Genomic DNA, 55,037 nt, shown 5'->3' on the forward strand with positions numbered 1-55,037 from the left:
AGTCCGGGTTCTGGCGTGCTTTCCACCGGTATTGGTCGGGGATGTCGGGGTGTTTGAGTGCGTGGTGCGTCAAGCAGAGATGCGCGAGGTTGCCGAGCGACGTCGTGCCGCCTTTGGCCCAGTCGTGAGTGTGGTCGATCTGCGTGCGGTGGACGGGCATCCGGCATCCAGGAAAGCGGCAGTGCTGGTCTCGGGCCTGCAGGAATCTGGTCATGGCGGTGGTGGGGCGGTAGGTGTCGGTGCGGGTGACGAAGCCGTCGGGGTCCATCCACAGGCGGTTCCAGATAGTCGCGGTGCCGGCGAAGGCGCGGGCGGTGTCGGGGTGGACGATGCCTTCCCCGTCGAGCTGCGCGGGGCGGTCGTTCATCCCTGCGAGGGTGGTCGCGTCGATGGTGACATTCACGTGCGCGGCGACGTGGTCCAACCCGTCGCCGAAGACCTCTGACGGATCGGTGCTCAGGAGCAGGTCGGTGAGCAGCTCAGCGCGGATCTGGTCGGTGCCGCGGGCGTCGTCGGGGATCTGGATGATCTCAGGCCCCGCCTCGAGGGCGCGGGCGACGAGATCGTCCCACGCATCCAGCGCCTGGGGTGTTTCGGCGGGGTCGGGCTGATCGTCGGCGACGGGTTCGGTGAAGGGGTCGACGGTGAAGACGTCGCCGTCGGCGGTGATGATCTGCACGGACCGGTCAGCCTCGGCCAGGAAGTCCTCGTCCACCGGGAGCGTGGGGTGCCGGTCCTCACCGTGCTGCTTCTGGTGCCGTGCCATCGTCGTGAGCCGGTCCATGATGGCCTCGGCCCGGTGCGTGGGCAGCAGCGCCTGCAGCAGGGACAGCTCGTCGGTGACTGGGCGGATCTTCACGTACTGCTCGGACAGGGCATCCTGGTGCCGTTCGGTCACGGTCCTGGGGGCGAGGGCTGCGGCCAGTTCCCGTGCGTGTGCGCGGGCGCGGGCGGGGGCTTCGGTCTCGGCGAACTCGAGGGCCGCGGCCTCGTAGAGGCCGAGCAGGTGGGGTTCGATCTGCCCGGTGCCGATGGCCTCCTGCACGGGAGAGGCCGCCTCGAGGATCTGCCGGACATGCGCCGGTGTGATGCTCCCCGCCTCGAACGCGTCCCGTACGCCCGGGAACGACACCCGCAGGGCGCGCGCGTCGGCGAACGCGTGCTCCACCGAGCCTTTCGCCATCCGCCCCGCCGCCGTGAACTCCGCGACCATGGACCGCTCGATCGCATTGCGGTGCATCGGGGACTCCGACACCGCCGCGTCCAGCAATTCGAGCCGGTCCGCCAGAAGCGACGACGCTCGCGCCTCCAACCGGGCGATCTCACGCCGCGTCTGCACCCACTCCGCAAGCACCTCGGCCTCGCGGTCGAGGCGGTGCTGAGCGGAGTTGAGCATGCCTCCAGTATAGAACAAAGGTTCGATATTGGGAAGGGTGCCATGACGAATATCGGATGCCTGTGCAACCGGCATCCGACCCTTCGACAAGCTCAGGGCCCCCGTGCGGCGCATGCGCGCGGAGGTGTGCCTCGGTGTCGCAAAGCATCACAGCATGGGCTCGCTATCGCCGTCTGACAGCGCCCTGTGCGAGAGAACATTACCGGAACGGAATACGCCGGCCGCGGCGCCTGTTGCCTTAAGCGTGAGCGAACCCATCTCCATCGACATCTGGTCCGACATCGCGTGCCCGTGGTGCTACATCGGCAAGCGCAACCTCGAGGCCGGGCTGGCAGCCACGGCGGACGACGAGGACGCCCCGCAGGTGAACATCACGTTCCACTCCTTCGAGCTCTCGCCCGACACGCCCGTCGACTTCGACGGCGACGAACTGGACTTCCTCGCCGGTCACAAGGGCATGGCCCGCGAGCAGGTCGAGCAGATGCTCTCGCACGTCACGAACGTCGCCGCCGGCGCCGGGCTGCAGTACCGCTTCGACCTGCTGCAGCACACCAACACTGTCAAGGCGCACGAGCTGCTGCACTTCGCCAAGGCGAAGGGCCGGCAGCACGAGATGGAGGAGCGGCTGATGGCCGCGTACTTCACCGAGGGCAGGCACGTCGGCCGCATCGATGACCTGGTCGCGCTGGCCGAAGAGGTGGGGCTGGATGCCGGCGAAGTCCGCTCCGCGCTGGAGTCCGCCGAGTACCTGCCCGCCGTCCGCGCCGACCAGGAGCAGGCCCGCGCCTACGGCATCAACGGCGTGCCGTTCTTCGTGATCGACGGTCAGTACGGCGTCAGCGGCGCGCAGCCGCCGGCGGCGTTCGAGAACGTCATCCGCGACGTCTGGTCGCAGAAGAACGCCGCCGCGGCGGAGTGATCCTGATCGTCTGAGTGCTGCCGCTCAGCGCGAGAGCGCGTCCTCGATCGCGGCGACGATCTCGGGGGAGTCCGGCTTCTGCTTCGGGCGGAATCTCTGCACGGAGCCGTCCGCGCGCACCAGGAACTTCTCGAAGTTCCACTCCACCCGACCGGCCTTGCCACCGGCATCCGTGGTCTCCTTGAGCGCCTTGAACAGCTCGTGCGCGTTGCGGCCGTTGACCTTGACCTTCTCGTTGATGGGGAACGTGACGCCGTAGGTGGTCGAGCAGAACTCCAGGATCTGCTCCATCGATCCGGGCTCCTGGCCCATGAACTGGTTGCACGGGAAGCCGATCACCGAGAACCCCCGATCGCCGTACTCCTTCTGCAACTGCTCGAGCTGCTCGTACTGTGGGGTGTTGCCGCACCGGGATGCCACGTTCACGACGAGCATCACGTCGGAGCCGTAGTCGTCGAGCGTCTTCTGCGCGCCCGTCGCGTCGGTGAAGGGGATCTGCCTGAGCGCCTGATCGGTCATATCCACAGCCTAGATCCGCTGAGCCCGGGAGGGGCCCCAGTCTGGGAGAATGGAGGGGTCATGACTCTCGCCACGCCCACCAGCCCGCCCGCCCAGGCCGCACCCGCCCTGCGCATCGGTCCCATCGACCTCGACATCCCGGTCGTCCTCGCACCCATGGCGGGCATCACCAACACGGCGTTCCGTCGGCTGTGCCGTGAGTACGGGGCCGGGCTCTACGTCAGCGAGATGATCACGTCGCGCGCGCTCGTGGAGCGCAACGCCATCACCATGCGGCTCATCCAGCACCACCCCAGCGAGGACATCCGCTCCGTCCAGCTCTACGGCGTCGACCCCGTGACCATCTCCGAAGCGGTGCGCATCATCGTCGCAGAGGACCGCGCCGACCACATCGACCTGAACTTCGGATGCCCGGTGCCCAAGGTCACCCGCAAGGGCGGCGGCGCCGCGCTGCCGTGGAAGACCTCACTCTTCGCCGACATCGTCTCCCGTGCCGTGAAGGCCGCGGGCGACGTGCCGCTGACGGTCAAGATGCGCAAGGGCATCAACAAGGACCACCTCACCTTCCTCGACGCAGGCCGCGCGGCAGAGGATGCCGGCGCCGCAGCCGTCGCGCTGCACGCGCGCACGGCATCCGAGTACTACTCCGGTCACTCCGACTGGAGCGCCATCGGCGAGCTCAAGCAGGCTGTCACCAGCATCCCGGTGCTGGGCAACGGCGACATCTGGTCGGCCGACGACGCCAAGCGGATGATGGCAGAGACCGGCTGCGACGGCGTCGTCGTGGGGCGCGGATGCCTGGGCCGGCCGTGGCTGTTCGGCGAGCTCTCCGACGCACTGGCCCCGGGCCTGGCGCCCCGGCCCGAGGTCGACGCCACTCTGCAGTTCGTCGCGAACGCGTTCCGGCGCCACGCCGAGCTGCTGGTGGAGTTCTTCGAGGACGAGGACCGCGGGTGCAAGGACGTGCGCAAGCACGTGGCCTGGTACTTCAAGGGCTACCCCGTCGGCGGCGAACTGCGCGGCGCCCTCGCGCGGGCATCGTCGCTGGCCGAGATCGACGACCTGCTGGGCACGCTCGGCGATGCGCCCTACCCCGGAGCGGGTGCGGAGGGACAGCGCGGGCGGGCGGGTACGCCGAAGCGCACGGTGCTGCCGGAGGGATGGCTCGACTCCCGCGAGATCGGCGCGGGTGACGGCGACATGATGCGCGAGGCGGAGGTGGAGAACAGTGGCGGCTGACCCGGGCTATTCGGAACGCGACTCCGAGCGCTTCGTCTCCGAGACCCACCGCTCCGAGCGCAACGACTTCTCCCGCGACCGCGCGCGCGTGCTGCACTCCGCGGCTCTGCGACGCCTGGCTGCCAAGACGCAGGTGCTCAGCCCGGCATCCACTGCCGACTTCGCCCGCAACCGCCTCACGCACTCGCTCGAGGTCGCGCAGGTCGGCCGCGAGCTGGCGACGGCGCTGGGTGTCTCGGAGGATGTCGTGGATACGGCGTGCCTGAGCCACGACCTCGGGCATCCGCCGTTCGGGCACAACGGCGAGCGCGCGCTCAACGACTGGGCGTCCGACATCGGCGGATTCGAGGGCAACGCGCAGTCGCTGCGCATCCTCACCCGTCTCGAGGCCAAGGTGCTGGACGAAGACGGCCGTTCCGTGGGCCTGAACCTCACCCGCGCCAGCCTCGATGCAACCTGCAAGTACCCGTGGACGGTCGACAACCCGCTGCCCGACCCGGGTGGCAGGCTGAAGTTCGGCGTCTACCCCGAGGACGAGCCGGTCTTCCGCTGGATGCGCGAGAGCGCCCCGGGGCGGCTGCGCTGCATCGAGGCGGAGATCATGGATCTCTCCGACGACATCGGCTACTCCGTGCACGACTTCGAGGACGCCATCGTCAACGGCTACCTCGACGTGGCCCAGCTCTCCGACCCGATCGAGCATCACCCGCTCGTGGGCCGCATCCAGCAGTGGGTGGGGTACGACTACACCCGCGAGGAGCTGGCCGACGCGCTGTACCGGCTGACCCGCCAGCCGATGTGGCTGAAGACGTTCGACCGCTCCCGCCGCGACCTGGCGCGCCTGAAGAACCTCACCAGCGACCTGATCGGGCGCTTCGCCCGGGCATCCGTCGCCGCCACGCGCGACGCTCACCCCGGTCCGCAGCTGGCCCGCTATGCCGGTCACGTGGTCGTGCCGCGGGTCGTGGAGACCGAGATCGCGGTGCTCAAGGGAATCATGGGCCAGGCCATCGTCACCATCGATGCGCGCAAGGGCGTGTACAAGGAGCAGCGCAAGGTGCTCACGCGACTGGCCGACGCACTGTGGTCCACGGATGCCCTGTGGTCGGCGGGCGCCGATGTGCTCGAGCCCGCCTTCACCGCCGACTTCCTCGACGCGGCCACAGACGCCGAGCGCGCCCGCGTGGTCGTCGACCAGGTGGCGAGCCTGACGGATCAGACCGCCGTCGACTGGCACAACCGCCTGGTCGGCGAGATCGACCCCGCCGAAGTGGGCATCTGGAGCCCCCGCAGTGCCCGTACCGGCGTGCGCCACCGTCCCGCACCACGGACGGCCGTCGAGAGCGTCGTCTGATGCCCCGCATCCTGCAGGCCGACGTCGAAGAGGTCAAGTCGCGCACCAACATCGCCGACATCGTCGGCGAGCGCGTCGCGCTGAAGTCCGCCGGCGTCGGATCGATGAAGGGGCTCTGCCCCTTCCACGACGAGAAGAGCCCCAGCTTCCACGTGCGCCCGCAGGTGGGCTTCTACCACTGCTTCGGATGCGGTGCCTCCGGCGACGTGTACTCATTCCTGCGCGAGATGGATCACGTCAGCTTCACCGAGGCCGTCGAGCGCCTCGCGGGCCGGATCGGCTTCGCGCTGCACTACGAGGACGGCGGCGCGGCGCCGGAGACCAGCGGCCGCAGTCGGCTCTACGCGGCCAACACGGCCGCCGCCGAGTACTTCCGCAGTCAGCTGCTGAGCCCGGAGGCCGAAAGCGCCCGCAGGTTCCTCGGTGAGCGCGGGTTCGACGCGGGCGCCGCCGCCCACTTCGGTGTCGGATACGCGCCCAAGGGCTGGGAGAACCTGACCAAGGCGCTCACCGCTCAGGGCTTCACCCGCGAGGAGCTGACCAACGCCGGGCTCGTCTCGGCAGGCCAGCGCGGGGTGTACGACCGCTTCCGCGGCAGGGTCATCTGGCCCATCCGCGACGTCACCGGACAGACCATCGGCTTCGGCGCCCGCCGGCTGTATGACGACGACAAGGGCCCCAAGTACCTCAACACCCCCGAGACGCCGCTGTACAAGAAGACGCAGGTGCTCTACGGGCTCGACCTCGCCAAGCGCGACATCGCCCGCGGAGACCCGCGGCGGGTGGTCGTGGTCGAGGGCTACACCGACGTGATGGCCTGCCACCTGGCCGGCGTGACGACCGCGATCGCCACCTGCGGCACGGCGTTCGGCGCCGAGCACATCAAGGTGCTGCGTCGCGTGATGGGCGACGACTCCGCGGCGGGCGAGGTGGTGTTCACGTTCGACGGCGACGAGCCGGGCCAGAAGGCCGCCCTGCGCGCGTTCTCGGAGGATTCCCGCTTCACCGCGCAGACGTTCGTCGCTGTCGCACCGGACAATCTCGACCCCTGCGATCTGCGCCTGCAGCGCGGGGATGCCGCCGTGCGCGGCCTCATGGATGCCAAGGTGCCGATGTTCGAGTTCGTCATCGACCGCAAGCTCGCCGGTTACGACCTGGCGACGGTCGAAGGGCAGGTCGGGGCGCTGCGCGCCGCCGCGCCTATCGTGGCGGTCATCCGCGACGAGCTGCTGCGTCCCGGCTACGAACGCGTTCTCGCACGTCGGCTGGGCATGGACCCCACCGCCGTGCACCACGAGGTCATGCGCGCGGCGCGGGGCGCGGCATCCGCTCCCGAGCATCGCCATGAGACGCGACCGACGGCGGATGCCGGGGGAGAGGCGCCCGTGATGCGGGTGCGGCTCGCCGACCTGCCCCGCACGGCGGATGTCGCGCTCGAGCGCGACGCGCTGATGGGCATGCTGCAGTACGGGCACCGCATCGACCAGCCGCTGCTGGAGCGCGCCGCGTCGCAGCAGTTCCGGCATCCCGGTCTGGACGCCGTGCGCGAGTCCGTCGCGGCAGTGGTCGACCGCACGAGGGTCGGCTGGGCGGCCGCGGCCGCGGATGCCGTGCGCGAGCCGTTCCGCAGCCTGGCCGGCGAATTGCTGATGATGCCGTTCCCCGCCAAGGACGAGGAGCGCGCGGTGGCCTCCGCGACCGACCTGTGCCGTGGCCTGATCCTGCGGTCCATCGACCATGAGAAGAATGAGCTGCTGGGCGCCGTGCAGCGTGTGCTGGCGGACTCCGACGGCGGGCGCGCGCTGAGAGTGCGCCTGCGGGATCTGGACCTGGAACGGCAGCGATTCCTCGAGTCGTGACGCGCCGACGCGCAGGTCAGGGCAGGATGGAACCATGTCTGCCGCCCACGATGCCGCCATCGAGTGCTCCGATCTCGTCATCGACAGGATCGGCCACGGCGGCGTGACCAGAGCCGTGGACGGTGTGACGTTCACGCTGCGACCGGGCGAGCTGATGTGCGTGGGCGGTGCCACGGGTTCGGGCAAGTCCAGTCTCGTCACGGCACTGGCCGGCTTCGCGGACTCGTCTCTGAAGGTCGCCGGCGGGCGCGCCCACGTGTGCGGAGTCGATGCGCGGCGCCCAGGCCGGCGCAGGAAGATCCTGACCGCGCTCACCGGCTACATCCCGCAGGCAGCGGGCGCGAACCTCCCTCCGCGCCTCACCGTGGGCGAAGTGATCGCCGAGCCCGTCGTCACGCGGTCGAAGAAGGTCAATGCCAAGAACCTGGCTGTGCGGGTCGCCTCACTGCTGGACGAACTCCACCTGCCGATCGGCGCGGCCGACAGATTCCCCTACGAACTGAGCGCGGGGATGCGCCAGCGGGTGGCCATCGCCCGGGCGTTCATGCTGGAGCCGCGGGTGCTCATCGCCGACGAGCCGCTCGCCAATCTGGACCTCGAGGTGCGTCCGGTGGTCTTCGCCGCGATCACCCGACGCCGGTCGGAGCAGTCCATGGCCGCGCTGCTGGTCACCAACGACGCGGCGTTCATCCGCGAGCTCGACGCGGACACGCTGATCCTGCGCGGCGGTCACGTGGTGGCGCGCGGCGTCGGCCGAGACCTGCTGTGGTCGCCCAATTCCGAGGCTGATGCCGCACGCTGAGTGCGCCACGCCCGGGCGGTCCGCTGTGTTCGGGAGCGCCCGTCGAGTTTGCTAAGCTTGAGGAGTTGCCCGCGCAGCGGGGGACATGATCCTCGGTAGCTCAATTGGCAGAGCAGCCGGCTGTTAACCGGCAGGTTCTTGGTTCGAGTCCAAGCCGGGGAGCCAACCCCATCGAAGCCCCGTCCCTGTGACGGGGCTTCGTCGTCGTGGGGCGGAGTACGTGTCGACGTCGGCTCAGTAGTCCGGATGCACCACGTCCAGCTCGGGCCAGGTCGCCGGCACGAGGCGCTCGACGGGCCGGTCCAGCTCGATGTCCAGCAGTATCACGTAGGGTGCGTTGAAGTTCATGATGCGGGTGACCAGGCCCAGCCGGGTGTCGACCACCAGGGCACTCAGCATCGAGGGATCCATGCCGTGTTCGAAGGTCGCCAGGACGGAATGCGTGCCGATGTGACGGAGAAGGACGGGCCAGAAGCCGTGCTCGTGCTGTCCCCACCAGGGCAGGTGGTCGAAGAAGACCGGCTCCAGTGCGGGTGGCGTCCCCTGGTGTGCGGCGAGCTGAAGGCCTGCCGGCACGCCGTCGCGGAATGTCCGGCCGTCGCGGTGCTCGGAGCTCCTGTGCTGTCCGTCCTCTCGCCGAGTGAGCATCCACCACTGTCCAGCGGGCAGATCGACCTCGATGCGGCACTGACGGATGACATCGCGCTCCTGCACGAGCACGCGGGCATGGAACCGCTGAATGGTGACCAGCCGTCGCACCTCCGCGAGCGCGGCGGGCGCATCGGCACGAGTCAGAACGCGGTCGTAGATGTCTGCCGAGGTCATGGATTCAGGCTATCGACGGAGGTCGGATGCGTCGGGGGGCTCCGCCCGCCGAACTCAGAGCAGTTCGGCGCGCAGCTGCTCGCCGGACTTGGGGGAGAGCAGCGCCGGGGCGATGTCGAACGGGGTCTTCGCGCCGTGGTCGCCGGATGCCGCCAGTCGAGCAGCGGCGCGAGCGTAGGCCACCAGCACGCTGGCGGTGAACTCGGGGTTGGAGTCCAGCGCCAGACGGAACTCCACGGTCTGGGCGGTGCCGTCCGAGGTCATCCCGCTGCGGATCACGAAGCCGCCGTGCGGGGCGCCGGCGTGGTCGCGGGCCAGCTGATCGGCAGTGATGAAGTGCACGGTCGTGTCGTAGGGCTCGAAGTAGTCCGGCATCGTCACGATGGCCTCGCGCACGGCATCCGGGTCCGCGCCGTCCTCGAGCACCACGAAGCACTCCCTGGTGTGCTTGTCGCGAGTGGTCAGCTCCGGCTGCTCGCCGGCGCGCACGCGCGAGATCGCATCCTCGGAGGGGATCGTGTACTGCACACCGCCCGCGACGCCGGGAACCCGTCTGATGGCATCCGAGTGCCCCTGGCTGAGCCCGCGGCCCCAGAATGTGTACGTGGTGCCCTGCGGCAGGATCGCCTCGCCGTACAGCCGCTGCAGCGAGAACAGGCCCGGGTCCCAGCCCGTGGAGATGATGGCTGTCGTCCCTGCGGCCCTGGCTGCGGCATCCACTGCGGCGAAATGCTCGGGGATCCGCGGGTGCGTGTCGAAGCTGTCCACGATGCTGAAGGATGCGGCCAACGCGGGGCTCTGCCCGGGCAGGTCGCTCTTGGATCCGCCGCACAGGATCAGGACGTCGATCTCGTCGCGCAGACCGGCGATGTCATCGACGCGTCGCACCGCCGTCGACGGGGAGAGGGGAGTCACGGATGCCGGGTCGCGGCGCGTGAACACGCCCACCAGCGTCAGATCGGGGTTCAGTGCGATCGCGCGCTCGACGCCGCGGCCGAGGTTGCCGTAGCCGACGATTCCGATGCGGATGCTCATCATGCCTCCAGGTCGTCGACGCCGGGCAACCAGCTCGCGCCGCCCCGGCTCCACCCGCGCTTGCGCGCGATCTTCTGCACGGTCTTCCAGTCGCCGTCGTCCAGTCTGTCGACGTACAGGATGCCGTCGAGGTGGTCGAACTCGTGCTGCATGATGCGCGCGCGCCAGCCGTCCACCTCGATGCGCACGCGCTCGCCCTCGAGGTTCATGCCGGTCACCATCACGCGATCCGACCGGCGGAGCGGGAACCGCTCGCCGGGGAAGGACAGGCATCCCTCGGACTCCTCGTCGGGATCGGGATGCCCGGGTTCCGGCGGGGTCATCCACAGCACGGGGTTGATGATCTCGCCCCGCCACGGCTGATCGTCGTCGTCGACGTAGGTGTACACGTAGATGCGCAGCGGCACACCCACCTGGGGGGCTGCGAGCCCCACGCCGGGTGCGGCATCCATGGTCTCGTACATGTCTGCGACGAGCGCGCGGATCTCATCGGTGATCTCATCGACCTCGGATGCGGGGGAGTGCAGCACGGGGTCGCCCATGATGCGGATCGGAAGAACAGCCACGTCACAACCCTACTGGGCGGCCTCCGCCGGATAGGGTGGGACGGTGCATCATGGGGTGGAGTTCGCAGCGGGGATGAGCGATCAGCTGATCGGCGTGTTCCAGAACCCGGCCCTACTGCTGGGCATCCCTCTGGCACTGGCCGGAGCCGTCTTCATGTCGCTGGGCGCGCAGTACCAGCACCGCGGCGTGGAGAAGGTCGAGCGCATCAGCGGCACCGAGGGCAACGAGGGCCTGAACGCCGCTCAGATCAAGGGCCTGCTGACGCGGCCGTCCTGGCTCATCGGCACGCTCATGCTGGGCATGGCCGTGATCTGCCAGCTCAGCGCCATGTCCATCGCGCCGCTCATCGTCGTGCAGCCGCTGGGGGCGGTGGCGCTCGTGGTGACCACGCTGCTGAACGCGCGGGTCTCCGGGCACACGCCCACCAGACGGTCGCTCATCGCCATCGGCAGCTGCCTGGGCGGCATCTTCCTGTTCGTCGGCCTGGCTGCGTTCTACGCCGTCGAGCGCCCGATCGGCGACACCGACCTGTTCACGATCCTCGCGATCCTGCTCGTCGTCATCATCGTGCTGGGCGCCTGCTGGCTGATCCTGCGCCACCGCATGCGCGCCCTGTTCTACGTCACCGGCGCCGGCATCCTGTACGGTTTCGTGGCCACGCTCGCGAAGGCCGTCATCAGCCGCATCCAGAACAGCGACTTCGACTGGCTCACCGTCGTGTGCGTGATCGCCCTGATCGCCGCAGCCGCCGTCGGCGCGTACTTCGTGCAGACCGCGTACAGCTCGGGACCGCCCGATCTTGTGATCGCCGGCCTCACCGTCATCGATCCGATCGTCGCCGTCATCATCGGCGCGCTGATCCTGGGCGAGGCGTCCGAGGCGCCGCTGGCCGTCGTCATCCTGTTCGTCGTGGCCGGTGCGGTCGCCGTGTTCGGCGTCTTCGGCCTCGCGAAGTATCACCCGCAGGTGCTCAGCGAGAGCCAGGAGCTCGGCATCGTGCGCGGGAGCCGGGGAGCGGATGCCGGTGAAGCCGGACGACCGGACGCCGGGGGACCGGAGGCCGGGAGACCGGACGACGCTTCGACGGGCTCAGCGCCCCAGGAGTGAGGGCGGAGAGCTCAGTAGTCGCGGTCGATGAGTTCGGGCGCCACCTCGGCGGCCGCGGCCTCGTCGACGAAGAACACCGTGCGACGGCGACCCTTCGCCCCGGCTGCGGGCACGCTGGCGTAGCTGGCGCCCGCCAGCGCCAGGCCGAGCGCGGAGGCCTTGTCTGCGCCGGTCAGCACGAGCCACACCCGCTTGGCGGAGTTCAGCACAGGCCGCGTCAGCGTGATCCGCTCGGGCGGCGGCTTGGGCGAGTTGCGCACCGGCAGCGCCGCGGCATCCGTCACCGTCACCTCGGGACGATCCGGGAACAGCGACGCGATGTGTCCGTCCGGACCGACACCCAGGAAGCAGACCGCGAACGACGGCCAGGCGCCGTGCGACGAGCTGAACCGGGCGAGCTCCGCCGCGTATGCCGCGGCGGCCTCCTCCAGCGACAGGCCGTCGGATGGCGCGGCGGTCTCGTGGATGTTCTCGGGCGGGATCGGCAGCGCGTCCAGAAGCGCCTTCCGCGACTGCAGCGAGTTGCGATCGGGGTCGTCGCGCTCGACGAAGCGCTCGTCACCCCACCAGAAGTGCACCAGTGACCAATCGATCGTGCTGATGCGCTCATCGGACGCGGCGGCAGCCAGCACCGCGCCGCCCATTGATCCGCCGGTCAGACAGATGTGGGCGAGGCGGCCGTTGCGGGTGCGCGCGATGACGCGGGTGAGGAATCGATCGGCGACATGCGCGGCCAGCGCCGCCGGTGTCGGTTCGACGACGACCGTCTTGATCGATCCCTGCACCGTCGCCATGTCATGCTCCCTTGTCTGCCGGTCCGAGCCGTTCCCAGCCCTCGGTGATGACCCGACCGTACAGCAGATCGGCGTCGAGCCGCCGCAGCTCCTCAGCGAGGCACTCGCGCAGGGTGCGCCGCGGCAGATGCAGCTCGTGGTCGGGCTGGCCCGGCTGGGTCAGCACCGCGACGCTGGGCGTCGGGCGCTCCAGCAGGATGTCGCCGCTGGGGCGGGTGAGTCGCACCGACTTGATGCCCTCCTGCCAGTGGTCGGGATCCTCGTACGACCAGCTGACCGGCACGTCCAGTGCCATGCGCAGCCACGCGGCCAGCAGCGCGGTGGAGGGAGACGCCGCGGCGCCGCGCACCTCTACGGCCGTGACGTTCTCGTACGGCGGCTGGTCCAGCACGGCGGCCAGCTGCTCGCGCCAGTGCGTGAGGCGGGTCCAGGCCAGGTCCGTGTCACCGGGAGCGTGCGTCTTGCCGAGCAGCGCCAGCCGGTCGCGCACATCGGGTGAGGTGGCGGCGTCGGTGATGCGACGCTGCGCGATGCGGCCGAGCGGCGAGTTCGCGGCATCCGTCGGCGCCTCTTCGGGCCACCACGCGACGACCGGGGCGTCGGGCAGCAGCAGGCCCGTGACCAGGCTCTCCGCGTTGCTGGCGGCGTCGCCGAAGGCGCGCAGCACGACCACCTCGCTGGCACCCGCATCACCGCCCACGCGGATCTGCGCGTCCAGGTGCGATTCGCCCTCGCCGGTGATCAGCACGATCACGCGCATCGGGTGCTCGCGGGAGGCGTCGTTGGCGGCGTCGATGGCCTGCTCGGCGACGCCGTTGTGCGCGACGATCAGCAGCGTGAGCACGCGGCCGAGGGCGACCGCGCCGCCCTCCTCGCGCACCTTCACGAGCTGCTTGGCGACCTGGCTGGTCGTGGTGTCGGGAAGGTCGATGATCATGGGCGTCTCCAGACTCGTCCGTCGCGGGCCAGCAGGGCATCAGCGGATGCCGGGCCCCAGGATCCGGGTGCGTACTGCTCCAGCGGGGCGTGCAGCGATGCCCAGTACTTCTCGACCGGGTCGAGGATCCTCCAGGACAGCTCCACCTCCTCGTGCCGCGGGAACAGCGGCGGGTCGCCCAGCAGCACGTCCAGGATCAATCGTTCGTATGCCTCAGGGCTGGCCTCCGTGAAAGCATGGCCGTAGCCGAAGTCCATCGTCACGTCGCGCACGTTCGCTCCGCTGCCCGGCACCTTGGAGCCGAAGCGGATCGTGACGCCCTCGTCGGGCTGCACGCGGATGACCAGGGCGTTCTGGCCGAGTTCGGCCTGCGCTCCTCCGAACAGGTGCTCGGGCGCGCGCTTGAACACGACCGCGATCTCGGTCACACGGCGTCCCAGTCGCTTGCCGGTGCGCAGGTAGAACGGCACGCCCGCCCAGCGGCGCGTGGCGATCTCGAGCTTGATCGCGGCGTAGGTCTCGGTGGTCGAGGCCGGCGCCATGCCGTCCTCTTCGAGGAACCCGTTGACGCGTTCCCCGCCCTGCCAGCCGCCGGCGTACTGCCCGCGCGCGGTCGACTGGGAGAGGTCGGCGGGCAGCCGCACCGCCTCCAGCACCTTCTCCTTCTCGGCGCGCAGGTGGTCGGCCGACATGCTGATCGGCTCCTCCATCGCGGTGAGTGCGAGCAGCTGCAGCAGGTGGTTCTGAATGACGTCGCGTGCTGCGCCGATGCCGTCGTAGTAGCCGGCGCGGCCGCCCACGCCGATGTCCTCGGCCATCGTGATCTGCACGTGGTCGACGTAGTTGCGGTTCCACAGCGGCTCGTACAGCTCGTTGGCGAAGCGCAGCGCCAGGATGTTCTGCACCGTCTCCTTGCCGAGGTAGTGGTCGATGCGGAAGATGGAGTCGGCGGGGAACGCGGCCTCCAGCGCCTTGTTGAGGGCTCGGGCGGTGTCGAGGTCGGAGCCGAACGGCTTCTCGATCACCACTCGGCGCCAGTGGGTGTGGTCCTCGTTCTGCTCGCCGACCAGGCCCGACTCGCGCAGCTGGCGCGCCACGACGGGGAACATCTTCGGTGGGATCGACAGGTAGTAGGCGTGGTTGCCCATCGTGCCGCGTTCCACGTCGAGCTTCTCGACGGTCTCGCGCAGGCGCGCAAAGGCCTCGGGGTCGTCGAAGGCGCCCTGCACGAACCGGATGCCCTGCAGCAGCTGCTGCCAGGTCTCCTCGCGGAACTCCGTGCGCGCGTGCTGCTTGACGGCGTCGTAGACGACCTGGGCGAAGTCCTGGTCCTCCCAATCGCGGCGGGCGAAGCCCACCAGCGCGAAGCCGGGTGGCAGCAGACCCCGGTTGGCCAGGTCGTAGACGGCGGGCATGAGCTTCTTGCGCGACAGGTCGCCGGTCACACCGAAGATCACCAGTGCGCTGGGACCTGCGATGCGATTGAGGCGGCGATCATCGGGATCGCGGAGCGGGTTGTGTCCGCGAGAGATGGATGCGGTCATCGGTGGTGGATATCTCCAGATCTGGGAATCACTGTTGTGTGAAGAATCACTGTGTTGCGGTGAAGAGGGTGAGCACGTCGTCCACGGCATCCGTGACGGTGAACGAGACGACGGGGCGGCCGTGAGCGGCCAGGACAGCGGCGTCTCCGGCGGCCTGCGCCTGGATCAGCTCGCCGAACGTGAAGGGGCGGCCGGGGATCTCCAGATCCACATCGGTGCGCTCGAGGATCTGCAGGAAGACTCCTTGCGCGGGACCGCCCTTGTGGTACTGGCCGGTGGAATGCAGGAAACGCGGACCCCAGCCGAACGTGGTGGGCCGGCCGGAGTCGGCGGCGGCCAGCTCGCGCAGGCCTTGCAGCTGCTCGAGGTCCAGCCGGTTCGCGTAGGCCTGGATGGACACGTACCCGTCGCCGGCCAGCGTCGCCCAGAGCGCGTCGAGGACGCCCGCGAGAGTCCCGGATTCCGCGAGCACGGGGTCACTGACACGCACCTCGACGCCGTCCTGAACGAAGGCCGGCGCGGGCGGCTGGGGCCGGGTGTCCAGCAGCGCGCGCGTGGCGGCCTTCGCGGACTCGACATCGGGCTGGTCGAAGGGATTGATCCCCAGCAGACGTCCGGCGATGGCGGTGGCGTGCTCCCACAGCAGGAACAGCGCCCCCAGATCGCCGCTGACCAGGATCTCTCCGGGATACCGGTCGCGCAGGTGGAATGCGTCGGCGTAGTCGTCCACGAGTCGCACGACCTGCAGATCGGTCGGGCGCGTCTCGAGTTCGGGGGAGACCGGCAGCATCACGACGGGCAGGATGCCGGTGCCGTTCTTGCCGGTGGACTCCGCCAGCAGCTGCTCGATCCAGTCGCCGAGGCCCTCGACACGGGTGCCGTCGGCGACGATGGCGAGCTTGTCACGACGGGGCTCGGCCCCGGCGATCGCGGCTGCGAGCCGCAGCGCCGGGTTGTCGGGATCGTCGATGGCGAACTCCAGCAGAGACGCCTCGGCCTCGCTGAGCAGCTGGGCGATGTCGACGCCTGCCAGTCCTGCCGGCACCAGACCGAAGGCGGTGAGTGCCGAATAGCGCCCGCCCACGTTCGGGTCCGCGCGGAACACGCGATAGCCGGCCGCGGTCGCGGAGGCGTCCAAGGGGGAGTTCGGATCGGTGACGACCACGATGTGCGCGGCGGGGTCGATGCCGAGATCGGCGAACGCGGTCTCGAAGGCACGGCGATACGAGTCGGTCTCGACGGTCGTGCCCGACTTCGAGGAGACGACGAGCACGGTGCGCGCGAGATCCGCATCCAGGGCCGCCAGCACCTGTGCAGGCGCCGTGGAGTCCAGCACCGTCAGCTCTACGCCGGCGGTGGCGGCGATCACCTCCGGCGCCAGTGACGACCCGCCCATGCCGGAGAGCACGACGCGGTCGATGCCGACTGCGCGCAGTTCCTCTCGCAGCGCGAGGATCTCGGCGACGAGCGGATCCGAGGGGGAGACCGGAGTCACCCAGCCGAGTCGCACGGCGGCATCCGCTTCGGCTTCCGGTCCCCACAGCGTGGTGTCGCCTGCGGTGACACGTGACGCGACGAGGTCGGTGACGAGAGCGGGCATGAGCCGCTCCACCGCGTCCCTCGCGGACTGCGTCACGTGCACCGAGACGGTCATCGCGCGGCTTCCAGCCCCTTGGTGACCATGTCCAGCAGGCCGTGCCAGGAGTCGATGAACTTGGTGACGCCCTCGTCCTCGAGCACCTGGGTCACGTCGTCGAAGTCGATGCCGACGGCCTTCAGGTCGTCGAACACCCGGTGCGACTCGGCGTAGGTCGTCGTCACGGTGTCGCCGGTGACGACGCCGTGGTCGAACGTCGCCTCCATGGTCTTCTCAGGCATGGTGTTGACCACACCGGGTGCGACCAGGCCCGTCACGTACAGCGTGTCGGGCAGCGCCGGGTCCTTGACGCCCGTGGACGCCCACAGCGGGCGCTGCAGGGTGGCGCCGGCGGCGAGAAGCGCCTTGGCGCGGTCGCCCGCGAAGGTCTTCTCGTACAGCTCGTACGCCAGGCGCGCGTTGGCCAGGCCTGCCTTGCTCTTCAGAGCCGCGGCCGCATCGGTGCCGATCGCGGCCAGGCGCTTGTCGGTCTCGGTGTCGACGCGCGAGACGAAGAACGACGCCACCGAGTGGATGGTGGACAGGTCGATGCCGGCGGCCTTGGCCTTCTCCAGGCCCGACAGGTAGGCGTCGATGACCTCGGCGTAGCGCTGCAGGCTGAAGATGAGCGTGACGTTGATGCTGATGCCCGCAGCGATACCGGCCTCGATGGCGCCCAGTCCCGCCTTGGTCGCGGGGATCTTGACCAGCAGGTTCTCGCGGCCGACGCGCTCCCACAGCTCCTTCGTCTGCGCGATGGTGCCCGCGGTGTCGTGGGCGAGGTCGGGGGAGACCTCGATGGAGACGCGGCCATCGACGTGGTTCGTCGCGTCGTAGACGGGGCGGAACACGTCCAGCGCGTCGCGGACGTCCTGCGTGGTGGCGGCGAAGACGGCATCCACGGCGGATGCGCCGGCCTGCGCCAGCTCGTGCACCTGGGCGTCGTACGAGGTGTCGTCGGGGTTGGTGATCGAGTTGGCGAAGATCGTCGGGTTGGTGGTGACGCCGACGACGTTACGGGTCTCGATCAGCTCCTTCAGGTTGCCCGAGTGGATGCGGGTGCGGGACAGGTCGTCCAGCCAGATGCTGACGCCTGCGGCGGAGAGGTCTTCGGTGGGGGTGCTCATGCGTTCTCCTCGGTGCTGGATGCTGCTGCCGCTCCCGCGGCTGCGATGGACTCGCGCGCCGCCTGGGCGACGGCCTCGGCGGTGATGCCGAACTTCTGGAACAGGGTCTTGTAGTCGGCCGATGCGCCGAAGTGATCGATGCCGATCGAACGGCCGCGGTCGCCCACGATGCCGCGCCAGCTGAGCACCGATCCCGCCTCGACGGAGACGCGTGCGGTGACGGACGCCGGCAGCACCGACTCGCGGTACGCCTCGTCCTGCTCGGCGAACCACTCCAGCGACGGAGCGGACACCACGCGGGCGTTCACTCCCTCGGCGGCCAGCGCCTCGCGGGCCGCGACAGCCAGCTGGACCTCGGAGCCGGTGCCGATGAGGATGACATCGGGCGTGCCGTTCGGGGCCTCGGCCAGCACGTACGCGCCCTTGGCGGTGTTGTCCGCTGCCGCGAACACGTCACCGGACGCCGCGCCCTCGCCACGGGCGAAGGTGGGTACGTTCTGGCGGGTGAGCGCCAGGCCGGTCGGGCCGCCGTGGCGCCGCAGGATCTCCAGCCAGGCGGCCGAGGTCTCGTTGCCGTCAGCCGGACGCACCACCGTGAAGTTCGGGATGGCGCGCAGCGTGGCGATCTGCTCGATCGGCTGGTGCGTGGGGCCGTCCTCGCCGAGCGCGATGGAGTCGTGCGTCCACACGAAGATGCTGGGGATGTCCATCAGAGCCGCCAGACGCACGGCGGGGCGCATGTAGTCGCTGAAGATCAGGAACGTGCCGCCGAAGGCACGGGTCCTGCCGTGCAGCGTGATGCCGTTGAGGATCGAGCCCATGGCGTGCTCGCGGATACCGAAGTGCAGCACCCGGCCGTAGGGGCTGCCCTTCCATTCATGCGTGGACCAGGTCTCCGGGATGAACGAGGGCGCGCCGGAGATGGTGGTGTTGTTGGAGCCCGCCAGGTCGGCGGATCCGCCCCACAGCTCGGGGAGCTCGGCGGCCAGCGCGTTGATGACCTTGCCGGATGCCGCGCGGGTCGACGACTCGGTGCCGCCCTCGAACACGGGGAGCGCCTTCTCGATGCCCTCAGGCAGGACACCGGCCTCCAGACGGTCCAGCAGTGCCTTGCGCTCGGGGTTCGCTGCGGCCCAGGCGTCGAACGACTCCTGCCAGGCGGCACGCGCCTCGGCGGCGCGAGCGCCCAGCTCGCGCGTGTGCGCGATGACGGCGTCCTCCACGACGAAGGACTTCTCAGGGTCGAAGCCGAGCACCTTCTTGGTGTCGGCCACCTCGTCGGCGCCCAGGGCGCTGCCGTGCACGGACTCGGTGCCCGACTTGTTGGGCGCCGGCCAGCCGATGATGGTCTTCAGGATGATCAGCGACGGCTTGGAGGTCTCTGCCTGCGCCTGCGTGATCGCGTCGTTGAGCTCGGACACGTCCTCGACGTAGTGACCGGTGCGACGCCAGTCGACCTCCTGAACCTGCCAGCCGTACGCCTCGTAGCGGGCGCGGACATCCTCCGTGAACGCCACATCGGTGTCGCCCTCGATGGAGATCTGGTTGGAGTCGTAGATCGCGATGAGGTTGCCCAGCTGCTGGTGACCGGCCAGCGAGGACGCCTCGCTGGTGACGCCCTCCTGCAGGTCTCCGTCGCCGGCGATCACGTAGACGAAGTGGTCGAAGGGGCTGGTGCCGGCCGCGGCATCCGGGTCGAACAGGCCGCGCTCGTAGCGAGCGGCGTAGGCGAAGCCGACGGCCGATGCGAGGCCCTGGCCCAGGGGACCGGTGGTGATCTCGATGCCCTTGGTGTGGCGGTACTCGGGGTGACCGGGCGTCAGGGAGCCCCACGTGCGCAGCGCCTCGAGGTCCTTCAGCTCCAGGCCGAAGCCGCCGAGGTAGAGCTCGATGTACTGGGTGAGAGAGGAGTGCCCCACCGACAGGATGAACCGGTCGCGGCCGAGCCAGTCGACATCCGCCGGATCGTGGCGCATCACGCGCTGGTACAGCAGGTAGGCGACAGGGGCGAGGCTCATCGCCGTCCCGGGGTGGCCGTTGCCGACCTTCTGCACAGCATCCGCCGCGAGGACACGTGCCGTGTCCACCGCCCGACGGTCGATCTCATCCCATACAAGCTCTGCCACGGTCATACTCCTTCTGACACATTCGGAGGCGCCCGTATTCCTGCGCGTCCGCGTCGTCACGGAAGAAGTATGCACAGCGCAATGGGCACGCGAGTGGTTTCAGCATACTCGTGAGGATTCCCGTGCCGACGGCGCATTTCGTCATGATCCGGCGCCTCGTCCGCGCGTCCTTCGGACACGCCGGACGCCATAGGATGGAGGGAGTGTCCCTGAACGCCCAGAAGGAGGGGATCGCGATCTCTTCGACATCGCAGACCGCCCGCGCAGACCACTCGCTCGGTCAGAAGATCCGCGGATACTTCGTCCTCACGAAGCCCCGCGTCATGGAGCTGCTGCTGGTCTCCACCGTGCCGGTCATGTTCCTCGCGGCCGAAGGCGTGCCCAACCTGTGGCTCGTGTTCGCCACCGTCGCCGGTGGCGCCATGAGCGCCGGCTCCGCGGCATCCTTCAACATGTATCTGGACCGCGACATCGACGTGCACATGAAGCGCACCTCGAACCGCCCGCTGGTCACCGGTGAGGTCTCGCCGCGCGGCGCGCTGGTCTTCTCGTGGACGCTGGCCGTGGTGTCCACTGTCTGGCTTCTGGTATTCACGAACTGGCTGGCGGCCACGCTGTCGGTCATCGCCATCTTCTTCTACGTCGTCATCTACACGATGATCCTCAAGCGCCGCACCGAGCAGAACATCATCTGGGGCGGCATCGCCGGCTGCTTCCCGGTGCTCATCGGCTGGACGGCTGTCACCGGCTCGCTGGACTGGCCGCCGTTCGTGCTGTTCGTGCTGATCTTCCTGTGGACGCCGCCGCACTACTGGCCGCTTTCCATGCGGTACAAGCACGACTACGACGACGTGCACGTGCCCATGCTGGGCGTCACCCGTCCGGCCCACCAGGTGGGCCTGCAGGTCATCCTGTACGCATGGGCCACAGTGGCCTGCTCGCTGCTGCTGGTGCCGGTCGGGCACATGGGCATCGTGTACACGGCATCCGCCCTGGTGTTCGGCGGGTGGTTCATCTACGAGTCGCACCGCCTGTACAACCGGGCGCTGCGCGGCACGGAGCCGGCGCCCATGCGCGTCTTCCACGCGTCCATCACGTACCTCACGCTGATCTTCGTGTCCGTCGCGATCGACCCGCTCCTGCCGTTCTGACGCTTCGACAGGCTCAGCGACCCAGTTGCTGGGCCCCTGAGCCTGTCGAAGGGTCGGCCCAGCCCTGGGCGGGCCGCTTGAGCCTCGTGACCAGCACCGTGTAGGCCGCCGCTGACAGCGAGGCGAGGATCATGTGGATGCCGACGGCGATGGCGGGCAACCCGGTGCGGGCCTGGAGCACTCCTACACCCACCTGCACGAGGATCGCGACGATCAGCACCAGCGTCCAGTTCCGCGGCGCGAGCTTGAGGATCCACGCCGACACCGCGAGCGTCAGCACGAGCACCGCGAGGATGTAGCCGGGCCAGGAGTGCACGTGCGCGAGGAACGTGGCGTCGAACCCGTGCCGCTGGATGTTCGCGTCGCCGGAGTGCGGGCCGGAGCCCGTGGTCAGCACGCCGAACAGGATCGTCAGGGCCAGGAAGAAGCCGGTGGCGTGCGTGAGACCGGCGAACCAGCCGGGCACGACGCTCGCGCGCGGCCCCGGCGCCGTGTCCAGCCGCACGATGTACAGCGCCGTGACGCACACCAGCAGCAGCGAGACGGCGTAGTGGAAGCCCACGATGAACGGGTTCAGGTCGCTGATCACGGCGAAGCCGCCGACGACGGCCTGCGCCATCACGCCCACCAGCACCAGCCAGGCCAGCACGGCCAGGTGGCGGCGCTGGGCGGTCTGGCGCAGCGAGTCCGCCATGCCCACGATCACCGCCAGCAGCAGAGCCGCCGACATCAGCGCCGCGGAGGCGACGATGCCCAGGGCGGATGCTGCGGCGTACACGCCGATGGCCACCACGATGCCGCCCAGCGCGAACCACACCGCGCGGATCACCAGGCGGTGTCCGCTGAGGGCGTGCAGCGTGAGCATCACCACGGCCAGGGCCAGCAGGCCCACCACGCCGGTCATGGTGCGGTTGCCGAACTCGATGGCGCCGTGGATGCCCTGGATCTCCAGGATCGGGGTCAGTGACTCCGGCGTGCACAGCGGCCAGTCCGAGCATCCGAGTCCGGATCCGGTCAGGCGCACGGCGCCGCCGGTGCCGATGATGAGGATCTCCGCGATGAACGACAGCCACGCGAAGACGCGCAGCGGGCGGCCGAGCGTCACCTCGCGGGGAGCTGTGGGGGAGACGGAGTCGGTCAGGGCGGTGCTACCGGGCATGGGTCCTCCGGTACCGTTCGGCGGACGGTTGCGGCCCGTCCGCGAGGCGGAACCTGTAGAATCGGGATTGCTGTGATGGACGCGCGGATTCATGCGCCCACCACACACAGTTTAGGCGCGATGCGAGCGCCGAATGATGGGGCCCACCAGCGGCATCCGATCTCCGCAGACTCGACGGGGATCAGGTGTGTCGGGGCGGATGACACCGTTGCGGCCCGTTTGAGGAGAGTGTGTGATGTCGGATGTTCTGATCGACCGCCCGGAACTGGATGGACTGGGGGTGTACGAATTCGGCTGGCACGATCCCGACGCCGCCGGAGCGAGCGCGAAACGCGGTCTCAACGAGAAGGTCGTCCGCGACATCTCGGCGCTGAAGGCTGAACCGGAGTGGATGCTGAAGAACCGCCTGAAGGGCCTGGCGCTGTTCGACCGGAAGCCGATGCCCACGTGGGGCGCCGACCTCAGCGACATCGACTTCGACAACATCAAGTACTTCGTGCGCTCCACGGAGCAGCAGGTCACGTCGTGGGAGGACCTCCCCGATGAGATCAAGGAGACCTACGAGCGCATCGGCATCCCCGAGGCCGAGCGTCAGCGACTGGTCGCCGGCGTCACCGCGCAGTACGAGTCCGAGGTCGTGTACCGGCAGATCCGCTCCGACCTCGAGGAGCAGGGTGTCATCTTCATGGACACCGACACCGCGCTGCGCGAGCACCCCGAGTTCTTCGAGGAGTACTACGGCACCGTGATCCCCGCAGGCGACAACAAGTTCGCCGCGCTGAACACGGCCGTCTGGTCGGGCGGATCGTTCGTGTACGTGCCCAAGGGCGTGCACGTCGAGATCCCGCTGCAGGCGTACTTCCGCATCAACACCGAGAACATGGGCCAGTTCGAGCGGACCCTGATCATCGCGGACGAGGACAGCTACGTGCATTACATCGAGGGCTGCACGGCCCCGGTGTACAAGTCGGACTCGCTGCACTCGGCCGTCGTCGAGATCATCGTGAAGAAGAACGCCCGCGTTCGCTACACGACGATCCAGAACTGGTCCAACAACGTGTACAACCTCGTCACCAAGCGCGCCATCGCCCATGAGGGCGCGACGATGGAGTGGGTCGATGGCAACATCGGCTCCAAGGTCACCATGAAGTACCCGTCGATCTACCTGATGGGCGAGCACGCCAAGGGCGAGACCCTGTCGGTCGCCTTCGCGGGCCCCGGCCAGCACCAGGACGCGGGCGCCAAGATGGTGCACTTCGCACCTCACACGCAGTCGTCGATCGTCTCCAAGTCGATCGCCCGTGGCGGCGGACGATCCGGCTACCGCGGCGAGGTCCGCGTGGAACCGACCGCGCACCACTCGTCCAACTCCGTGGTCTGCGACGCCCTGCTGGTCGACACGCAGTCCCGATCCGACACGTACCCGTCGATCGACATCCGTGTCGACGATGTCAAGCTCGGCCATGAGGCGACGGTCTCGAAGGTCAGCGCGGAGCAGCTCTTCTACCTGCAGTCGCGCGGCATCGAGGAGACCGAGGCCATGGCCATGATCGTGCGCGGCTTCATCGAGCCGATCGCCCGCGAGCTGCCCATGGAGTACGCGATGGAATTGAACAAGCTCATCGAGATGGGCATGGAAGGCAGTGTCGGCTGAGATGACGGCCCCTACACAGGCGCCCGCAGAGGCGGCGCCGCGCACAAGCGCGCACATCGACCCCGCAGCCCAGGTGACCAAGGCCGGCTTCGTGCCGGTGCAGGTCCGCAACGAGCGGCCCCGCTCCTACGAGCCCGCCGACTTCGGCGTGCCGACCGGGCGCGAGGTCAACTGGATGCACACCCCGATCGCTCAGCTGAAGCCGCTCTTCGAGCCGGCCGCGGCGAACGACGGCGTGTCGTACAGGATCAGCCACGAGCAGTACGTGCAGCCCGCCCTGGCACGCGGCACGGCTCCCCGCGGCGAGTTCTTCGTCCCCGAGGACCTCATCGCCGCCGTGGCGTGGCAGAGCTCGGCGGATGCCCTGCATCTGACGATCCCGACCGAGGAAGTCGTCACCGACCCGATCTTCGTCGAGATCACCGGCAACGGCGGCCGCGCTGACGCCCACATCGTGGTCGAGGCGCTGCCGCACAGCTCCGCCACGATCGTGATGCGTCACTCCGGCACCGCGCAGTACGCGCAGAACGTCGAGATCATCGTCCGCGACGGCGCCAAGCTCACGCTGATCACCGTGCAGCAGTGGGCCGACGACGCCATCCACGCCGCGTCCCACCAGGCGCGCGTGGACCGCGATGCCGAGCTCACGCACTTCATCGTCAGCTTCGGCGGAGCCGTCGTGCGGGTGAACCCTCACGTGGAGCTCGCGGGGACCGGCGCCACGGGCAAGCTGTACGGCCTGACCTTCGCCGACTCCGGTCAGCACCTGGAGAGCCAGGTGTTCCTGCACCACAAGGGCGAGCACACCGTCGGCGACGTGCTGTACAAGGGCGCGCTGCACGGCGCCAGCGCGCACAGCGTGTGGGTGGGCGACGTGCTCATCGGGCGCGACGCCACCGGCACCAACTCGTACGAGGCCAACCGCAACCTGGTCCTGACCGAGGGCGCGCGCGCCGACTCGACCCCGAACCTGGAGATCGAGACCGGCGACATCGTCGGCGCCGGTCACGCCAGCGCCACGGGCCGCTTCGACGACGAGCAGCTGTTCTACCTGCAGGCTCGCGGCATCGCCGAGGCCGAGGCGCGGCGCCTGGTCGTGCTGGGCTTCCTCACCGAGATCGCACAGCGCATCCGCATCCCGGAGCTGCAGACCGAGCTGCTCGACGCGATCGACGCCGAGCTCGCCGGAGTGCAGGCGTGACCGCGCATCGCGCCTGCGGTGCGAGCGAACTCGAGCAGGACACGCCGCTGCGCGTCGAGCTCGACGGCGTCGCGATCGCCATCGTCAAGGACTCCGCAGGCGACATCCACGCGATCGGCGACCGCTGCACGCATGGCGACGTCTCGCTGTCCGAGGGCTTCGTCGAGGGTGACACGCTGGAGTGCTGGGCTCACGGCTCGCGCTTCTCTCTCATCACCGGCCAGCCCCTCAACCTCCCCGCTTACGAGCCCGTCCCCGTCTACGTCGTGAACGTCGACGGCGATGACGTGCTCATCGACCCTACTGTTCTTAAGGAAGTCTGAATGTCTGTTCTCGAGATCCGCGACCTGCACGTAACGGTCGAGACCGATCAGGGCACGACGCCGATCCTCAACGGCATCGACCTGACGATCAAGACCGGTGAGACGCACGCCATCATGGGCCCCAACGGCTCCGGCAAGTCCACCCTGGCCTACACCATCGCCGGCCACCCGAAGTACACCGTCACCGGCGGCACCATCACGCTGGACGGCGAGGACGTCCTGGCGATGACCGTCGACGAGCGCGCTCGTGCCGGCCTCTTCCTCGCCATGCAGTACCCGGTGGAGATCCCCGGCGTCACCGTGACGAACTTCCTGCGCACTGCGAAGACCGCGCTGGACGGCGCCGCCCCCTCGATCCGCCAGTGGACAAAGGAGGTCAAGACCTCCATGACCAACCTGCGCATGGACCCGAAGTTCGCCCAGCGCAACGTGAACGAGGGCTTCTCCGGCGGCGAGAAGAAGCGTCACGAGATCCTGCAGCTCGAGGTGCTCAAGCCGAAGTTCGCCGTGCTCGACGAGACCGACTCCGGCCTCGACGTCGACGCGCTGAAGATCGTCTCCGAGGGCGTCAACCGCGCCAAGGACACCACGGGCCTCGGCCTGCTGCTCATCACCCACTACACCCGCATCCTGCGCTACATCCGTCCGCAGTTCGTGCACGTGGTGGTCAAGGGCCGCATTGCCGAGGAAGGCGGCGCCGAACTCGCCGACCGCCTCGAGGAAGAGGGCTACGACCGCTTCCTTGACCCCGCTGCACCCATCGAAGCGTAGGCTTGAACCATGGTTGCAACGCTGACCGACGAGAAGTACGACGAGGTCACAGAGGCTCTGAAGGACGTCATGGATCCCGAGCTCGGGATCAACGTCGTCGACCTCGGGCTGATCTACGATCTCGCCTGGGATGACGAGAACGACGCCCTGGTGATCCACATGACCCTCACCAGCGCGGGATGCCCGCTGACCGACGTGCTCGAGGAGCAGACAGCTCAGGCGCTGGACTCCGTGGTGGACCGCTTCCGCATCAACTGGGTGTGGATGCCGCCGTGGGGTCCCGAGCGGATCACCGATGACGGGCGCGACATGATGCGCGCGCTCGGCTTCGCGATTTGATATGTCACGGGTCACGGCCGCGAAGCGGACGTGACGCGTGGGCATATCACGATTGAGCGAACACGCCGAAGGCGAGTGAGTCGAGATCCAGACGATGCTCCGAAGGGCACGGCCGTGCGACGGCCGTGCCCTTCGCCGTACCCGTCGGTAGGCTCGGACCCATGACCGTCACACCTCTGCGCGCCCTCACCCTCGCCGAGCTGCGAGAGCGCAGCAGCGAGAAGTGGCGCGAGTACCCGGACGACGTGCTGCCGCTGTTCGTGGCGGAGACGGACTTCCCGCTCGCGCCCGCCGTCCAGGCGGCCCTGGAGCGCGCGGTGCGCCTGGGGGACACGGGGTACGTGGCCTCCCGCACGCCGCTGCCCGACGCATATGTGGCCTTCGCGCAGCGCCGGTTCGGCTGGAGGGTCGATCCCGCGCGCATCCGCACCACCGTCGATGTCAGCATGGGCATCGTCGAGATCCTGCGCCGCGTCATCGCGCCGGGGGAGCGGGTGATCGTCACTCCGCCCATCTACCCGCCGTTCTTCGAACTGGTCACCGAGGCCGGCGGCGTCGTCGAGCGCGTGCCGCTGCGCGATGACGGTTCGAGCTGGCAGCTCGACCTCGACGGCATCGAGCGGGCCCTGGCAGGCGGCGCGCGTGCCGTGCTGCTGTGCAATCCGCACAACCCCACCGGATCGGTGCCCAGCGCCTCGAGCCTGGACGGAGTCGCCCGACTCGCCGAGAAGTACGGCGCGGCTGTCGTCTCCGACGAGATCCATGCGCCGCTGGTGCAGCCGGATGCCGGTTTCACGCCGTTCCTGGCCAGCGGTGAGGCCGCGACCCGCGTGGGCTATGCGGTCACCAGCGCCAGCAAGGCCTTCAACCTCGCAGGGCTGAAGTGCGCCCTGATGATCACGGCCTCCGATGCCACGACGGCCGTGCTGCGCTCCCTGCCCATCGAGGTGGTGTGGCGCACGGGGCAGTTCGGGCTGCTGGGCTCCGTCGCCGCGTTCGCCGAGGAGAGCGACAGGTGGTTGGACTCTCTGCTGGCCACCCTCGACGAGAACCGTCGACTGCTGGCGGACCTGCTGTCGACGCACCTTCCCGAGGCGCGCTACCGCATGCCGGACGCCGGCTACCTGGCCTGGGTCGATCTGACGGGACTCGGCTGGGGGCCGAATCCTGCCAAGCAGATCCTCCGCCAGGCGCGAGTCGCCCTGCACTTCGGGCCGGCTTTCGGCGCCGAGGGCGCCGGGCACGTGCGGATCAACATCGGCACGAGCCCTGAGATCCTCACCGAGGCCGTCGAACGCATCGCCCGCGTGCGCGCCGCTGTCGACGCGGCACAGGGGTGAGCGCCACCGCCGCGCCGACGATCTGGGACCGCGAGCGCCTGGGCATCACGATCGGCACCGTGGTGCTGATCTTCCTCGCCGCCATCGAGGCGCTGGCGGTGACGACGGTGATGCCGGTGGTGGCCGACGATCTGCACGGCGAGGCCCTGTTCGCGGTCGCGTTCTCGGCGACGCTCGCGACCGGCGTGATCGGCATGGTCGCGGTCGGCGCATGGAGCGACCGCTCCGGTCCTCGGGGGCCGCTGTACACGGCCGTCGTCCTGTTCGCCATCGGCCTGGTCATCTCCGGGCTGGCACCGGACATGCTCACCTTCATCGCCGGACGCCTCATTCAGGGCCTCGGCGCCGGCGGGCAGACCGTCGCGCTCTACGTCGTGGTGGCTCGGATCTATCCGCCGCAGCTGCACGGCCCGATCTTCGCCGCGTACGCCGCCGCCTGGGTGGTGCCGTCGATGATCGGCCCGTTCCTGGCCGGCGCCGTCACGGAGTTCCTGCATTGGCGCTGGGCCTTCCTCGGGGTCGCGATCCTCACCGCCGCGGCTTTCGCGCTCGTCGCCGCCCGACTGCGCGGCGTGTCCCTGCGGGCGGATGCTGGAGACGCGGCACCCGTCGAAAGCGCCGCCGCCGATTCGAACTCCGCACCGCGCCGGCGGATCGGCATCGTGACCCGCATGCTGCTGGCCGTCGTCGTGGCGGTGTCCGCAGTCGCCGTCGGTTTCGCCGCTGACCTGCCGGAGAGCCTCGGCGGGGGCGCGCTGGGCGGACCGCTGGCCGCCGTCGGGGTCGTCGTGATCGGTGTCGCGCTGCTGCCGCTGCTGCCGGCCGGCACCCTGCGCGCGGCGGCAGGGCTGCCCAGCGTCGTGCTCATGCGCGGGCTCGCGGCCGGTGCATTCTTCTCCGCCGAGGCGTACATCCCCAGGCTGCTCATCGACAGGTTCGACTTCTCGCCGACCATCGCCGGCCTCGCGCTGACGCTCTCCGCCCTGGGTTGGTCGGGGGCATCCGCCGTGCAGGGACGCTACGGCGACGTGCTGGGCAGCAGGCGCATCGTCTGGATCGCCGCGGCTCTCATGACCGTGGGATTCAGTGCGGCGCTGCTGGTGAGCGTCATCGATGCCGACCCGTGGCTGGTGGTGATCGGCTGGGGCTTCGCAGGCGGGGGAATGGGGCTGCTGTACCCGCGACTGACGGTGCTCACACTGGCGTACTCGACCACCGCCGACGAGGGCTTCAACTCCTCGGCCCTGTCCATCTCCGACTCCACGGGGTCCGCCGTGCTGATCGCGCTGGCGGGGCTCGGGTTCGTGCTGCTGCCCATCGCCGGCGTCGGTTACATCACGGTGTACGTGCTGGCTCTCGGCATCCTGGCCCTGGCGCTGCTGCCGGGCCTCAGGATGGGCGACGGCGGGCGCTGAGCTCGGCGAACCCGTTGACGCCCGCGGTGAAGACCGCTTCGGCATCCGGAGTGGGATCGGCGTCATCGGATGCCGTGGCGCCGATGCTCTGCGCGTGCATGCGCTGCTGCAGCAGCATCGTGTGGCCGAGGATGAACTCGAACAGGGCGTCCGCGGCGGGCTGATCCTCGCCGTCCAGCGCGAGCAGCAGGGCATCCTGCGCACGTCGCGCGCCCAGGCGCAGCGCATAGGTGCTCAGCACGACCTCCGCGCCGTCGCGGCAGGCCAGCAGGGCATCGCGGATGGAGCGCGCGACCTCGGGCAGGGGCGTGCGAGCATCCGGCTCCGGCACGGTGCGGAGGATGCTGTCGGCGACCGCCGCGAGCAGCTCCTGTTTGCTCGCGAAGTGCCAGTACAGCGCGCTGGGCTGCACGTCGAGCTCGGTGGCCAGGCGGCGCATGGACAGGTCGGGCAGGCCGACCTCGTCGAGCAGGCGCAGGGCCGTGGCGACCACACTGAGACGGTCGTGTCGAGTGGGAGGCATGCGACCAGTATAGTGAACAGCGTTCAGGTGAACAGTGTTCAGGACGCGACCCGCGCGTTTCCGGAAGGAGCCCTCATGACAGAATCCGCTCGCCCCCTCGGCGCGGATCTCGCCCGCATCGCCGTGTTCGCGGCGCTGATCGTCGTGCTCGGCACCGTCGTGGTGCCCGTTCCCGGCGGAGTGCCCATCACCGCGCAGACGCTCGGCGTCATGCTCGCGGGCCTCGTGCTGGGCGCGCGCCGGGCGCCGCTGGCGATCCTCGTCGTACTGGCGCTGGCCGCTGCGGGCCTACCGGTGCTGGCAGGAGGGCGCGGCGGGCTGGGCGTCTTCGTCGGCCCCTCGGTCGGCTACATGATCGGCTGGATCGCCGGTGTCGTCGTGATCGGCCTCATCGCGCACCGCGCGCGCTTCACCTGGTGGCGGGCCGGCATCGCCGCGCTGGTCGGCGGCATCCTCGTCATCTACCTGTTCGGCATCCCCATCCAGGCGCTGATCACCGGCGTGCCGCTGGGCCCCACGATCCTCTCCAGCCTGGTGTTCCTGCCCGGTGACCTCATCAAGGCCGCGGTCGCCGTGCTGCTGGCCGTCGCCCTGCGCCGGGCCTACCCTCGCGCGTTCCCCGCTGCGCGACGCGTCGCACATGCGGGCTGACGCCGTCGTCACCGACACGGCGATCCACTGCGCGCGTGTGGGATACGCGGTCGACGACGCGGTGCTGCTGCACGACGTCGATCTGGAGCTGACCGCCGCGCGCACGGCGATCATCGGCGCCAACGGCTCCGGCAAGTCCACCTTCGCCCGGCTGCTCAACGGCCTGCGGACGCCCACGACCGGCAGCCTTCGCGTGCACGGTCTGGGCCCGGTGCGGGACGCCGCGGCGCTGCGCCGGCACGTGGGATTCGTGTTCACGAACCCCGAGGCGCAGATCCTCATGCCGACGCCGGCCGAGGACCTCGCGCTGTCGCTGACGCACGTTCCACGCGTCGAGCGCGCCGCACGCGTGGCCGAGATCCTCGGGCGCTACGGACTGGCCGAGCGCGCCGACGTGCCGGCATCCGATCTGTCCGGCGGGCAGCGGCAGCTGCTGGCGATCGCCGCCGTGCTCGCGACGGAACCCGGTCTGGTCGTCGCCGACGAGCCGACCACGCTGCTCGACCTGCGCAACGCGCATCGCGTCGGCGAGCTGCTGCTGGGCCTCGACGTGCCCGTCGTGCTCGTCACGCACGACCTGGAGCTCGCCGCGCACTGCGATCAGGCGGTGTGGTTCGACGACGGCGCCGTCCGCGCCGTGGGCGAGCCCGGTGAGGTCATCGCGGACTACCGGCGGAGCTGCGCATGATCTCCCTGTACCGGCCGGGGAACGGCATCCTGCATCGGATGCCGGCAGGAGCGAAGCTGGCTGTGCTGGCCGTCGCTGCACTGCTGCTGTCGCTGCTGCGCCTGGGCATCCCCGCCACGGCGGCGGCCCTGGTCGCGGTCTCGCTGCTGTATCCGGTCGCATCGCTGCCGCTGCGCGCCCTCGGTGAGGCGTGGTGGCGGCTGCGCTGGCTGGTCCTCGTACTGGGCGGGGCGCTGTGGCTGTTCACCTCGGCGACGGATGCCGTTGTCAGCACAGGCCGGGTCGTGGCGCTGCTGCTGCTGGCCGAGCTGGTCACCCGCACCACGCGGATGGGCGACCTGCTGGAGGTCTTCCGCAGCATCGTCCGGCCGCTGAAGCGGCTGGGGGCGGATCCGGATGCGGTGGCGCTGACGCTCTCACTGACCATCGCCATGATCCCTGTGATCGCGGGCTTCGCCACTCAGGTGCGCGACGCGCAGCGCGCCCGCGGGGTGCGGCTGGGGCCTAGAGCGGTGCTGCCGCTGCTGGTGCTCACGATGAAGCACGCCGACGACGTGGGCGATGCACTCGCCGCGAGAGGGCTCGCACGATGATCACGATCGGCGGGATCGTCGTGCGGGGCGCGGCGGTGGATGCGCAGACCCGCTGCGTGCACTACGCAGGCGCGGTCGATGTCGTCGCGCTGCGGTTCCGCTGCTGCGGCGACTGGTACCCGTGCTTCCGTTGCCATGACGGCGCCGTGGCGCACGAGCGCCTGGTCTGGCCCGCCGCGGACGCGGATGCCGTCGTGGCGCTGTGCGGATGCTGCGGAGCGACGATGACCCTCGCCGAGTACGAGGCCGCGCCGGAGTGTCCCTCGTGCGGTGCGGCGTTCAACCCGCGCTGCGCCCTGCACCATCATCTGTACTTCGCCTGACGTCGTCGCGCTCATGCCGCGGCGAGTTCGGCTGAGCGCGCCCGCTCCACCGCCACCCGTGCGGCGCCGTCGGGACGCACGATCCGGAGTGCCACCAGCCAGCCGGCCACCGCGACCGCCGCGGTCAGGGGCGAGGTGCCCATCACGAGCAACAGGAGCACGGCGGACACGGCGATGAGCACTGCGCCCATCGTCCGACGGGGTTCACAGCGGCCGGAGGCCGCACGATGCTGCTCGATGCGGGCGAGCGGCACGCTCAGCGCAGCCGTGAGGGCGAAGACGGCAACCAGCCAGAGCGGCCGAGTCACCCACCATTCAGGACTCGCCGGCGCCGGCAGCGCCGAGCCGGACGCCAGCGCCCACAGCGCGAGGCCGCCCGCCATCGTCAGCAGCACGGGCATGTGCCAGAGGTAGACGGTCATCGTCCGGCGTGACACGAACGCGGTGATCGCGGCGGGGAGCGGATGGCGTGCGAACGCGCTGATCCGGTCGCGCAGAAGCGAGAAGGCCGCAGTGTGCGCGACGCCGACCAGCAGCAGGGCGGTCGTGGGCGGGTTGATGTTGGCGATGAGATCGGGGGAGTGGATGCCCAGCGCGAACGATGCGGCGAGCAGCAGGACGGCGGTCGTCATGGCGGCCGCCCGCGTGCGGCGACCGAGGGCATCGATCCGTCCGTCGGCGAGGAGGAAGCCCAGCTGCTGCAGCGTGAGCCAGACGAAGAGCAGGTTCGCGAACCCGATGCCGTCGACGCCCGTCGCGACGCGCAGCGCGTCGACCAGCACGGCTGCGGTGGCGAGTGCTGCGAGCGTCGTGAAGGCATGGGTCTCGTGCAGGCGGAGCATCAGGGGCAGCAGCACCTGGCAGAGCAGGAAGACGCCCAGGAACCACAGCGGCTGGCCGAAGCGGTAGCCGGCGGTGGCCACCAGATCGGCGGGGACGCCGAACCAGGCGAGCACGGTGAGCAGGATTCCGGCCACCGCGACCGTCGCGACCGCCGGCCGGATCAGACGGTGCAGCCTGGCCGCCGCGAAACCGGCGCCGTCGCCACCCCGCGCCCTGCTGCGTCGCAGCGCCACCGCGCCCGAGAACCCGCCGATGACGAAGAACAGGGGCATCACCTGCACGAGCCAGCTGACCGGAGTCAGCCACCATCCGCTGTCGCCGGCGTTCTCGAACACCGGTCCTCCCGCGGAGACGGTCACCCCGACCATCAGAGAATGCAGCAGGATCACGATCATCACGCATCCGGCGCGAACGAGATCGACAGCGGTGTCACGGTATGGGGGGACGACGGTCATGGGAGCCTCCTCGGCGGGTTCACCGGAAGGCTAGGGAGACGGTGCCCGCGCGGGCATCACCCGTCCGTGCCGTCGTGCCCCCTACCGCGGGGGGAGTCAGAGGGCCGGCTCGACGAGCCCCGCGTCGTACGCGAAGATGACGGCGTGCACCCGGTCGCGCAGCGACAGCTTCGAGAACACCTTGCCGACGTGCGTCTTCACCGTCTGCTCGGCGATGAACAGCTCGGCGGCGATCTCCGCATTCGAGCACCCGCGGCCGATGAGGGTCAGCACCTCGCGCTCCCGTTCGGTGAGGTTCGTCAGCGCGGTGCGGAGGGATGCCGCGGCACGGGGCCTGCGGGAGGAGAAGTGCTCGATCATCCGACGGGTAACGCTGGGCGCGAGCAGGGCGTCGCCCGCCGCGATCACCCGCACGGCGCGGACCAGGTCCTCGGTCAGTGCGTCCTTCAGCAGGAAGCCGCTGGCTCCGGCCTGGAGCGCGTCGTACACGTAGTCGTCGATGTCGAAAGTGGTGAGCATCAGAATGCGCGGCACGCGCGCCGCAGGGAAGTCCGGACCCAGGATGCGGCGAGTGGCGCCGATGCCGTCGAGCTGCGGCATCCGCACATCCATGAGCACCACGTCGGGTTCGAGCCTGGCAGCGAGCGCGACCGCCTCCAGTCCGTCGGACGCCTGCGCGACGACGGTGATTCCCTCCTGGGCGTCGAGGAGCGCGGCGAAGCCCGCCCTGACCATGCCCTGGTCGTCGGCGATGAGCACGCGGATGGTCATCTGATCTCCTGGTTCGCGTCGAGGGGGAGGGCGGCGGACACGCTCCAGCCGCCCCGGTCGTCAGGCCCGGCCACCAGAGTGCCGTCGAGCATCGCCGCGCGCTCCCGCATGCCGAGGATCCCGTGTCCGGAGCTCGAGTGCGCAGCCATCGACGCGCGAGTGGGCGGATCATTGCGGATGCTCAGCTGCAGCCCGCCGTCGGCCATGCTGATCCGCACGGCGATGGCGGCGCCGGGAGCATGGCGGAGCGCGTTGCTGAGGGACTCCTGCACGATGCGGAACGCGGCGACGTCCGTGCCGGAGGGGATCACGGCATCCGGCAGCACCGTCACGAGCTGCACGACGCCGCCCGTGCGACGGATGCCCTCGACGAGAGCGGGGATGTCGGCGATCCCCTGCTGCGGCGCGGTCGGCGCTGCCTGGTCCTCGGTGCGCAGGACGCCGAGCAGCCTGCGCATCTCCGTGAGTGCGGAGCGCGCTGTGGCGGCGATGTCCTCGAATTCCGACAGTGCGGACTCGGGGAGGCCGTCGACGCGGTATCGCGCGGTCGAGGACTGCACCTGGATGACGGACATGCTGTGCGCGACCACGTCGTGCAGCTCCCGCGCGATCCGCGTGCGCTCCTCCACGAGCAGCCTGCGGGACTGCTCAGAGGCGGTGGCCAGGCGCTCGCGGCTCAGATCCGCCCTGGCGCGCCACAGCGACTGCATCAGCATCGACAGCAGCAGCACGCCCCCGCCCACCGAGGTGACGATGACGAGGTTCGCGATGGCTGCGGCCGTGCTGACGGCGCCCGGCGGGTCGATCCCCAGGATGAGCGTGCCCAGCACGGGCAGGAGCCAGGCCGCCAGACCCATCCGCCAGTCGCTGCGCAGCGTGAGGATGATGATCAGGACGAACAGGCTCACCATCGCCGGCGGCGACCACGGCCAGGGCAGGCTCGCGGCCGCGTCGGGGATCGGCGCAGGCAGTGCCGTGGCGGCGACGGTGAAGACGGCGATCGCCAGCCGCGGAAGGCGCAGCGCCAGCGGGAGGGCGCCGCAGAGGGCACCGCCGATCAGGAAGACGAAGCTCCGGGTGTCGGCATAGCTGGTGATGTGCACCGGCACGAGCACGGAGAACAGCGTCACGGCGGCGACGGCGACGAGGACGATGCCCCAGACCCGTCGCCTCGACATGCGCGTCGGCGTTGCACCGCGGGCGCGCACGGGCTGCTCGCGTTCCCTGCTCATGCGTCCATCCTGTCAGGGAGCCCGGTCACGGGCATCCCTCCGGGGTACGGTCCTGATCCCCGTGCGCAGGACGAGAGCGAGCTCTCAGCATTCGACCAGTACCGGCTCGTCCTCGGCCCGTGCTCCGGCGTCCCCGGCGCGTCGCCGTGCAGCGGCGATGCGGTCCACTGCCACGCCCACGAGCGTGGCGACCACGACGCCGATGACGGCGGCGAGGAGCGGCTGGTCGGCGAGCCAGCTCCCGGCGAGCATGCCGATGACGGCGCCGTACAGCGCCCAGGTCGCGCCGGCGATGAGGCTGACGGGGAGGAAGCGCCGCCAGGAGTATCCCAGCGCGCCGGCGGAGATGTTCACCGCCACGCGACCGATCGGGATGTACCTCGCGCCGATGATGAGCGTCGCGGCGCGGCGGCTCAGCGCGCGCTGAGCGTGGTCGAACGCGGCGGCGATGCGCGGGCGCCGCATCCAGCGGAACCTGCTGGTGCCGATCGTGCGGCCCAGCGCGTACGCAAGGTTGTCGCCGACCATGGCGCCCGCTGCCGCCGCCACCACGAGGGCGATCACCGAGGGCCAGGCGCCGGAGGCCGCGGCGGAAGCCGCGCCGGCGACCAGCACCGTCTCGCTGGGAACCGGAGGGAGCACGGCATCGATCGCGGCCACGGCGAACATCGCCAGCAGCAGCCAGGGGGAGGCCGCGGCGGCCAGGAAGAAGTCGTTGACGGCGGTGATGATCTCCACGTTCCCGACGGTAGGGGGCGGACAGCCGGGCGCACATCAGACCAGAGGTTCATTCCCGTCATACCCGGGTCTGGTTCTGGTGGCTCCCGACCCGGCCGGCGGTGCGGCCCGCGGGGCCACGTATACTGGTCAGCTGGCCACTCGGCCGGTTTCCACCTTCGAAGAACGGATGCTGCTGTGCTCGCCGTGCACGACCTCGAGATCCGCGTGGGCGCCCGCGTGCTCATGTCGGATGTGTCCTTCCGCGTCGCCGACGGCGACAAGATCGGACTGGTCGGTCGCAACGGAGCCGGGAAGACCACGCTCACCAAGGTGCTGGCAGGGGATCTGCTGCCCTCCGAGGGCAAGGTCACCACCTCCGGCGAGCTGGGGTACCTGCCGCAGGATCCCCGCTCGGGAGATCCGGAGATGCTGGCGCGTACGCGCATCCTCGATGCCCGCGGCCTGGGCACCCTGCAGCTGGGCATGTCCCAGGCATCGATGAACATGGCATCCGACGATCCGAAGATCGCCGAGCGCGCCATGCGCAAGTTCGCCAGTTTCACCGAGCGGTTCGAGACGGCCGGCGGCTACGCGGCCGAAGCCGAGGCAGCATCCATCGCCAACAACCTCTCGCTGCCGGACCGCATCCTCGACCAACCGCTGAAGACCCTCTCCGGCGGTCAGCGTCGGCGCATCGAACTGGCGCGCATCCTGTTCTCGGATGCCGGGACCATGATCCTCGACGAGCCCACCAACCACCTCGACGCCGACAGCGTCGTGTGGCTGCGCGAGTTCCTGAAGGGGTACAAGGGCGGGCTGATCGTGATCAGCCACGATGTCGAGCTGGTCGGCGAGACCGTGAACAGGGTGTTCTACCTGGACGCGAACCGCCAGGTCATCGACATCTACAACATGAACTGGCGCAACTACCAGCGGCAGCGCGTGGCCGACGAGGAGCGCCGCAAGAAGGAGCGCGCCAACGCCGAGAAGAAGGCCACCCAACTGCAGCTGCAGGCTGCGAAGTTCGGAGCGAAGGCGACCAAGGCCGCCGCCGCGCACCAGATGATCGCCCGCGCCGAGAAGCTGCTGAGCGGCCTGGAGGAGGTGCGCCAGGTCGACCGCGTGGCCAAGCTGCGCTTCCCGAAGCCCGCGCCCTGCGGGAAGACCCCGCTGATGGCATCCGGGCTGTCGAAGTCGTACGGCTCGCTGGAGATCTTCACCGATGTGGATCTGGCGATCGACCGAGGCTCGAAGGTGGTCGTGCTGGGGCTGAACGGCGCCGGCAAAACCACCCTGCTGCGCATTCTGGCGGGCGTCGACAGGCCCGACACCGGCACGCTCGAACCCGGCCACGGACTGAAGATCGGCTACTACGCGCAGGAGCACGAGAACCTCGACGTGAAGCGGTCGGTGCTGCAGAACATGATGTCCGCAGCGCCCGACATCACCGAGACCGAGGCTCGCAAGGTGCTCGGATCGTTCCTCTTCACCGGTGACGACGTGCTCAAGCCCGCAGGAGTCCTCTCGGGCGGTGAGAAGACGCGCCTGTCGCTGGCGACGCTGGTGGTGTCCTCGGCCAACATGCTGCTGCTGGACGAGCCCACCAACAACCTCGACCCGGCCTCCCGTGAGGAGATCCTCGGCGCGCTCGCGCATTACGAGGGCGCCGTGGTGCTGGTCTCGCACGACCCCGGCGCCGTGGAGTCGCTGAACCCCGAGCGGGTGCTGATCCTGCCCGACGGCGTCGAGGACATCTGGAACCACGAGTACCAGGAGCTCATCGAGCTGGCCTGATAACCGCGCGGGAGTCGCTATCGTGAGGGAGGGGCCTCGCGAAGGGCGGGGTGATGCGGCGAGAGAGGGCGCGCATGATTCCTTACGGTGAGCGCACGCGTGTGCTCGTGGTGGTCGGCACCAGACCCGAGGCCATCAAGATGATCCCGGTGATCCGGGCGCTGCAGGATTCGGGCACGTTCCGGCCCGTCGTGATCTCCACGGGTCAGCACACCGACCTCGTGGACGATCTCATCCGCCGGGTGGGCATGCGAGTCGACGCGAATCTGCGCGCATCGGAACCCGTCGACGGCGTGCGTCCGACGCTGAACGCGATGTTCGCGCGGGTGATGGTCGGCATCGACCGGGTCTGGTCGAGCGAGACGGTGCCCGCCGAGTACGTCGCAGACGGGCGCCGGGGCGTGGACGGTGCGGTCGCCTGCCTCGTGCACGGCGACACGAGTTCCGCGGCCGCGGCCGCCCTGGCATCCTTCAACCTGCAGATCCCCGTGGTGCATGTCGAGGCGGGGCTGCGCACCTCGAACCTGCTGTCCCCGTTCCCCGAGGAGGGGAACCGCCAGCTGATCTCCCGCATCGCCGCGCTGCATCTCGCGCCGACGGCCGACAACAAGATGAACCTCGTGCGCGAGGGAGTCGACTACGACCGGATCGTCGTGACCGGCAACACCTCGATCGACATGCTGCACTGGGCCGCGGGCCAGGAGGGCGGTTTCGGCGCAGGGCTGGAACGGCTCGAGGTCGATGCGGCCCACCCCCTGGTGCTCGTGACCGCGCACCGCCGGGAGAACTGGGGCGAAGGACTCGTCCGGATCGCGGCCGCCGTGCGCGTGCTGTCGGAGCAGCAGCCCGATGCGCGGTTCGTCGTGCCGATGCATCCGAACCCGGTCGCGCGGCAGCCCATGCTCGATGCGCTGGGCGGTCGTGACAACGTCTTCCTCGTCGAGCCCCGAGAGTACGCCGACTTCGCCCGGCTGATGGCCGCGGCCAGGCTCATCATCACGGACTCCGGCGGCGTGCAGGAGGAGGCGCCCTCGCTCGGCACACCCGTGCTGGTGGCGAGGGACACCACCGAGCGCGGGGAGGGCGTGCAGGCGGGGACTCTCGTGCTCGTCGGCGCTGACACCGATCGCATCATCGGCGAGGCGACGGTGCTCCTCCAAGACGACGTCGAGCATGCCCGCAGGGCGTCCCGGGCGAATCCGTACGGCGACGGGAGAGCGTCCGAGCGCATCGTGCAGGCCCTCGAGCACGTGCTGCGCGATGGCCCGCCTCCGCAGGAGTTGAACGGCACGGGCCTGCGCTCGGCCGTGCGCCGCAGGCTGGGCCTGGTGGAGGACGCGGTCGATGCCGGCGCCTGAGGAGATCTGGACAGCGGCCGTGCGGTGGCTCGACGAGGTCATCGGGTTCATCGTGCACATCTACGACGGGCTTCCGCTGTGGGCGCTGCCGATCTTCATCGTGGCCGTCGTCCTGATCATCGCATCGACGTTCTCGCTGGTGGTCCTCGCCGTGCGTGCAGGGACGCAGCTCCGCCGTGCCGCCCTGGCCGAGGCCAGCGGCGGTGATGTGGCGGACGAGAGCGACTATCTGTGGGTCTTCATGGTGCCCGCGCTCAACGAGGAGACGGTGATCGCCGACTCGGTCGGCCGGCTCTCCGAGGTGCGCGTCACGCACAAGCGCATCCTCGTGATCAACGACGGATCGGATGATCGCACGGGGGAGGTGCTCGACGGCATCCGCGAACCCGATCTCACGGTGCTCACGCGTGTCGCGCCGGATGCCAGGCAGGGCAAATCCGAGGCGCTGAACGACGCCTGGCGGTACCTGCACCGGGTCGTGCTCGGAGAGGGGACGTACCGGGGATGGGACCCGCAGCGGGTCATCGTGACCATCGTCGACGCCGACGGGCGGCTGGACCCGATGGCGGGCCGGGTGGCCCGGTTCTTCGCCGACGAGCGTACGGGAGGTGTGCAGTCGCAGGTGCGCATCTACAACCGGGGCAGCCTGCTGACCATCGCGCAGGATCTCGAGTTCGGCGTCTTCGGCACGGTGTTCCAGTTGGGGCGCACGGGCTGGGGCACGGCGAACATGGGCGGCAACGGCCAATTCAACCGTCTGGCGGCTCTCGACGAGATCGCCGTCGAGGACTCCGAGGGCAGGATCGGTCCTTGGCGGGCGGGTCGTCTCACCGAAGACCAGGACATCGGGCTCCGGCTCATCCACTCGGGCTGGCGAGGCGCGCAGTCGTCGACGGTGACCATCGACCAGCAGGGACTGCACTCGCTGCGGGCGCTGTACCGTCAGCGCACGCGCTGGGCGCAGGGCGGCTGGCAGGTGCTCGACCTGCTCGGGCCGACGTTCCGCAACCCGCACATCGGTGCAGTGGCGAAGTGCGACGAGCTCTGGTACCTGCTGACTCCTGTGGTGCAGGCCTGGGTGGGTCTGTCGGTCGTGCTCAGCGTCGTGTTCCTCGCGACGGGGATCTCCCGCCCGCCGCTCACGGTGTTCATCGTCGTGCTCGCGTACGTGTTCTCCGCCCTGCCCGGTGTGATCGGCGTGCTGCTGGCGCGCAGGGGCCGTGGACTGTGGGGCTTCATCGTCGGCGTCGTGCTCGCCCATCTGTATCTGGTGTACTCGTGGCTCATCTACCCGGTCGTGTACCGTGCGCTGCTCCGACAGCTGACCGGTGCGAAGGGCTGGGCGAAGACGAAACGGGAGGCGATCGCGCCCGCGGACCCCGAGGACGCCGTGGAGCCGTGATCCCTGCCTCCGCAGTTCGCGGCGGGTGCCGCGTCAGTCCGCCTCGAACTCGGCGACCTCGACCAGCCTCTGCGCGTAGGCGCCGGCCGGGTCGTGTCGCAGGTCGAGCCAGACGTCAAGGAGCGCGACAGCCGCGGCCGGCGCGATGACGTTCTGGCCCATGCAGAGGATCTGCGCGTCGTAGTTCTGCACCGATCCTCGAACGGTCACCAGGTCGTGTGCGGTCGCCGCGCGGATGCCGCGCACCTTGCTCGCGGCGATCGCGGTTCCGATGCCCGTGCCGCACACCAGGATGCCGCGGTCGGCGCGGCCGTCGACGATCTCCTGCGCGGCGTGGAAGGACACCGCCGGATACGTCACATCCGGGGTGGACAGATCGATCACCTCGTCCACCCGTGCATCCGATTCCAGGTACGCCTTCATCGCGTCCTTGAGCTGTGCGCCGTTGCCCGGTGCTCCGATCACGATGCGCATGGCATCACCACCCGTCCTCGCCCTGATTGTAGCCAGGCGGATGCCGCGCGGGCGCAGCGGTGCAGAACTGCGGACTCACGACCCGTCGCCGCGGCGGGCGGTGATGAAGTCCGCCTTGCCGTCGATGTAGGCCAGGCGGTCCTCCGGATGCCGGGTGGCGAGGGCGCGCTTGAGGGCGCCGTAGGCATCGCGATCGGTGGGGTTGGCGCGCAGATGATCGCGGAAGGCGCGATAGCGGCGGATGTCCTCCGAGCCCTCTTCGACGACGTGCACATTGGCCAGGCGAACCATCGGCTCCAGCTCGTAGCCGTACATGCGGTCGGGGCGGATGCCGTTGCCGTCCCCGCGCACCAGCATCCCGAGTCCGGTCAGCCAGCCGTCCAGCGAGGAGAGCAGCGTTCCCGGGTGCACGGCGATCCCGATGTCGAGGATCGCCTTGGCATCCAGTCCGCGGACAGCAGTCGACCCGATGTGCTCGATGGCGATGACGGATGCCGGCGCCGTGGCTGCCAGCACTGTGTGCACGTCCGCGAAGGTCCTGGCCCAGGCATCCGACGCCGCCGCGATGTCCACGACGCCGCGCCGCAGGCCCAGATCGGAGTCCGTGAATGCGGCGCGGAGGGCATCCGAAGGTGAAGGGGACTGCATCTCCCAACGCTACCGGGATGTGCGCCGACCACTCACCGGGCGGCATCCTCGAGCAGCGCGTCTTCGATGTCGGCATCCCTGTCACGGCGGCGGCGCGGAGGCCGAGGAGCACGCTCGCCGGACTCCTCCTTCGACTTGATGATCTCGGTCCGGATCACGTAGAAGATGAAGATGAAGCCCATCACCGCGAACAGGATCCACTGGATCGCGTACGACAGGTGCGGGCCCGGATCCTCGGTGGGCACATCGAAGCCGCCCAGAGCGGCGTGGGGAGCGGGCTTCTCGGATGCGAGCAGCGCGTACGCGCCCGTGATCAGGTCGGGGTTCACCTGCGAGGCGATCAGCGGCAGGTTGATGGTCGGCACCTGGCCCTGCGGTGCGCTGCGTCCCGACGCCGGCAGCGGCTCACCCGGCTGTATCCGCGCCACCACGGTCACCTCGCCGGACGGGGGAGCGGCAATGGCGGAGGGGGAGCTGTCTTCGGCAGGTGGCACCCAACCGCGGTCGATGAGGAGGACCCTGCCTTCGGTCGTCCGGAACGGGACGAGCACTTCGAAAGCGCTGGTCCCGCCGTGCGGGCGGTTGCGCGCCAGCACCTGCTGGTCGGCGAGGTACTGACCGCGCAGCTGAACCGGATGCCACTCGCGGGACGCATCCAGCGTGCCGTCGGGCTTCACGGCCTCGTCGAGGGGGATGGGCTTCGCGTGGTAGTTGCGCTGCACCAGCGAGATCTCGGTGGCCTTCTGGTCGTTGCGATGGAACTGCCAGTTCGACAGGAATGCGCATGCGATCGCGAACACGACCGCGACTGCGAGATAGCCCGTCCAACGCAGCAGGCGCTGCTTCACTCCGGAAGTCCTTCATGCACCTCGACGGGGAACTCCCGATTGCGCAGGTAGTCGCTGAGATACCCGACGTGCTCATCGCACGCCAGCCAGATCTTGCGTCGGTCCGCGCTGTGGATACGGGGATTGCGCCACACGATGTAATGGGTCGCCGCTTCTCGGCACTCGGCGCGGGCGCACTCGAACGGCACGCTCATGATGCACTCCCCTCGTCGGGGGCGGGACGCCCGGTCTCATGGATCGTGATCACCTTCGGCTGCGCGGGCTCCTCGACGGGCGCGGACGGTGTCGCCTCGATCTCCAGTTCCGGCGACTCGACGGTCACCGGGGTGCTGTCGGCACCCGCGTTGGCATAGACGACCGCGATGTACGGCAGGAAGATCGCCCCGGCCGCGAACACGAACGTCCACCAGTGGATGGGATCGACCACAGCCATCAGGATGAAGCACACCGTGCGGATGCCCATCGTGATCGCGTAATGGCGCACCCGACGCTTCGCCTCGTCCGTCGGCGACTCCGGAAGCGAGGTGACTGAGGGCGCATCTCGGGTGTGTCTCACGATGCCTCCAGCCTACGCCGTGCTGGGGATCGCGGATGCCTCCGGCGCGGCCCGGTCGGGCGTCTCCGGCCCGCTGCTCCGAGCTCGGCAGTCGGTAGGATGGCGTGCGTTCATCCCCACAGGCAGGAGCCCCCCATGAGCACCGACCGCGTCGTCCTGATCACCGGTGGCAACCGCGGCATCGGCCGCGCCATCGCCGAGCGGTTCGTCCGCGACGGCTATCGCGTCGCGGTCACCGCGCGCAGCGGCGAGGGCCCGGAGGGCACGCTCACGGTGCGCGCGGACGTGACCGATGCCGCTTCCGTCGACGCTGCGTTCACAGAGGTCGAGCAGAAGCTCGGTCCCGTCGAGGTCGTGGTCGCCAACGCCGGAATCACCAAGGACACGCTGCTCATGCGCATGAGCGAGGACGACTTCGACAGCGTCGTCGCCACCAACCTCGGCGGCTCGTTCCGCGTCGTCAAGCGCGCCTCGAAGGGCATGCTGCGCGCGCGCTTCGGCCGCGTGATCCTCATCTCCAGCGTCGTGGGCCTGTACGGCTCGGCCGGGCAGACCAACTACGCCGCGTCGAAGAGCGCGCTGGTGGGCTTCGCGCGTTCGCTCACGCGCGAGCTGGGCGCCCGCAACATCACGGCGAACGTCGTGGCCCCCGGGTTCATCGAGACCGACATGACCGCGGAACTGCCCGAGGAGACGCAGAAGCAGTACAAGGCCAGCATCCCCGCCGGCCGCTTCGCCACGCCCGACGAGGTCGCCGGAGCCGTCGTCTGGCTCGCCGGCGACGACGCCGCCTACATCTCGGGCGCCGTCATCCCCGTCGACGGCGGCCTGGGCATGGGGCACTGAATCCCGGTCAGCCCTCCAGCGCCGTGACGATCGCTGCGGCCAGCCGATCCGGCATCGAGAACTGCGGCCAATGGCCCGAGCCGAGTTCGACGACCCCGGCATCTTCGATCGCGTGGAACTCGTCGGCGTACGGACCCCACTCGCTGATCGTCTCCTCGAGCGCCTCCTCGTCCAGGCTGCCCATCAGCAGCGTCACCGGCACCGCATACCGGCGATCGTCGACCAGCCGGATCGGATCCGTGGGGACTCGCGCGGGAACGCTCAGCGTCCGAGACGCAGTCCGCGTCCTGGTGGCGGCGTCCAGATCGTGCACATCCTCGTCGGGGAAGAAGTCCCAGCCCGGGAACGGCACGACCCCGTCGACGACGTCGAACTCGCTGATGCCCCGACCCGCGGGCGGCGGCACCGTGTCGACGAAGACGACGCGCGCGACGCGCTCGGGCCTGGCATCCGCCGCCCCCCAGACGACATTGCCACCGCCGGAATGCCCGACCAGCACGACCGGCCCGTCGAGTTCGTCCACGTCGGCGACGACGGCCGCGACCCAGTCGGCCATGCCGATCTCCGGTGCCGGCTCTCCGACACCGGGAAGAGTGAGCGGATGCGGGGCGTGCCCCGCGGCACGCAGGCCGGGCAGCACGTCGTCCCACGAAGAAGCATCCAGCCAGAGCCCCGGAACCAGGATGATGTCCATGACGTCAACGCTAACCGGGGGCGCCGACATCGTCGAGGGGCGATGCTCTGATCAGGGCAGCAGCGGGATGACCGCCGACAGGTCCTGCGGACCGATCACCAGCGATGCGGCTGCCCGCACGGCCGGCTTGGCGTTGAAGGCCAGTCCGAGGCCCGCCGCCGCGATCATCTTCAGATCGTTGGCGCCGTCGCCGATCGCGATCGTCGCGTTCGGGCGGATGCCGAGCTCTGCCGCCCATGTCTGCAGCGAGTCGGCCTTGCCCTGGGCGTCCACGATCTCGCCGTCGACCCGGCCCGTCAGCACTCCGTCCGCCACGGCCAGGCGATTGGCACGCCAGCGGTCGACGCCCAGCCCCGGCGCGATGTGGTCGAGGATCTCGTGAAAGCCGCCGGAGACGACCCCCACCACGCCGCCCCGATCGTGCACCGCCGCGGTCAGCTCGCGCACGCCCGGAGTCGGCTCGATGCGGGTCAGGACGCGTGCGAAGGCATCCGCGCTCACCCCCGCGAGCTCCGCGACGCGCGAGCGCAGGCTGGTGGCGAAGTCGACCTCGCCGCGCATCGCGGCCTCGGTGGCGGCCTGCACCTCGGCACGGCGACCGGCCTCGTCGGCCAGGAGCTCGATCACCTCATTGCGGATGAGCGTGGAATCGGCATCGAGGACGACGAGGAAGCGCGCGGTGGTCACGAGATGAGCGTATCCGCCCTCGTGACGGTCGGATGACCGGGTGTCACCGGGCGATGCGGATGCCCTTCCCTACCACCGTTATGCCGGAATCGGTGACCGTGAAGCCGCGCTCCAGGTCACGCTCCCGGTCGACGCCGACCGTGGCGCCGTCCTCGAGGATGACGTTCTTGTCGAGCACGGCGCGATGCACCCTGGCGCCAAGACCGAGTTGCACGCCGTTCAGCAGCACGGAGTCGGTGATCGTGGACCCGCCTGATGCCAGCGCGCCCACGCCCACCACGCTGCGCTCCAGGTGCGTGCCGGAGAGCACGGAACCGGCCGACACGATCGAGTCGATCGTATTGCCGATGCGGCCCACGGCATCCCGCACGAATTTCGCCGGTGGCGTGTTGACCGTCTGCGTGCGGATCGGCCAGGCGGTGTTGTAGAGGTTGAAGATCGGCAGGGTGGAGATCAGGTCCATGTGCGCGTCGAAGTAGGAGTCGATGGTGCCCACATCCCGCCAGTACGAGCGGTCGCGCGGCGACGAGCCGGGCACGTCGTTCTGCTTCATGTCGTAGTAGCCCGCCTCGCCGCGACCGACGAAGTACGGCACGATGTCGCCGCCCATGTCGTGGCCCGAGCTGGCGGACTCGCCGTCGGCCTCGACGGCGTCGATCAGGGCATCCGCGTCGAAGACGTAGTTGCCCATCGACACCAGCACCTCACCCGGGGAGTCAGCGAGCCCGGCCGGGTTGCTGGGCTTCTCAAGGAAGTCGCGGATGCGGCCCGTCTCAGGGTCGGCGTCGATCACGCCGAACTGCGATGCCAGTGCCAGCGGCTGCCGGATTCCGGCGACCGTCGCCGATGCGCCGGAGGCGATGTGCGCACTCACCATCTGCTGGAAGTCCATCCGGTACACGTGGTCGGCGCCGATCACGACGACGATGTCCGGCTTCTCATCGTTGATGAGGTTCAGGCTCTGCAGGATGGCGTCCGCCGAGCCCGAGAACCAGCGCTTTCCGAGCCGCTGCTGGGCGGGAACCGACGCCACGTAGGAGTCGAGCAGGCCGGACATCCGCCAGTGCTGCGAGACGTGCCGGTCGAGGCTGTGGGACTTGTACTGGGTGAGCACGACGACCTGGCGCAGGCCGGAATTGATGAGGTTCGATATCGCGAAGTCGATGAGCCGGTACTGCCCGCCGAAGGGCACGGCTGGTTTCGCCCTGTCCGTCGTCAGGGGCATCAGTCGCTTGCCCTCGCCGCCGGCGAGGATGATCCCGAAAACCTTCTTTGGTGCCGACATGGCTCCACAATAGAGCGCGCGATGACGGATGTACTACCGTGCAGTCATGCGAGTCGACATCATCACCAAGGAGTACCCGCCGGAGATCTACGGGGGAGCCGGGGTGCACGTCGCGGAGCTGGTCTCGGCGCTGCGGCGGAGCATCGAGGTGCAGGTCCGGGCATTCGGTGCCGATCGCAGCGAGCCGGGCACCAGGGCCTATCGGGTGCCTGCAGAGCTCGCCTCCGCGAACGCCGCCGTGCAGACGATGGGCACGGATCTCGCCATGGTCGGCGATGTCGCGGGCGCCGACGTCGTGCACAGCCACACCTGGTACGCGAACTTCGCCGGGCACATCGCCTCGCAGCTGCACGGCATCCCGCATGTGCTCACCGCGCACAGCCTGGAGCCGCTGCGGCCGTGGAAAGCCGAGCAGCTGGGCGGCGGGTACGCCGTCTCCAGCGGCATCGAGAAGCTGGCGTACGAGAACGCCGCCGCCATCGTCGCGGTCAGCGCGGGGATGCGCGAGGACATCCTGCGCAGCTATCCGCAGGTCGACCCGGCGCGCGTGCGCGTGATCCACAACGGCATCGACGTGGACAGCTGGCATCCGACGTCGAACCCGGAGTTCCTCGAGAGCATCGGCGTGGACCCGTTGCGGCCATCGGTGGTGTTCGTGGGCAGGATCACACGGCAGAAGGGCCTGCCGTACCTGCTGCGCGCCGCGCAGCTGCTGCCGGCCGACGTGCAGCTGGTGCTGTGCGCGGGCGCGCCGGACACGCCGGAGATCATGGCCGAGGTGCAGGACCTGGTGAAGGTGCTGCAGCAGAGCAGGAAGGGCGTGGTCTGGATCGAGCGGATGCTGCCGCGCGACGAGCTCTCGGCGATTCTCACGGCGGCCACGACGTTCGTCTGCCCGTCCGTGTACGAGCCCCTCGGAATCGTGAACCTGGAGGCGATGGCGTGCGGCGCGGCCGTCGTCGGGACGCGCACGGGCGGCATCCCGGAGGTCGTCGCCGACGGAGTGACCGGGCGGATCGTCCCGATCGACCAGCTGCAGGACGGCACGGGCACGCCCGTGGATCCGGAGCGATTCGTCTCCGACCTGGCCGCGACGCTGACCGAGGTCACCGGGGATCCCGCTCGTGCCGCGGAGTACGGTGCTGCCGGACGCGAGCGCGCCAGGACGCACTTCAGCTGGGGCGCGATCGCCGACACCACCCGCGCGCTCTACGAGGAGCTGACCGCCTGAGCCGATAGGCTGGACGTCATGTCGAGCGCCCTGGAATTCACCGATGTCGTCGTGCGCCGTGACGGCCGTGACATCGTCGATCACGTGACGTGGAACGTCTCAGAGGATCAGCGCTGGGTGGTGCTGGGGCCGAATGGCGCGGGCAAGACCACGCTGCTGCAGCTGGCCGACACGCTGCTGCACCCGACGTCGGGCACCGTGACGATCCTGGGCGAGACTCTCGGGCGCACCGATGTCTTCGAGATCCGCCCGCGCATCGGCTTCGCCTCGACGGCGCTGGCCCGGCGCATCCCTCAGGATGAGACTGTGCTCAACACGGTCATGACCGCGGCGTACTCCGTGATGGGGCGCTGGAACGAGCAGTACGAGGGCGTCGACGAGCGCCGTGCTCGCGAGGTTCTGGCGGAGTGGAAGCTCGAACACCTCTCCGACCGGCTGTTCGGCACTCTCAGCGACGGCGAGCAGAAGCGCGTGCAGATCGCGCGCGCGGTGATGACCGACCCGGAGCTGCTGCTGCTGGACGAGCCCACGGCGAGCCTCGACCTGGGATCGCGCGAGGAGCTGCTGCAGCTGCTCAGCGCCTACGCGGCGTCTCCCTACACCCCGGCCATGATCATGGTGACGCATCACGTCGAGGAGATCCCCGTCGGCTTCACTCACGTGATGCTGCTGCGTGCCGGCGGCATCGTCGCGGCCGGACCGATCGCCGAGACCCTCACCGCCGAGGCGCTGTCCGAGGCGTTCGGGATGCCGATCGCGCTGACCTCCGACGGCGGGCGCTACGCGGCGCGCGCGGCGTGATCTGCTAAAGTAGACCCTCGGTGCGCTCGCACCGCAGACTTCCCTCGCTCCTGGCAGAATCCAGGGCATCACGTAAGGAATCCCATGAAGACTGACATCCACCCCGACTACCAGGCCGTCGTGTTCCGCGACCTCGGCTCGGGAGAGACCTTCCTCACCCGGTCGACCGTCACCAGCGACAAGACGATCGAGCTGGACGGCGTGGAGTACCCCGTCATCGACGTCGAGATCTCCTCGGCTTCGCACCCGTTCTACACGGGCAAGCAGCGCATCATGGACTCGGCCGGTCGTGTCGAGAAGTTCAACCAGCGCTTCAAGAACTTCGGCGGCTCCTCCAAGTAAGCGGCCTCCGCGAAGGCCCCGCTCCGGCGGGGCCTTCGTCGTACCCGCGGGGCGTGATCACACGTCGATGCGGATGCTGTCCCCATCAATCGTCCACGGCGGCTCGCCGGGCGCCGGGGCCGGTGCCGTGCGCCTGGTCGCCCGATCGCGCTCGAGGTGCGCCTCGTACGCCTCGGGGGAGAAGACGGCATCGAAGCCGTCGACGAGGCCGGCCGCGGAGCTGTCGTACTTCGTCTCCACCCGACCGCTCGACATGCTCCAGCGGATGACGAGGACCACGGCGACGACGGGAAGCAGGAGCCATGCTCCCACCAGTACCCAGCCGAGAAGCTCGCCCATGATCACAGCGTAGGCCGCTCTCCGTGCTTCGGCACGGAGCGTGCGGGCCTCAGCCGCGGATGGGCCAGCTGCCGTCCAGGGTCTCCTGAGGATCCAGGCGGCCGACCTTGATGAAGTACTCGGTGAGGCTGGCGGCCTGATCGCGGGCCCAGCCGATCTGCCGGGTGTGCAGCTCGGCCGCGGTGCCGGGCAGGGCGAACTCCTTCGCCAGCGCCAGTGCGACACGGCCCGCGGCGATGGCATCCGCCGACGCCTCGTGCGCATCGTCCAGCGGGACTGCGTAGTGCTCGGCGACGACGCTCAGCGTGCGCTTACCGGGGCGATACCGGTCGTAGGCCTTGTCGATCACCAGCGGGTCGATGACCGGCTGCGGATCTATCAACGCGGGGATGCCGTGGCGCACGGCCTCGTGCGCCAGCAGCGAGAAGTCGTAGGAGGCGTTGTATGCCACGATCGGCATGCCTTGCGAGAACAGCATCCGCAGAGCGCTGCTGACCTCCGCCACGACCTCGGCGGCGGGCCTCCCATTCGCGCGGGCATGCTCGGTGCTGATGCCGTGCACGGCTGCGGCGCCGTCGGGGATCGGGATGCCGGGATCCGCCAGCCAGTCGCGCGCCGCGATCTCGCGCCCGTACCGGTCCAGCACACCCACGTGCGCGGTCACGATGCGGTCGGTCGTGACGTCGACACCCGTGGTCTCCAGATCGAACACTCCCACGCGTGTGAGCCAGGCCGGGAGCTGCGCTGCGGTGGTCATGCCCTCACCGTAGAGGAGGCGTCGGACATCGGTCGGACGGCCCGCCGGATGCCCCTACACTGTGCTGGTGACGTGGACGGTATGGCTCTCGCTGCTGGTGGCGTGCGTGGTGATCAGCTTCACGCCCGGAGCCGGTGCGATCAACACCATGACCAACGCGCTCGCACAGGGATGGCGCCGCTCGCTGTGGGGCGTGCTCGGCCAGCAGGCGGCCCTCATCGTGCACGTGATCATCGTCGCGGCGGGCGTGGGCCTGATCGTCTCGCGATCGCAGCTGCTGTTCGACATCATCCGCTACGCGGGAGCGGCGTACCTGGTGTACCTCGGCGTCCGGCTGATCCTGGCCAAGCCGGAGGCCGACACGACGGCCGCGGCCTCGCGTTCACGAGAGGGGGCATGGTCGATGTTCCGCCGCGGCTTCTGGGTGAACATCCTGAACCCGAAGGCCATCGTGTTCTTCCTCGCCTTCGTGCCGCAGTTCATCCGCCTGGACCACGAGCAGCTGCCGCAGTACCTGATCCTGATCACGACGTCGGTGGTGGTGGACGTGCTGGTGATGTGGTTCTTCTTCGCCGCGGCGGCCAAGCAGTTCCGCCGGTTCACGCGCAGCGCACGTGGACAGCGCATTCTCAACAGCGTGTTCGGATCGCTCTTCATCGCCGTCGCCGGACTGCTGCTGCTCGTGCACTGACACTCCGCCTGCACATCGCCGGGATTCGGCGACTTGTGCACAATCAGTGGGATTCCGCCCCTCGGCGTCGGTGGCCGGCGTGCACGCTGTAGTCACCCGGGCTCGTCCCGGCTGACAAGGAGCATGACATGACCATCAGGAACGACACCGTCGTCATCGCCGGGAACATCGGCAACGACCCGAGCAGGGGAGTGACGCGCACGGGCAAGCCCGTCATCAACTTCCGCGTCGCGTCCACGCCCGGCTACTTCGATCAGCGCACCGGCGCGTGGGTCGAGGGCGACACCAGCTGGTACGCGGTCTCGGCTTTCGGCAACATCGCCGACCACGCGAAGGCATCGCTGCGCTGCGGTGATCCCGTCATCGTGGTCGGACGTATGAAGGTGCGCGAGTGGGAGGCCAACGGCCGGAAGGGCGTCGACGTCGAGATCGACGCGGACGCCATCGGGCACGACCTCAACAAGGGCACCAGCGCCTTCGCCCGTCGGGCCAAGGGCGGCGGTGGGGAGCAGTCCTCTCCGGCTGCCGGTGCACCGCAGGAAGCCGGGTCCGGCACGCCCGAGGGCGGCGAGATGCCCGACGAGCCCAGCGCTGCAGAGCGCGAGGCCTGGGACAGTGAGGGGATGATCGATCCCGGCGCCGATCCGACGTCGGCCGAGGCAGATCGCGAGGGCGAACTCGCCTACACGTGAGCGCCGGCCGCCGCCGCGGTGACGGATGCTCCTCCGGCATGCGCCTAGACTTCTGAGCGTGCGTCGAAGGTCATCCGTCTCCGCCGGTCTGATCCGGTCGTCGAGCGTCTTCATCCTCGGTGCTGCGGTCGCGGCCGGCCTGATCTCCTGTTCTGCGCCGATGAGGGACGAGTCCCCGTCGGCGGCGGCGTCTCCCTCGGCTGCGGCATCCGCATCGCCGACGCCGACGGCCACTCCAGACCCGGTGCTCGTCCCGGAGGGGACGGCGTCCGACAACCTCCCGCTGTTCGCCGCCGTCACCGCGAAGGTGTGGGCGGGCCCTGACCAGGTGCACGGACGCGCGTACGTGGACGCGCTGGCCGCCGCAGGATTCGCCAAGGACCGGATGCAGGTGACCGCGGACCGCACCACCGTGGGAAATCCGGTCGAGAGCCTGCTGTTCTCCGTCGCCTGGGGCGACAAGGAGTGCCTGATCGGTCAGGTCGGCCCCTCGACGGGCACCCCCGTGACCAAGGTCGTGCCGCAGCTCGCGGAAGGGCGCTGCCTGATCGGCGAGACCAGGCCCATCGACTGGTGAGCGCCCGCCTCGCCGAGCGGCTGCGCGAAGACGGGTAGGCTGGTGTGTCGGCTCTCCGGAGCCGCCACATTGCCCGCTGACTGAAGGAGACCCTCGTCGTGGCCGAATACATCTACTCCATGGTGCGAGCCCGCAAGGCGGTGGGCGACAAGCTCATCCTCGATGACGTCACCATGGCGTTCCTGCCCGGTGCGAAGATCGGCATGGTGGGGCCCAACGGCGCCGGAAAGTCCACGATCCTGAAGATCATGGCGGGGCTGGACACGCCGTCCAACGGCGAGGCCAAGCTCACCCCGGGCTTCTCCGTCGGCATTCTCATGCAGGAGCCGGAGCTGGACGAGTCCAAGACCGTGCTGGAGAACATCCAGGACGGCATCGCCGTGAAGGCGAAGGTCGACCGCTTCAACGAGATCTCCGCGCTGATGGCCGACCCGGATGCCGACTTCGACTCGCTGCTGGCCGAGATGGGCGTGCTGCAGGAGGAGATCGATGCCGCCGACGGCTGGGATCTGGACTCCCAGCTCGAGCAGGCCATGGACGCGCTGCGCACCCCGCCGGCAGATGCCGAGATCGCGCCGCTCTCCGGTGGCGAGAAGCGCCGTGTGGCGCTGGCCAAGCTACTGCTGCAGAAGCCCGACCTGCTGCTGCTGGACGAGCCCACGAACCACCTCGACGCCGAGAGCGTGCTGTGGCTCGAGCAGCACCTGAAGGACTACAAGGGCGCCGTCATCGCCGTCACCCACGACCGGTACTTCCTCGACCACGTCGCCGAGTGGATCGCGGAGGTCGACCGTGGGCGCCTGCTGGGCTATGAGGGCAACTACTCCACCTACCTGGAGCAGAAGGCCCAGCGCCTGGAGATCCAGGGCAAGAAGGATGCCAAGCTCGCGAAGCGCCTGAAGGACGAGCTCGAGTGGGTGCGCTCCAGCGCCAAGGGGCGCCAGACCAAGTCGAAGGCGCGTCTGGCCCGCTACGAGGAGATGGCGGCGGAGGCGGAGCGCACCAGGAAGCTCGACTTCGAGGAGATCCAGATCCCCGCGGGTCCGCGCCTGGGCAGCATCGTCATCGAGGCGAAGAAGCTGCAGAAGGGCTTCGGCGACCGAATGCTCATCGATGGCCTGAGCTTCAGCCTGCCGCCGAACGGGATCGTCGGCGTGATCGGCCCCAACGGCGTGGGCAAGACCACGCTGTTCAAGACCATCGTGGGCCTGGAGCCGCTGGATGGCGGCGATCTGAAGGTCGGCGAGACCGTGAAGATCAGCTACGTCGACCAGACCCGCTCCAACATCGACCCGGACAAGACCCTGTGGGAGGTCGTCTCCGATGGCCTCGACTTCATCACCGTCGGCAAGATCGAGATCCCCTCGCGCGCCTACGTGTCGAAGTTCGGCTTCAAGGGCCCGGACCAGCAGAAGAAGGCCGGCGTGCTCTCCGGTGGCGAGCGCAACCGCCTGAACCTGGCGCTGACCCTCAAGGAGGGCGGCAACCTGCTGCTGCTCGACGAGCCGACCAACGATCTCGACGTCGAGACCCTCAGCTCTCTGGAGAACGCCCTGCTGGAGTTCCCCGGCTGCGCCGTGGTCATCACGCACGACCGGTGGTTCCTCGACCGCATCGCCACGCACATCCTCGCCTACGAGGGCACCGATGAGAACCCGTCGCAGTGGCACTGGTTCGAGGGCAACTTCGAGGCGTACGAGAAGAACAAGATCGAGCGACTGGGCCTGGAGGCGGCACGTCCGCACCGCACCACCCACCGCAAGCTGACCCGCGACTGAGGCCACGGGACGATGATTCCGGGTGAGCGCGTGCTGGACGACGGACGCCTGCACGTCCCTGTCCAACTGCGCTGGGGCGACCTCGATGCGTTCAACCACGTCAACAACACCTCGATGCTCAAGCTCCTCGAGGAGGCGCGCGTGCGCGCCTTCTGGAAGCCGGGCCCCGGCGAGGTCGCGCCTCCCACGGCCATCCTCGACTCGGGACTCGCGCACGGTCTGCTGACGCTCATCGCCCGGCAGGAGATCGAGTACCTCGCGCCCGTGCCGTACCAGCGGCATCCGCTGGACATCCAGATGTGGTTCGGCAAGCTGGGCGGCTCCAGCCTCGAGGTCTGTTATGAGGTGCGGACGGACACGGCGGCCGAGCAGCAGACGCTGTACGCGCGGGCGACCACCGTCATGGTGCTCGTGGACGCCGCATCCGGCCGCCCCGTCCGCCTCGCACCAGAGATGCGCGCGGCCTGGGAGCCCCTGGTCGGCGAGCCGTTGACCTATCGCAGACGCTGACCTGTCGCGGGCGCTGGCCGATCGGCGCGGAGCCCGGTCAGATCTCCGGAACCCGCACCATGACCTCCTGCGCGACGGTAGCCATCAGGGTTCCGTCCTGAGCGTAGATGCGGCCCTGGGCGAGTCCTCGCCCGCCGCGGGCGTTGGGCGCCTGCTGGACGTACAGCATCCATTCGTCCACGCGGCCGAACCGGTGCCACCACATGGCGTGGTCCAGGCTCGCGACCTTCAGCCCCGGCGTCTGCCAGGTGATGCCATGCCGGCGCAGGATCGACTCCTGGATGGTCATGTCGCTGAGGTAGGCCAGCGCGGCGCGATGCAGCCGCGGGTCGTCCGGCATCGGGGCGCGCATGCGCATCCAGACAGCCTGCTGGGGTACGCGTTCGCCGGCGACCTCGAGAAACAGAGGGCCCGTCACATGCCGGATGTCCGCCGGACGTTCCGACAGCAGGCGGCCGGTGATCGGATGCACGCGGCCGATGAGCTCATCGTCGGAGGGCAGCGACTCCGGATCCGGGATGCCGTCCGGCATGGGCTCCGCGTGATCCAGACCGGGATCCTCGTCCTGGAACGAGGAGATCATCGAGAAGATGGGCACGCCGCCCTGGTAGGCCTGCACACGGCGCGTGGAGAACGAGCGCCCGTCGTGGATGCGATCCACGGCGAAGGTGATGCCCTGCGTCGCGTCGCCGGGACGCAGGAAGTAGCCGTGCATGGAGTGCACGATGCGCTCCTCTGGAAGAGTCCGCTCCGCGGCCACCAGCGACTGCGACAGCACCTGGCCGCCGT

The 55,037-nt window shown here is 69.4% G+C and carries 58 protein-coding genes and 1 tRNA gene (1 of these 59 running past the window's edge); 31 read left to right on the plus strand and 28 right to left on the minus strand.

The window, feature by feature from the left end; genetic code table 11:
- On the minus strand, positions 1-1,396 hold a 1,396-nt coding region (locus tag WA967_RS09510), incomplete at its 3' end, for an HNH endonuclease signature motif containing protein (RefSeq protein ID WP_424421674.1).
- A gap of 244 nt (positions 1,397-1,640) precedes the next feature.
- On the opposite strand from WA967_RS09510, the gene WA967_RS09515 reads away from it, so the two are divergent.
- The gene (locus WA967_RS09515) at positions 1,641-2,315 is read left to right on the plus strand and encodes a DsbA family oxidoreductase (RefSeq protein ID WP_424421677.1); all 675 of its coding nucleotides are present in this window, start codon (positions 1,641-1,643) and stop codon (positions 2,313-2,315) included.
- A 24-nt stretch (positions 2,316-2,339) separates the two neighbouring features.
- Here WA967_RS09515 and WA967_RS09520 read toward each other — a convergent pair whose 3' ends face one another.
- Entirely contained in the window at positions 2,340-2,834 is a 495-nt protein-coding gene (locus tag WA967_RS09520) for a glutathione peroxidase (RefSeq protein WP_424421679.1), read from the minus strand.
- 60 nt (positions 2,835-2,894) lie between these two features.
- Here WA967_RS09520 and dusB point away from each other — a divergent pair, with 60 nt between their 5' ends.
- The 5 genes from dusB (at position 2,895) to WA967_RS09545 (ending at position 8,253) form a co-directional block, all read left to right on the plus strand.
- Positions 2,895-4,073, plus strand: coding sequence for a tRNA dihydrouridine synthase DusB (gene dusB, locus WA967_RS09525; protein WP_424421682.1), 1,179 nt, complete (start codon positions 2,895-2,897; stop codon positions 4,071-4,073).
- Complete coding sequence (locus WA967_RS09530; protein ID WP_424421685.1) at positions 4,063-5,427, plus strand: deoxyguanosinetriphosphate triphosphohydrolase; 1,365 nt, start codon at positions 4,063-4,065, stop codon at positions 5,425-5,427. The genes dusB and WA967_RS09530 overlap by 11 nt, the downstream gene beginning before the upstream one ends.
- On the plus strand, positions 5,427-7,286 hold the full coding sequence (dnaG, locus tag WA967_RS09535; protein WP_424421687.1) for a DNA primase: 1,860 nt from the start codon (positions 5,427-5,429) through the stop codon (positions 7,284-7,286). The genes WA967_RS09530 and dnaG overlap by 1 nt, the downstream gene beginning before the upstream one ends.
- A gap of 34 nt (positions 7,287-7,320) precedes the next feature.
- Complete coding sequence (locus tag WA967_RS09540) at positions 7,321-8,088, plus strand: ATP-binding cassette domain-containing protein (RefSeq protein ID WP_424421690.1); 768 nt, start codon at positions 7,321-7,323, stop codon at positions 8,086-8,088.
- Positions 8,089-8,177: 89 nt separating this feature from the next.
- A tRNA-Asn gene (locus WA967_RS09545) sits at positions 8,178-8,253 on the plus strand.
- A gap of 69 nt (positions 8,254-8,322) precedes the next feature.
- On the opposite strand, the gene WA967_RS09550 is transcribed toward WA967_RS09545, so the two are convergent.
- The 3 genes from WA967_RS09550 to def are packed head-to-tail and all read right to left on the minus strand — an operon-like array spanning position 8,323 to position 10,514.
- The gene (locus WA967_RS09550; protein ID WP_424421692.1) at positions 8,323-8,913 is read right to left on the minus strand and encodes a hypothetical protein; all 591 of its coding nucleotides are present in this window, start codon (positions 8,911-8,913) and stop codon (positions 8,323-8,325) included.
- A 54-nt stretch (positions 8,914-8,967) separates the two neighbouring features.
- Positions 8,968-9,948, minus strand: a complete 981-nt coding sequence (locus WA967_RS09555; protein WP_424421695.1) for a diaminopimelate dehydrogenase — start codon at positions 9,946-9,948, stop codon at positions 8,968-8,970.
- Positions 9,948-10,514, minus strand: coding sequence for a peptide deformylase (gene def, locus WA967_RS09560; RefSeq protein ID WP_424421698.1), 567 nt, complete (start codon positions 10,512-10,514; stop codon positions 9,948-9,950). The genes WA967_RS09555 and def overlap by 1 nt, the downstream gene beginning before the upstream one ends.
- Positions 10,515-10,587: 73 nt before the next feature.
- On the opposite strand from def, the gene WA967_RS09565 reads away from it, so the two are divergent.
- Positions 10,588-11,622, plus strand: a complete 1,035-nt coding sequence (locus tag WA967_RS09565) for a DMT family transporter (protein ID WP_424421700.1) — start codon at positions 10,588-10,590, stop codon at positions 11,620-11,622.
- An 11-nt stretch (positions 11,623-11,633) separates the two neighbouring features.
- Here WA967_RS09565 and pgl read toward each other — a convergent pair whose 3' ends face one another.
- The 6 genes from pgl to tkt are packed head-to-tail and all read right to left on the minus strand — an operon-like array spanning position 11,634 to position 19,786.
- Positions 11,634-12,416, minus strand: coding sequence for a 6-phosphogluconolactonase (pgl, locus tag WA967_RS09570; protein ID WP_424421702.1), 783 nt, complete (start codon positions 12,414-12,416; stop codon positions 11,634-11,636).
- A gap of 1 nt (position 12,417) precedes the next feature.
- Complete coding sequence (locus WA967_RS09575) at positions 12,418-13,353, minus strand: glucose-6-phosphate dehydrogenase assembly protein OpcA (protein ID WP_424421704.1); 936 nt, start codon at positions 13,351-13,353, stop codon at positions 12,418-12,420.
- Positions 13,350-14,897 carry a glucose-6-phosphate dehydrogenase gene (gene zwf, locus WA967_RS09580; protein WP_424421706.1) on the minus strand — a complete coding sequence of 516 codons (1,548 nt, stop codon included), beginning with the start codon at positions 14,895-14,897 and terminating at the stop codon, positions 13,350-13,352. The genes WA967_RS09575 and zwf overlap by 4 nt, the downstream gene beginning before the upstream one ends.
- Before the next feature lie 46 nt (positions 14,898-14,943).
- The gene (locus WA967_RS09585; RefSeq protein ID WP_424421709.1) at positions 14,944-16,551 is read right to left on the minus strand and encodes a glucose-6-phosphate isomerase; all 1,608 of its coding nucleotides are present in this window, start codon (positions 16,549-16,551) and stop codon (positions 14,944-14,946) included.
- Positions 16,548-17,660 (minus strand): transaldolase, encoded by a 1,113-nt coding sequence (gene tal / locus WA967_RS09590; protein ID WP_424421712.1) that lies wholly within the window; start codon positions 17,658-17,660, stop codon positions 16,548-16,550. Before tal ends, WA967_RS09585 begins: the two co-directional genes overlap by 4 nt.
- Positions 17,657-19,786, minus strand: coding sequence for a transketolase (gene tkt, locus WA967_RS09595; protein ID WP_424421715.1), 2,130 nt, complete (start codon positions 19,784-19,786; stop codon positions 17,657-17,659). Before tkt ends, tal begins: the two co-directional genes overlap by 4 nt.
- Before the next feature lie 194 nt (positions 19,787-19,980).
- Here tkt and WA967_RS09600 point away from each other — a divergent pair, with 194 nt between their 5' ends.
- Positions 19,981-20,937 (plus strand): heme o synthase, encoded by a 957-nt coding sequence (locus WA967_RS09600; RefSeq protein WP_424421717.1) that lies wholly within the window; start codon positions 19,981-19,983, stop codon positions 20,935-20,937.
- Positions 20,938-20,950: 13 nt separating this feature from the next.
- On the opposite strand, the gene WA967_RS09605 is transcribed toward WA967_RS09600, so the two are convergent.
- Positions 20,951-22,096 carry a COX15/CtaA family protein gene (locus WA967_RS09605; RefSeq protein ID WP_424421719.1) on the minus strand — a complete coding sequence of 382 codons (1,146 nt, stop codon included), beginning with the start codon at positions 22,094-22,096 and terminating at the stop codon, positions 20,951-20,953.
- A gap of 235 nt (positions 22,097-22,331) precedes the next feature.
- Between WA967_RS09605 and sufB the strand changes: the two genes are divergently transcribed.
- The 7 genes from sufB (at position 22,332) to WA967_RS09640 (ending at position 29,139) form a co-directional block, all read left to right on the plus strand.
- Positions 22,332-23,750, plus strand: coding sequence for a Fe-S cluster assembly protein SufB (gene sufB / locus WA967_RS09610; RefSeq protein WP_424421721.1), 1,419 nt, complete (start codon positions 22,332-22,334; stop codon positions 23,748-23,750).
- A 1-nt stretch (position 23,751) separates the two neighbouring features.
- Positions 23,752-24,951, plus strand: coding sequence for a Fe-S cluster assembly protein SufD (sufD, locus tag WA967_RS09615; protein WP_424421723.1), 1,200 nt, complete (start codon positions 23,752-23,754; stop codon positions 24,949-24,951).
- Positions 24,948-25,274, plus strand: coding sequence for a non-heme iron oxygenase ferredoxin subunit (locus tag WA967_RS09620; protein ID WP_424421726.1), 327 nt, complete (start codon positions 24,948-24,950; stop codon positions 25,272-25,274). The genes sufD and WA967_RS09620 overlap by 4 nt, the downstream gene beginning before the upstream one ends.
- A complete protein-coding gene (gene sufC / locus WA967_RS09625; protein WP_424421728.1) occupies positions 25,275-26,045 on the plus strand; it encodes a Fe-S cluster assembly ATPase SufC in 771 nt (256 codons plus the stop codon). It abuts the gene before it with no gap.
- Between the two features lie 9 nt (positions 26,046-26,054).
- Entirely contained in the window at positions 26,055-26,384 is a 330-nt protein-coding gene (locus WA967_RS09630; protein ID WP_424421730.1) for a metal-sulfur cluster assembly factor, read from the plus strand.
- Positions 26,385-26,545: 161 nt separating this feature from the next.
- Positions 26,546-27,724 (plus strand): MalY/PatB family protein, encoded by a 1,179-nt coding sequence (locus tag WA967_RS09635; protein WP_424421732.1) that lies wholly within the window; start codon positions 26,546-26,548, stop codon positions 27,722-27,724.
- A complete protein-coding gene (locus WA967_RS09640) occupies positions 27,721-29,139 on the plus strand; it encodes an MFS transporter (RefSeq protein WP_424421734.1) in 1,419 nt (472 codons plus the stop codon). The genes WA967_RS09635 and WA967_RS09640 overlap by 4 nt, the downstream gene beginning before the upstream one ends.
- On the opposite strand, the gene WA967_RS09645 is transcribed toward WA967_RS09640, so the two are convergent.
- The gene (locus WA967_RS09645; protein WP_424421737.1) at positions 29,114-29,662 is read right to left on the minus strand and encodes a TetR family transcriptional regulator; all 549 of its coding nucleotides are present in this window, start codon (positions 29,660-29,662) and stop codon (positions 29,114-29,116) included. The genes WA967_RS09640 and WA967_RS09645 overlap by 26 nt on opposite strands.
- A gap of 75 nt (positions 29,663-29,737) precedes the next feature.
- On the opposite strand from WA967_RS09645, the gene WA967_RS09650 reads away from it, so the two are divergent.
- Genes WA967_RS09650 through WA967_RS09665 form a run of 4 tightly spaced genes read left to right on the plus strand, consistent with a single transcriptional unit; the run spans position 29,738 to position 31,917 of the window.
- Positions 29,738-30,313, plus strand: coding sequence for a biotin transporter BioY (locus WA967_RS09650; RefSeq protein WP_424421740.1), 576 nt, complete (start codon positions 29,738-29,740; stop codon positions 30,311-30,313).
- On the plus strand, positions 30,303-31,001 hold the full coding sequence (locus WA967_RS09655) for an energy-coupling factor ABC transporter ATP-binding protein (protein ID WP_424421742.1): 699 nt from the start codon (positions 30,303-30,305) through the stop codon (positions 30,999-31,001). Before WA967_RS09650 ends, WA967_RS09655 begins: the two co-directional genes overlap by 11 nt.
- Positions 30,998-31,594, plus strand: a complete 597-nt coding sequence (locus WA967_RS09660) for a CbiQ family ECF transporter T component (RefSeq protein WP_424421745.1) — start codon at positions 30,998-31,000, stop codon at positions 31,592-31,594. Before WA967_RS09655 ends, WA967_RS09660 begins: the two co-directional genes overlap by 4 nt.
- Positions 31,591-31,917, plus strand: coding sequence for a CHY zinc finger protein (locus WA967_RS09665; protein ID WP_424421747.1), 327 nt, complete (start codon positions 31,591-31,593; stop codon positions 31,915-31,917). The genes WA967_RS09660 and WA967_RS09665 overlap by 4 nt, the downstream gene beginning before the upstream one ends.
- Before the next feature lie 11 nt (positions 31,918-31,928).
- Here the strand turns inward: WA967_RS09665 and WA967_RS09670 are convergent, their stop codons facing one another.
- The 4 genes from WA967_RS09670 to WA967_RS09685 all read right to left on the minus strand — a co-directional run bounded on the left by WA967_RS09670 (position 31,929) and on the right by WA967_RS09685 (position 35,956).
- Positions 31,929-33,215, minus strand: a complete 1,287-nt coding sequence (locus WA967_RS09670) for an acyltransferase family protein (RefSeq protein WP_424421750.1) — start codon at positions 33,213-33,215, stop codon at positions 31,929-31,931.
- A gap of 96 nt (positions 33,216-33,311) precedes the next feature.
- The gene (locus WA967_RS09675) at positions 33,312-33,986 is read right to left on the minus strand and encodes a response regulator (protein ID WP_424421752.1); all 675 of its coding nucleotides are present in this window, start codon (positions 33,984-33,986) and stop codon (positions 33,312-33,314) included.
- A complete protein-coding gene (locus tag WA967_RS09680; RefSeq protein ID WP_424421754.1) occupies positions 33,983-35,218 on the minus strand; it encodes a sensor histidine kinase in 1,236 nt (411 codons plus the stop codon). The genes WA967_RS09675 and WA967_RS09680 overlap by 4 nt, the downstream gene beginning before the upstream one ends.
- Before the next feature lie 84 nt (positions 35,219-35,302).
- Positions 35,303-35,956 (minus strand): DedA family protein, encoded by a 654-nt coding sequence (locus WA967_RS09685; RefSeq protein ID WP_424421756.1) that lies wholly within the window; start codon positions 35,954-35,956, stop codon positions 35,303-35,305.
- Between the two features lie 177 nt (positions 35,957-36,133).
- Between WA967_RS09685 and abc-f the strand changes: the two genes are divergently transcribed.
- From abc-f to WA967_RS09700, 3 genes are all read left to right on the plus strand, one after another.
- On the plus strand, positions 36,134-37,732 hold the full coding sequence (gene abc-f, locus WA967_RS09690) for a ribosomal protection-like ABC-F family protein (protein WP_424421758.1): 1,599 nt from the start codon (positions 36,134-36,136) through the stop codon (positions 37,730-37,732).
- Positions 37,733-37,806: 74 nt separating this feature from the next.
- Entirely contained in the window at positions 37,807-39,090 is a 1,284-nt protein-coding gene (gene wecB, locus WA967_RS09695) for a non-hydrolyzing UDP-N-acetylglucosamine 2-epimerase (protein ID WP_424421760.1), read from the plus strand.
- Positions 39,077-40,492, plus strand: coding sequence for a glycosyltransferase (locus tag WA967_RS09700; RefSeq protein ID WP_424421763.1), 1,416 nt, complete (start codon positions 39,077-39,079; stop codon positions 40,490-40,492). The genes wecB and WA967_RS09700 overlap by 14 nt, the downstream gene beginning before the upstream one ends.
- 33 nt (positions 40,493-40,525) lie before the next feature.
- Here WA967_RS09700 and WA967_RS09705 read toward each other — a convergent pair whose 3' ends face one another.
- From WA967_RS09705 to WA967_RS09725, 5 genes are all read right to left on the minus strand, one after another.
- The gene (locus tag WA967_RS09705) at positions 40,526-40,966 is read right to left on the minus strand and encodes an RpiB/LacA/LacB family sugar-phosphate isomerase (protein ID WP_424421765.1); all 441 of its coding nucleotides are present in this window, start codon (positions 40,964-40,966) and stop codon (positions 40,526-40,528) included.
- A gap of 75 nt (positions 40,967-41,041) precedes the next feature.
- Positions 41,042-41,614 (minus strand): GrpB family protein, encoded by a 573-nt coding sequence (locus WA967_RS09710; RefSeq protein ID WP_424421768.1) that lies wholly within the window; start codon positions 41,612-41,614, stop codon positions 41,042-41,044.
- A gap of 32 nt (positions 41,615-41,646) precedes the next feature.
- The gene (locus tag WA967_RS09715) at positions 41,647-42,462 is read right to left on the minus strand and encodes an SURF1 family protein (RefSeq protein ID WP_424421770.1); all 816 of its coding nucleotides are present in this window, start codon (positions 42,460-42,462) and stop codon (positions 41,647-41,649) included.
- Positions 42,459-42,656: a hypothetical protein gene (locus WA967_RS09720; RefSeq protein ID WP_424421773.1), complete on the minus strand. Its 198-nt coding sequence runs from the start codon at positions 42,654-42,656 to the stop codon at positions 42,459-42,461. Before WA967_RS09720 ends, WA967_RS09715 begins: the two co-directional genes overlap by 4 nt.
- Positions 42,653-43,018 (minus strand): DUF3099 domain-containing protein, encoded by a 366-nt coding sequence (locus WA967_RS09725; RefSeq protein ID WP_424421775.1) that lies wholly within the window; start codon positions 43,016-43,018, stop codon positions 42,653-42,655. The genes WA967_RS09720 and WA967_RS09725 overlap by 4 nt, the downstream gene beginning before the upstream one ends.
- Positions 43,019-43,153: 135 nt before the next feature.
- On the opposite strand from WA967_RS09725, the gene WA967_RS09730 reads away from it, so the two are divergent.
- Positions 43,154-43,864, plus strand: coding sequence for a beta-ketoacyl-ACP reductase (locus tag WA967_RS09730; RefSeq protein ID WP_424421778.1), 711 nt, complete (start codon positions 43,154-43,156; stop codon positions 43,862-43,864).
- Between the two features lie 7 nt (positions 43,865-43,871).
- On the opposite strand, the gene WA967_RS09735 is transcribed toward WA967_RS09730, so the two are convergent.
- Genes WA967_RS09735 through WA967_RS09745 form a run of 3 tightly spaced genes read right to left on the minus strand, consistent with a single transcriptional unit; the run spans position 43,872 to position 46,530 of the window.
- Positions 43,872-44,558 carry an alpha/beta fold hydrolase gene (locus WA967_RS09735; protein ID WP_424421780.1) on the minus strand — a complete coding sequence of 229 codons (687 nt, stop codon included), beginning with the start codon at positions 44,556-44,558 and terminating at the stop codon, positions 43,872-43,874.
- A 51-nt stretch (positions 44,559-44,609) separates the two neighbouring features.
- Positions 44,610-45,245: a phosphoserine phosphatase SerB gene (serB, locus tag WA967_RS09740; RefSeq protein ID WP_424421782.1), complete on the minus strand. Its 636-nt coding sequence runs from the start codon at positions 45,243-45,245 to the stop codon at positions 44,610-44,612.
- Positions 45,246-45,288: 43 nt separating this feature from the next.
- The gene (locus WA967_RS09745) at positions 45,289-46,530 is read right to left on the minus strand and encodes a glucose-1-phosphate adenylyltransferase (RefSeq protein WP_424421784.1); all 1,242 of its coding nucleotides are present in this window, start codon (positions 46,528-46,530) and stop codon (positions 45,289-45,291) included.
- Positions 46,531-46,576: 46 nt separating this feature from the next.
- On the opposite strand from WA967_RS09745, the gene glgA reads away from it, so the two are divergent.
- From glgA to WA967_RS09760, 3 genes are all read left to right on the plus strand, one after another.
- Positions 46,577-47,761 carry a glycogen synthase gene (gene glgA, locus WA967_RS09750; protein WP_424421787.1) on the plus strand — a complete coding sequence of 395 codons (1,185 nt, stop codon included), beginning with the start codon at positions 46,577-46,579 and terminating at the stop codon, positions 47,759-47,761.
- Between the two features lie 18 nt (positions 47,762-47,779).
- Positions 47,780-48,562, plus strand: a complete 783-nt coding sequence (locus WA967_RS09755) for an ABC transporter ATP-binding protein (RefSeq protein WP_424421789.1) — start codon at positions 47,780-47,782, stop codon at positions 48,560-48,562.
- Positions 48,563-48,646: 84 nt separating this feature from the next.
- Positions 48,647-48,904 (plus strand): type B 50S ribosomal protein L31, encoded by a 258-nt coding sequence (locus tag WA967_RS09760; protein WP_067246295.1) that lies wholly within the window; start codon positions 48,647-48,649, stop codon positions 48,902-48,904.
- A gap of 57 nt (positions 48,905-48,961) precedes the next feature.
- Here WA967_RS09760 and WA967_RS09765 read toward each other — a convergent pair whose 3' ends face one another.
- Entirely contained in the window at positions 48,962-49,243 is a 282-nt protein-coding gene (locus tag WA967_RS09765) for a hypothetical protein (RefSeq protein ID WP_424421792.1), read from the minus strand.
- Positions 49,244-49,292: 49 nt separating this feature from the next.
- Positions 49,293-50,000, minus strand: coding sequence for a 3'-5' exonuclease (locus tag WA967_RS09770; RefSeq protein WP_424421794.1), 708 nt, complete (start codon positions 49,998-50,000; stop codon positions 49,293-49,295).
- Positions 50,001-50,067: 67 nt separating this feature from the next.
- On the opposite strand from WA967_RS09770, the gene WA967_RS09775 reads away from it, so the two are divergent.
- From WA967_RS09775 to WA967_RS09795, 5 genes are all read left to right on the plus strand, one after another.
- A complete protein-coding gene (locus tag WA967_RS09775; protein ID WP_424421797.1) occupies positions 50,068-50,691 on the plus strand; it encodes a LysE family transporter in 624 nt (207 codons plus the stop codon).
- A gap of 128 nt (positions 50,692-50,819) precedes the next feature.
- Positions 50,820-51,383 carry a single-stranded DNA-binding protein gene (locus tag WA967_RS09780; protein ID WP_424421800.1) on the plus strand — a complete coding sequence of 188 codons (564 nt, stop codon included), beginning with the start codon at positions 50,820-50,822 and terminating at the stop codon, positions 51,381-51,383.
- Positions 51,384-51,441: 58 nt separating this feature from the next.
- Positions 51,442-51,960 carry a DUF6993 domain-containing protein gene (locus tag WA967_RS09785; RefSeq protein WP_424421803.1) on the plus strand — a complete coding sequence of 173 codons (519 nt, stop codon included), beginning with the start codon at positions 51,442-51,444 and terminating at the stop codon, positions 51,958-51,960.
- A gap of 98 nt (positions 51,961-52,058) precedes the next feature.
- Positions 52,059-53,738 (plus strand): energy-dependent translational throttle protein EttA, encoded by a 1,680-nt coding sequence (ettA, locus tag WA967_RS09790; protein WP_424421806.1) that lies wholly within the window; start codon positions 52,059-52,061, stop codon positions 53,736-53,738.
- 12 nt (positions 53,739-53,750) lie between these two features.
- Entirely contained in the window at positions 53,751-54,248 is a 498-nt protein-coding gene (locus WA967_RS09795; protein WP_424421808.1) for an acyl-CoA thioesterase, read from the plus strand.
- 37 nt (positions 54,249-54,285) lie between these two features.
- On the opposite strand, the gene WA967_RS09800 is transcribed toward WA967_RS09795, so the two are convergent.
- Positions 54,286-55,037, minus strand: partial view of an acyl-CoA thioesterase gene (locus WA967_RS09800; protein ID WP_424421811.1) — the 3' portion only. It continues 133 nt past the right edge of the window; the window shows 752 of its 885 coding nt (coding positions 134-885); its start codon lies off the right edge, out of view; the stop codon is at positions 54,286-54,288.

The organism is Microbacterium sp. (assembly GCF_049650565.1).
GTDB lineage: Bacteria > Actinomycetota > Actinomycetes > Actinomycetales > Microbacteriaceae > Microbacterium.

What these genes read in the sequence shown, in the direction of transcription:
- sufC (WP_424421728.1), top strand. Translation starts at nt 25,275, where the DNA reads ATGTCTGTTCTCGAGATCCGCGACCTGCACGTAACGGTCGAGACCGAT.
- WA967_RS09675 (WP_424421752.1), bottom strand. Translation starts at nt 33,986, where the DNA reads ATGACCATCCGCGTGCTCATCGCCGACGACCAGGGCATGGTCAGGGCG.
- wecB (WP_424421760.1), top strand. Translation starts at nt 37,807, where the DNA reads ATGATTCCTTACGGTGAGCGCACGCGTGTGCTCGTGGTGGTCGGCACC.
- WA967_RS09780 (WP_424421800.1), top strand. Translation starts at nt 50,820, where the DNA reads ATGACCATCAGGAACGACACCGTCGTCATCGCCGGGAACATCGGCAAC.
- WA967_RS09665 (WP_424421747.1), top strand. Translation starts at nt 31,591, where the DNA reads ATGATCACGATCGGCGGGATCGTCGTGCGGGGCGCGGCGGTGGATGCG.
- WA967_RS09760 (WP_067246295.1), top strand. Translation starts at nt 48,647, where the DNA reads ATGAAGACTGACATCCACCCCGACTACCAGGCCGTCGTGTTCCGCGAC.
- dusB (WP_424421682.1), top strand. Translation starts at nt 2,895, where the DNA reads ATGACTCTCGCCACGCCCACCAGCCCGCCCGCCCAGGCCGCACCCGCC.
- WA967_RS09770 (WP_424421794.1), bottom strand. Translation starts at nt 50,000, where the DNA reads ATGACCACCGCAGCGCAGCTCCCGGCCTGGCTCACACGCGTGGGAGTG.
- WA967_RS09795 (WP_424421808.1), top strand. Translation starts at nt 53,751, where the DNA reads ATGATTCCGGGTGAGCGCGTGCTGGACGACGGACGCCTGCACGTCCCT.
- WA967_RS09605 (WP_424421719.1), bottom strand. Translation starts at nt 22,096, where the DNA reads ATGCCCGGTAGCACCGCCCTGACCGACTCCGTCTCCCCCACAGCTCCC.
- WA967_RS09565 (WP_424421700.1), top strand. Translation starts at nt 10,588, where the DNA reads ATGAGCGATCAGCTGATCGGCGTGTTCCAGAACCCGGCCCTACTGCTG.
- WA967_RS09575 (WP_424421704.1), bottom strand. Translation starts at nt 13,353, where the DNA reads ATGATCATCGACCTTCCCGACACCACGACCAGCCAGGTCGCCAAGCAG.
- WA967_RS09705 (WP_424421765.1), bottom strand. Translation starts at nt 40,966, where the DNA reads ATGCGCATCGTGATCGGAGCACCGGGCAACGGCGCACAGCTCAAGGAC.
- WA967_RS09720 (WP_424421773.1), bottom strand. Translation starts at nt 42,656, where the DNA reads ATGAGCGTGCCGTTCGAGTGCGCCCGCGCCGAGTGCCGAGAAGCGGCG.
- WA967_RS09635 (WP_424421732.1), top strand. Translation starts at nt 26,546, where the DNA reads ATGACCGTCACACCTCTGCGCGCCCTCACCCTCGCCGAGCTGCGAGAG.
- WA967_RS09660 (WP_424421745.1), top strand. Translation starts at nt 30,998, where the DNA reads ATGATCTCCCTGTACCGGCCGGGGAACGGCATCCTGCATCGGATGCCG.
- WA967_RS09755 (WP_424421789.1), top strand. Translation starts at nt 47,780, where the DNA reads ATGTCGAGCGCCCTGGAATTCACCGATGTCGTCGTGCGCCGTGACGGC.
- WA967_RS09655 (WP_424421742.1), top strand. Translation starts at nt 30,303, where the DNA reads ATGCGGGCTGACGCCGTCGTCACCGACACGGCGATCCACTGCGCGCGT.
- WA967_RS09680 (WP_424421754.1), bottom strand. Translation starts at nt 35,218, where the DNA reads ATGAGCAGGGAACGCGAGCAGCCCGTGCGCGCCCGCGGTGCAACGCCG.
- dnaG (WP_424421687.1), top strand. Translation starts at nt 5,427, where the DNA reads ATGCCCCGCATCCTGCAGGCCGACGTCGAAGAGGTCAAGTCGCGCACC.
- pgl (WP_424421702.1), bottom strand. Translation starts at nt 12,416, where the DNA reads ATGGCGACGGTGCAGGGATCGATCAAGACGGTCGTCGTCGAACCGACA.
- WA967_RS09670 (WP_424421750.1), bottom strand. Translation starts at nt 33,215, where the DNA reads ATGACCGTCGTCCCCCCATACCGTGACACCGCTGTCGATCTCGTTCGC.
- WA967_RS09540 (WP_424421690.1), top strand. Translation starts at nt 7,321, where the DNA reads ATGTCTGCCGCCCACGATGCCGCCATCGAGTGCTCCGATCTCGTCATC.
- WA967_RS09710 (WP_424421768.1), bottom strand. Translation starts at nt 41,614, where the DNA reads ATGCAGTCCCCTTCACCTTCGGATGCCCTCCGCGCCGCATTCACGGAC.
- WA967_RS09730 (WP_424421778.1), top strand. Translation starts at nt 43,154, where the DNA reads ATGAGCACCGACCGCGTCGTCCTGATCACCGGTGGCAACCGCGGCATC.
- WA967_RS09630 (WP_424421730.1), top strand. Translation starts at nt 26,055, where the DNA reads ATGGTTGCAACGCTGACCGACGAGAAGTACGACGAGGTCACAGAGGCT.
- WA967_RS09735 (WP_424421780.1), bottom strand. Translation starts at nt 44,558, where the DNA reads ATGGACATCATCCTGGTTCCGGGGCTCTGGCTGGATGCTTCTTCGTGG.
- WA967_RS09555 (WP_424421695.1), bottom strand. Translation starts at nt 9,948, where the DNA reads ATGAGCATCCGCATCGGAATCGTCGGCTACGGCAACCTCGGCCGCGGC.
- WA967_RS09520 (WP_424421679.1), bottom strand. Translation starts at nt 2,834, where the DNA reads ATGACCGATCAGGCGCTCAGGCAGATCCCCTTCACCGACGCGACGGGC.
- sufD (WP_424421723.1), top strand. Translation starts at nt 23,752, where the DNA reads ATGACGGCCCCTACACAGGCGCCCGCAGAGGCGGCGCCGCGCACAAGC.
- WA967_RS09600 (WP_424421717.1), top strand. Translation starts at nt 19,981, where the DNA reads ATGGAGGGAGTGTCCCTGAACGCCCAGAAGGAGGGGATCGCGATCTCT.
- WA967_RS09585 (WP_424421709.1), bottom strand. Translation starts at nt 16,551, where the DNA reads ATGACCGTCTCGGTGCACGTGACGCAGTCCGCGAGGGACGCGGTGGAG.
- WA967_RS09650 (WP_424421740.1), top strand. Translation starts at nt 29,738, where the DNA reads ATGACAGAATCCGCTCGCCCCCTCGGCGCGGATCTCGCCCGCATCGCC.
- WA967_RS09745 (WP_424421784.1), bottom strand. Translation starts at nt 46,530, where the DNA reads ATGTCGGCACCAAAGAAGGTTTTCGGGATCATCCTCGCCGGCGGCGAG.
- glgA (WP_424421787.1), top strand. Translation starts at nt 46,577, where the DNA reads ATGCGAGTCGACATCATCACCAAGGAGTACCCGCCGGAGATCTACGGG.
- WA967_RS09700 (WP_424421763.1), top strand. Translation starts at nt 39,077, where the DNA reads ATGCCGGCGCCTGAGGAGATCTGGACAGCGGCCGTGCGGTGGCTCGAC.
- WA967_RS09765 (WP_424421792.1), bottom strand. Translation starts at nt 49,243, where the DNA reads ATGGGCGAGCTTCTCGGCTGGGTACTGGTGGGAGCATGGCTCCTGCTT.
- sufB (WP_424421721.1), top strand. Translation starts at nt 22,332, where the DNA reads ATGTCGGATGTTCTGATCGACCGCCCGGAACTGGATGGACTGGGGGTG.
- tal (WP_424421712.1), bottom strand. Translation starts at nt 17,660, where the DNA reads ATGAGCACCCCCACCGAAGACCTCTCCGCCGCAGGCGTCAGCATCTGG.
- WA967_RS09645 (WP_424421737.1), bottom strand. Translation starts at nt 29,662, where the DNA reads ATGCCTCCCACTCGACACGACCGTCTCAGTGTGGTCGCCACGGCCCTG.
- zwf (WP_424421706.1), bottom strand. Translation starts at nt 14,897, where the DNA reads ATGACCGCATCCATCTCTCGCGGACACAACCCGCTCCGCGATCCCGAT.
- WA967_RS09550 (WP_424421692.1), bottom strand. Translation starts at nt 8,913, where the DNA reads ATGACCTCGGCAGACATCTACGACCGCGTTCTGACTCGTGCCGATGCG.